This window comes from Psychrobacillus sp. NPDC093180 (assembly GCF_044754065.1).
GTDB lineage: Bacteria > Bacillota > Bacilli > Bacillales_A > Planococcaceae > Psychrobacillus.
In genome coordinates this window covers 519,043-576,713 of the sequence record NZ_JBIVOJ010000001.1, presented here as the reverse complement: position 1 = coordinate 576,713, position 57,671 = coordinate 519,043, and the positions used below count along the sequence as shown (strand labels likewise).

Sequence of the window (57,671 nt, the reverse complement as noted above, 5' to 3'; positions counted from 1 at the left end):
GCAAAGTATATTCATGAAAATAGCACAGTGAGTAACGGGCCCCTAGTAGAAATAAACTGTGCGAGTATACCAGAGAGTTTATTTGAGAGTGAATTATTTGGTTACGAAAGCGGTGCATTTACCAACGCTAGAAAAGGGGGAAAAAAAGGTTATTTTGAATCTGCGGATAACGGAACATTATTCTTAGATGAAATTGCGGAGCTTCCCATTCACTTGCAATCGAAACTTTTAAAAGTTTTACAAGATGGGATAATCCAACGGGTTGGCGGAACTAGTGTGAAAAAGGTAAATGCAAGGATAATTGCCGCTACAAATCAACCTCTAGAAGAATCCATTAAAGAGAAAAAGTTTAGATCAGACCTATTCTATCGTTTAAACGTAATTCCAATTACAATACCCCCTTTGAGAGAGAGGCTGCTCGATTTACCCTTACTAGTAGAAGAAATGAAAGAAAACTTGAAACATAGATCTGGTAAGTATTTCAACTCTTGTACCAATGGTTTTATGGAAGTGCTATCTACTTATCATTGGCCTGGTAATTTAAGAGAACTTGAAAACGTTATCGAATATAGCATGAATTTTGAAACAGAAAATGCTTTAAGTGAACGATCACTTCCTCCATATCTTTTAGCAAGTTGCAAAGATGTTCAGCAACCACAAAAGAATGCAGAATTAGTAGATGTAGAGAGAGAGATAATAACTCAAAAACTTAATATCTATGGGTACAATTACAATGGCAAGCAAATGGTTGCAAAGGATTTAGGGATGAGTATTCGAACTCTTTATCGAAAGTTAGAAAAGCTTCAAATACTGTCTTGATTAGCTATATTTCATAACTTAAACCTCAATTATATGACATAAACCTATATCCATCTTTCAATAATCTATACAATAGAAATGTTATTCAAGAAGAGATTTTAGAGTATGAGAATCAGATGACCAGAAAAAAATACAATGATCCTTCCACAGGCGAAGAGAACACTGAAAGTCAAAAATAGCAGAAACACTTTAGCGGTCGTGGAAAGCGGAGCACGATTGCCGGACCTTTCAGTCTTAAGATATGGGGGAGTATCCTAGCGTTTCACGTGCAGAACAAACCACCAGTTATACTGGTGGTGCTGATTTAATATATCGTATACCTGCGCTTGATTAGATTCACTGATCCAAAACACTAAATTCAAGCCAGCCAATCAGCAAAAGTTTGTAAAACTTTTATAAGTCAGATTACCATTTAAGCTTTTTCCAAGAGTACTGCAACTGCCATATCATATAAAGAAAATAATAATCCCCAAACTTCAAAACATGGTGAAGCGACAAGAAAATAACAAAATATTGCAGAGATTGAATTAACAAACAGAGTAATCATAAATGGTCAAAATAATTACTGCATGGAAAACCTTTGATCTATAATTATATTCTTAGTCTCATTAAATTACTGCCATTCACATCCTTTGAAAATCCGAACTTCTCGTAATATCCAACTAATCTGTCAGGACAGTATAACTCTATCCGTTCAACCTCTCGAATAAACGGATGCTCCAATAAATAATTCATCAAGATGTTACCAATACCACTATTCCTATAGGTCTCTTTCGTCATCACGTCAAAAATGAATGCTCTATATACAGCATCCGTTATCACTCTAGCAAATCCTATTAATTCTTTTGTTTCATTTTGAATTAACCCGATCACTAAGCTGCTGTTGTCTACCATCTTTCTAATTTCCACAAGCTCACGATGCTGGGTCCACCATTCATTTTTAAATAAACTATGTAATTCTATAAATTGATTTTCGCTTAATTTCTCTACAATACTATAATTCATCATAGATGGGCTCCTTTAAGTGTTTCTACAAGTTAATTCTTTTTTGATATTTGTTATGACCATCTTTTAACCCGATAAGTTCAAAATTGTTTTTCTTATAAAAGGCATTTAACTTTGGGTTATCTGAAACGCAATCTAGTTTAATATAGTCTTTGTGACCGTTCATATTGTTTTGGATCCAGCTTAATATACTGCTACCTAATTCTTTTTTCATACAAGAGGGAATGACTGCTAGATGGTGCATATTAAGAGAACTAGAATTTAATTCTTCTCCCCAACTATGCTTATCCCACTCATCTGTGTACTTAAAAGCGTAAATGTAGCAACTAATTGATCATATTTTAAGACGATATATGTTTCTTGTTTGTTAATTGCTTGTTCAATTTCTTCATCATCACCTCCTTCTAATAGAAACCGCCACTGGTTTATTTCATTGTCCTTCATCCATACAGCTAGTTGTTTTAACATTTCGATTATTCTAGAGATGTCTCTACCGTTAGCAACCTTAAATTCAAGACCTTCTATGTTATTCGAACACATTAGTTAACCCCTTTCTATTTATCATTAAGAAACTTTGATTCTTAAGTATAGATTGGTAAATATATTTCCACTTCTTCCTCACTATTTTCAATTGGATGATAGGTCTCAATAATATAAGATTCCAAATTTCTTTTATAGCCTTGTTGTTCTCCCCAGATAGATAATTTGGAATGAAGATCTGTTATTTCTGAGATTTTCCCTCGAACAGTCATATAATCGTGTGTAATCTCGATCAATTCCATGCCAGACGGAATTTCATTTAAAGCACCATCAACGATTAATCCAACATAATAATTGCCTTCTTTATGGTCAGCGGTTCTTTTAGGTTCGTAAAGAGCAATTTCTGTTTCTGTATGGTTTTTTATCTCATCCGCTCTTTTTAAAAATTGATGTGCAAAGACAGGTACTTCTTTTCCAAAGTTTGCATAGAGTCCTCCATTTTTCATGCCCACTAATATAAATTCTCTTTTTACCTTTTTGAATTCCATCTTAATCCCCCCCAATTCCATTTTCTGTGCAAAACCCATTCTACACTTAGACCAATTCAATGTTGTCTTTTGAATTTCTGCATGTAGATCCCATAAGTTGTCGACCAATCGCAATTCAATATTCCTTTTAAAGAGAGCAGTGAATAAATTATCTATTTTGATTTTATTAATCGGTATTTGCTTTTTATCACTTATAAAATAACCCGCATTTTCGTCCAAAAGAGTAAATTCCCAAGTGTTAAATTCATATAAGTATAAGGTAGTATTTTGCATCACTTCGAACCATTTATGTTCTATCGCTACTACATAAGGGCAAGACTTAGACGAAAAATAGGTTCGTTTATCTGCCTCCGAAGTATTCGGTCCTACATGATAGCAAACACGCGGGCAGTTCCTTGGAGTCAAAAAGTTTGGTAAACATTCTTCATTTATGGCCCATACAAGCCCTTTCGTCTGATCTAAATCTGTTCGAGTTGGTATTCTTGGTTCAAAAAATTCTATATTACTTTCTTCACTTACATGAAAGAGTTGCATATGAAAACATCCTTATACAGGTTTTTATTTTCTTCTAAGAAGGGAAATACTCCATAGGCTCATTACAACGAACGTATCCATTTCTTTTATAGTAGTCAACGCTATCATCACTTGGCCAAACGATGATAAATTCATAGTTATTCTCACTCACCCACTCATTAATGGTAGTGATCAATTTACTTCCAATTCCTTGTTTTCTATATTCTTTTTCTGTATAGACATTTGTCATATAGGCAAATGGATAAGTAATCCTGCCGGGACGAGGCACTTTTTCGATTAATTGTATGTAAATATGAGATACAATTTTCGCATCTTCTTCTGCAACCCAAATAAACCAAGTCTCGCTCTTCAAAGCACTTTCTAAAAAAGTATGGCACTCTGCTTTAAATGACTCTAAATCACTCTTTGTAAATATTTTCGTATCGTTATCTTCAATCGTGAAATCCCATCTCATTTGGATTAACTGGTCTATATCTTTTCTTTCGGCGAGCCTAAATTTCATTTTTTTGTTCTCCTTTTGCTAATATTTCTTAATTTCGATTCCTAAGAGCAAAAAATCTTTAGCAATTAATCATGTGGAATTTATAAGAATCTTTCCTACTAAGGTTTATTCTTCAAACAATCAATAAAACCCTTTATCCAGCTTCTGAATCCAAAAAAACATCTCCATAAAGGAGATGTTTCAATTAAACTATTCAATGGAAGTGGCAATTTCCAACGCGATCATTGGATCTTTTACTTCGTCTATCATATAAACTATATTTTCGTTTTGCCAAGCAATTCGGTTATCTAATTGGTACACATCAATATGTGCGAATCCATTCGGTTTAGGAATAGGCAATGTATGGGTTTCTAAAAATTTGGTAGCCTCTTTAGCAAGTTCTTCTCCTTTTTCCCCATCTGTGGTACGCGTATGAGCGGCGATTGCCCAACGACCTTCATTCCAGCTTGTCCACATGGAACCTGCACCAGCGTCCTGATAGCCGGTGATTCCGTAGCCAAGGTCGATTGGTTGTCCTCCCAGCTCGCTAAAGTTTTCAAAAGCTATTTGTTCGACTGCTTCTTGCTTACTCTCATATTTTTGAGCATGAAGACGAGCAATAATTTGGCCGTCTGCACTCGTTTCATGATTAATGGCAGTCGGCTCATTGCTTTCGTAAAAAACAACTTCATAATGGCTCTCATCTGATGTAGTTGTTGCGGTTAAATACTTATCATTTTGTAATGGCAGTTCGCTTGGAAGCAATTTAGTTACATTGGTTTTTAAGTCCGTTCTGATAGACTCTATTACTTCCGCTTGAGTCATTGCTGGATTAGTTTGATTAGATTCAGTGGAAGTTGGTTCTTGATTGAAGTCTGCCTCCACCTCTGCTGTCGGCTCTTTACTATCCTTAGTAGCTTTTTCTGCCTCGCTATTAGGAGAACAGGCACTAAGCAGTATTGCCGTAAAAATTGGTATAAAAATTCGCATTAAAGGTTTCACTTGAATCTTCCTTTCTTTATATCTTTAATTTTTCCCTACGCATAAAAAAGTAAACCCCTTTTGAGTAACTAGGAGTTTACTATCTTGATAAATTAGATATATTTTCTACTGTTCCTTGAAACAATTTTTAATCATACTCCATGTAATATCAGCCAAAATCATCGAACAAGGAATCATCAAGACAATTACTATAGATGCAATAAGCTCGGATATAGGATTAAACGGGATAAAAGAGACAAAGATAAAATTCATTATTTTCCACAAAACCACAAACATTAGAAGTGACAATAAAAGAAGAATTATTTTGTTGGTGATACTGAAAATTTTCTTCTCTCCTTTAGCAATTTACGCTTCTAGGTGGCTTGTGCAATTATACAGTGTACAATCCCAACTATTTTCTATATTTTCAAGAATAGTTAGAGACGCATTTTCCATGTTTGTATTAGGAAATCTCTCTGGTAACAAATGCCGTAACGTGAGACCAATCAATGCACCATGACTTACTACCAGTATACGTTTATTTTTATAGGTCATGACAGCTTCTTCTAAAAATTCACAGCCTCTTTTGGACACATCCACAAATTTCTCCATGCCTAAGTCCAGTTTGCGCCAATTATTTCCCCATACTTGCAACCTTTCTTCTTCTGTTGTTCCCTCTATTAAACCACAATTTATTTCTCTTATTCTCTTATCAAAAATAGCAATAGGCAAATTTAACTTTTCCGATATGATATGTGCAGTTTCCTTTGCTCGGGATAGATTACTTGATGCAATTATGTCCCATTCTTCTCCAAGGGAAAGTCTATCTGCTAGTGCTTGTGCTTGTTTTAATCCTGTTATATTTAAAGGTATGTCAGAAATTCCTTGTGCCTTGCCCAATTCATTCCACTCGGTCAGCCCATGTCTTATTAATCCGAACCTAGTCATTTTTTCGCCTTCTTTTCCAATCGTTCTTCACAATCTACAGTTCCTATTTCTGTAACTATTTTGTTAGGAGTGATTTAGACATATAGTAAGCGCTCACAGTAAATAACTGGTTGATCTCTCCTGTTGCAATCATGGTTTCCATATCATTCAAATCTACCAATTGGACATCTATAAACTCTGTCGGGTCCAGCTCTTGATCAAAAGCCTTATGCGCATCTACAATCAAAAAAGAAACTACTTTATTCGTTTGAGTTGCTGGATTAACATAGAATTCTCCTAATAATATAGGTTGCTTTTCACTAATAAATCCTGTCTCTTCTTTTACTTCTCTTAATATAGCATGTTCGTATGCCTCATCTTCCTCAGGTTTACCGGCTGGGATTTCTAAAAAGAAATCTTGTGCAGCATATCGATATTGTTTAACTAGTACTATCTGTTTCTCTTTTGTAAGAACGATAGCGTTAACCCAGTCGGCATATTCATTCACATAATATTCCTCAATAATTTGTCCATCAGGAAGTTCACAAGTATCTTTACGCAAATTTCCGAAAGCTGTTTTATAGACATAATTTGCATTTAATGTTTTCCAATTGCTCATTATCTTCTTCCTTTCCAGTCATAACACACATTATTTCTCTTAATCCATTCGGATAAAGAATCTTTTTTTCATTAATAATGTCTTCCAATGAAATCCACTTAGCATATGTAATTTTATTTCCTTCAACGACTTTAAATATTTCTTGATCATATAGGCTTTGATCCTCCAGCTCTACTATGTAAATTTGAATTATTTCATGACCAATATGTTCGTCGATGGTAAATATATTCTCTAGGCACGTAACATAGCATTGGATTGTGATTTTTAGGGCTAGTTCTTCTTCATATTCTCTTATCACTGTTTCCTCGGATTTTTCCCCAATTTCAATTGTTCCACCAATTGGTCTATAAAATAATCCAGTCCCTTTAGAATGTTTGCCTTCTTGTTCTTCGAGAAGTATTTTATTGTCTTTGAAAAGCATGCCTAATGATTTAGCTTTTGGAATCATTTGTGTTCCTCCATATGGTTATCGATTTGAATAATCAGACTCCTCTTTCCATTATTGCACAAAAAGTTGGGCCACTACATATGATGCTAAGAATGTGCCCAAAACACATAACAATTGGAAAAGGTAGGTTAAGCTATGGATTCACCAATTGACTATACTTCCCCATCCACCCAGTTCACTTTTGACGTCAATAAAAATTCTTTCTTTAGAAAAGATAATTTTAACTTTATGAATATTCTTGGTAGCGAACAGTTAAATACATTAGATCATTTATCATTGATTGATATTTTTCTAAGTAGAGGTAACAATATTGAACCGCATTATCATCCGAATACTTCCGAGTTGGTATATTGCATTTCCGGTGCTATGGCAGTTTCCATACTAAATCCATTTACGAAGCAATATCAGCATTACACAATAACACCTGGCCAAGTAGCAAATATTCCGCAAGGCTGGTGGCATTACCAAATGGCAACAGAGGATCGCACACATGCGCTTGCTATTTTCAACACATCTACACCAGAAGTAATACTTGGTTCGGATATTTTAAGATTAACACCATCGAACATTATGGCTCATACTTATTGCATGGACGAAAATCAATGGAAAACAGCTATTAAACCTATTACAGCTTCCACTTATATTGGACCGCCGAAAAATTGTTATCGGAACCCTGGAAGTAACGCGCAGACATTTCCCAATTATATATATCCTTATGGAAATCAAGGATATCCAATGCAACCATATACACCTTATAATCATCCGACTTGTTAACCTGTATCTTGCCAGCATGATATGCCCTCTAATAGTGCTGGCATTCCATGATATAAAGTTCCTTTATTCAATGTGATTTATTCACATGATAGCAATATTCTCCATTTACTATGTATAGTCCTTTAAAAAAAGGTAATCCATGTGAATGAAAAAAGACTGTCTGATGACAAACATCCAAACAGTCTAATAAGTTTCCTATTTCGTTTCTTCTAATAGTTGCTCCAAATCAGTTTTCGTAAATAAATAATACTCATTACAGAAATGGCATTGGGCCTCTGCTTTCCCATCTTCCACAATCATGTCTTGAATTTCTTGCTGTCCTAAACTAATAATTGCTCTTGCAATTCTGTCTCTCGAGCATTGACACTGAAATTGAATCGGCATTGTTTCCAGTATACTTACATTTTCTGCGCCTAATACCTCTTCTAATATTTTTTCTGGCGTAAGACCTTCTTTAACCATTATAGAGATAGACGGAATCTGTAGTAAACGGTTTTCGATATATCGAATCGTGTCCTCCGAAGTTCCAGGTAATAATTGAATAATGAAACCACCAGCTGCTTCGATTGTATTATCTTCATTTACAAGCACTCCTACACCAACAGAGGACGGGGTTTGCTCTGAATTCATTATATACGAGGTAAAATCATCTCCGATTTCTCCTGTTTCAATAGCTACTTGACCAACAAATGGCTGATTAAGCCCTACATCCTTTGAAACGGAAAGAGTTCCGTTAGTTCCAACAGCACGTTTCACATCTAAATTACCTGACTCTGTCACTTCAAAATGGGTTCGTGGATAGGATACATAGCCACGCACCTCTCCTTTTGCATTTGCATCGACAAGAATCGTGCCAATTGGGCCTCCTCCGTCAATTTTTATCGTTAATTTTTCATCGCCTTTCATCATGGCACCCAGTATAGCACCTGCTGTCATGGAACGTCCAAGTGCCACAGATGATGTGGGAAGCGTATCATGGCGTCGCTGTGCCTCACTAACTGTATTAGTTGACCGAATGGCATACGCTCGGACTTGATCTTGAAGTGCAATTGCTTTTACTATATAATCATTCATATTTTTGTCTCCTTTTATAGTTGTCGAAAAGACGAACTATTAACATGCTAACAGCTTAAAGTAAATCTCTTATTATGCAAAGAAATTCATTTCCCATAAAAAAGTCAATATATTTTATATTACTTATTATAGACATAACGATTCATTTTTGCTTATTTTTTAAAATATACATATAATTTGTGACTAATTTATGAACATTTAATTTTTTTCCACCATGCGACAATATTTGCATTTTTCCTGTTATACAATATAAAAGTTGGTTTAGACACCACACAAAAACGGATATCAATTCGATAACTAAAATATTATTTGGAGGAAATACCGTGTTGAACTTATTGGATGAAAAAGCTTTATTGTTTCAAATTGCAATAAAAAGAAAAATCATGTACAAAAAAGCAAAAAACTATGGATTTACACATCCTTCAGTTGTAGAGTGTAGCCAAGAATTAGATGTATTACTAAATAAATACCAAAAAATTGCTTCTTAGACTAACATACAAAACCGATTTACTTTCCTGAGTTCAGGAAAGTAATCGGTTTATTTTACGGATAAGTTAAAAATAAAAGGGGAATTTAAAGAATGAGGTGATAATTTGGCAAAAATTATTCAGGCATTGTTCATTTTCTATTTAATATTCCCCATGAATACTCTTGCAGAAACGAATATATCAGATGTAAAAATTGCATTTGAAAAGGACGGCTATTTATGGATAAAAGTCAATAACAAAGAAGAAAAAATAACGAAAGAGAAAGCTAAGTACCATTACCCTCCTGAGTGGTCATTCGACGGAAAAATGCTCCTATATCAAAAGGAAGTTCCCGGTAATTTGAATGATTCCAGAGAAATTACCAACGAGTTATGGATTTATATGATCCAAACTAAAACGCATAAAAAAATCTTTTATGACGGTTACAATCCCAAATGGTCACCTTCTGAAAATATTGTAGCTTTTATGAGCGGAAGCGTCTTAAATATATCCGACTTAAAGAGCTTTACTAACATAGCGTTAGGTGTCGATAGTTATGAATGGCAGCCGGACGGGAAAGGATTTATCACTTCCTCTAGTGCTGATCTTCGGCCGGATGGATGGACAAATCCAGTTCTTTATACAGTTACATTAGAAAAGGATTATATGAATAATAAAGATTTGACGAAAAATGTAAAGAAACTGTTTGTTATTCCTAAAGAAATAGGCATAGATAAGGCCAAAATCATTTCTATAAACGCTGATTCCTTTAATTATTCTCCAAACGGAAAATGGGTATCCTTTAGAGTCTCACCGACTGCTTCTTGGGCAATGGATAGTGATATGCTATGCGTTCTTTCTGAAGATGGAAAACAGTTTAAGGTGATTGATGAGATGGCTTTAGGATTCGACTCAAAATGGGCATTTAAGCAAAACTTCCTTGGCTATATTGCTGGCGGTGGAAGAATAGTATATGGCTATAAGAACAAAAACTTAAAAGTAACCGAACTTCCCTCTTTTCTAACATTAACTCTTACCCCTGAAAAATATGCAGATCTAGGCTTTACATGGGTAAATGACGATTCGTTCGTTGTTTCTAGAGTAGCGGAGGCAGAATGGTCGAATGACCCCGAAAAACGTCCAACTTCCTCTTTATATTTTGTACCATTATCAGGTGATAAACAGGTGAAAATAACCTCTCCCCCAAAAGGAAAAGAAGATAACAATCCACTATTCCTACCTGTAATAAACAAACTTACATGGTTGCGGCAAACAGAATTAACAGAAAGTACCTCTGACTTATGGATTGCTGACCCAAATGGTGAAAACGCAAAAATTTGGGTGAACAACATTGGTGTATACAGCTTTTTTCCGGAAAGATAAAGTGAAACTACAATCAGTGGGGGTTTTTCGACGCACAGGACGTGCTAGGGGGGACGTCGCACTTTTAGTCCCCGGTCATCTCCCACTGATCTTTTTGCTTTTCTTACATCTTGAAGTGGGAGTCTTACTACCCGTTAAGGCGGGATAAAATAACGCACCCTATACAAAAGGCTAATTTAATTTAGCTTATTTTGTATAGAGGTGCGTTAAATTCTTTAAACTACGACAACAAAATTCGAAGCAAACGCCTGCTCTTTTTCTACTTGAATTTCTTGTAGCTTTTCTACTTCTCTTTTTCTTGCATTCGCACATTCCAAATAATTAAGCTGGGATATATAATTTTTATCAATGAGCGATGCTAGAAAATCAGCATCTTTCAGAGCACTGTTCAGACCAAAAGCTCCGGTTGGAGTCATGGTATGAACTGCATCCCCAATTAATGCAACACCGTTTTTCCCCCAACTCTCACTTGTAGAGCTATATACATCAAGTAATACGAAATCTTTCCACGATTGAATATGATGATGAACCGTTCCTTCCAACTGTGGAAATGCTTGGATTAGTTGATCGATAAAAGGGGTAAACGGCTGCTTTCTTAACTGAGGGAAGGATCCCTCTTCAATATTCCAACCAATCTGAATAAAGCCTTGTGCTTGGGTGAAAAGTGATAATTGTTTTCCATCAATAAGTGCCATTCTAATCGATGGCTCCCAATCCTCAGGAGCAGGAATTCTCGCCCAAAGCAAGTCAAATCCATGTTTACGAATCGTTACATCAATTTCTGCTTTTTTTCGGACAGTAGAATAACGGCCATCTGCTCCAATGATCAGCTCAGTTTCAATTAAGACTTCCTCCCCGTCTTTTACAGCACGGACTCCATTGTAAAAGCCGGCTTCATCCTTTAATAACTCAACTACTCTTGTATTCATCATTGCCTGAAAAGCGGGATACGCTTCCCCGGCTTCCAATAATATAGATAATAAATGCTTCTGTGGAACATGTATGCCTAAATGTCCTACTTGTGGATTTGGTAGTATTGTTTTAAAAGGTTCGCCTTTATGCCAATACTCCAGTTTTTCCATACGAAGTAGACCTAGTTGTTCGATTTTCTCAAAAAGTCCCTGCTCCTTTAAAATTTCTTCTCCTTCTTCGTTTAAATGTTCCCCACGAAAAGCCTTCCCAACAGCCGCATGTTGCTCTAAGAGAAGAACCGATACATTTTTCTTTGCGAGTAAATAAGCAAGCAATGCTCCTCCTGGCCCTGCTCCTACAACACATACATCTACTTTATAATTCACTTCTTATCCTCCTACTGTGGATAATCGATAACTTTACAAGTTTGACTAACCCAAATTTCTTTAATAACTCGCCATTACTTACATAACGTAAGTTAGTATATTATTACAATCACTTATAGTCAAATAAAGTAATATGGTTTCTAGAAAAGCAGTTAAAATTAGAAGGTTTTATACAAGTATAGAGAAGTTTAATAACGAGGATTATAATTTATTAAGTCTTCCTCTTTGATTCCCATTTGTTGCCCTTCCTCCGTGATCTTGTAATTAAATTGAAAAATATCGTTGTCATGTGCAAAATAGACATACTCCACATATGTTTCATTTTTAAAGGTTACAATTACATAATAAGTTGGAAGCTTGATTCCCCATTTTCCCTCAATAGATTCTATATTCTCTTTTTCATAGCCCTTCTCTGCTATTAGATAATTAGCTACTCTTTTTTTGTAGGTATGTTTATTTGCTTGTATTGTTACTATAGGTACGATTGCTATTCCTATAATGGCTATAACTAGGAGAACCCAAAAAATCTTCTTAGCCCTTGTCATTTTAAAAAACTAAATCTTTTTTCAAATAATAATGCTTATGCTCTCTTCCTACGTTGTCAATGGAACCATATACTTCATAACCATGTTTTTGGTAAAAATCTAAAGCCTGAAAACTAAGTGTGTCGAGCTTAATGAAGTCACACTGATTATCTCGCGCAACTTGCTCTGCTTCTAATAATAGTTTTGTTCCAAGCCCCGATTTTCTTAAATTCTCGTTCACCATTAATATTTGGATTTCTAACCAGTTCCAGCAGATCTCGCCTATTAATCCTCCACAAACATGATCATTTTCATCTCGTACAAAAAGATTTATTTCTTTATATCTGCCTCTTAAATCTTCGGGAAAATGTTTTAAATTATATTGATATAACTCGTTATTAATATATTTAACTGCTGCCTTATCGCTCTCTTTTGTAATATGAAACTGCATCTTATCTCATCCTTTTCTAATAGGCTTGTTTTGGTATTAGTATAATCATCCACTATTTTTTCGTAAAAAAACGTTTCCCAACTGTTTCTACCACTTTAGGGAAAACTGCATATAATTTGCTTGTGATACTCATATAGGACGGGAGATCTATCTCACGAACTGGATGCTGGATTACTTTTTCGATAGAGGATACAACCGCTTCAGGTGTGAGGAGATGTTTGCTTAGTCTTTCACGATAATTTCCAGCTTGATCTGCTAAGTCGAGAAATGGTGTATCGATTGGTCCAGGATTAATAGTCGAAACTTCTATTCCAAATTCCTTTAGTTCCATGCGAACTGCATTGGCGAATCCAATAAGAGCATGCTTAGAAGCAGCATAAACAGAAGCTTTTGGAGTTGCAACTTTTCCTGCCTGTGAAGCGACAAAAATGATATGGCCTTTCCGTTTATTTTTCATTTTTGTAGCAAAGTATTTTGTAAGCTTCATCGGTGCGAGTACGTTAACATACAGCATTTGATCCATTTGAACTTCGTCTAAATCTGTTAAATAAGCAAATGTACCGACTCCTGCACAATGCACGACTACATCGGGTGTTCCCATCTCTTCGAATAGTTTTTCAAAAGATTGTTCTGCTGTTAAATCCGCTTGTATTGTATGTATGCCTAACAGATTTAGTTCACCCAAAGCTGCTATATTTCTGCCTGTAGCCCAAACTTCATAACCATCCGCTTGCAATTTCTTAGCAAGCAAAAGTCCGACGCCACTTGTAGCGCCGGTAATACATACTTTTTTATGCTTGCCCATACATTAAAATCCCTTCTTCTGTTCGTCTTTCTGTTATATATTCATTATCCATTAAATAATCGACTTGTCCTATTGTTTCGGAAAGCGTTAATCCGAGTTCTTTTTCATACACTTTTGGAAATAGCTCCTGCGTTAGTGCAAAAATTGTTTTCTCTCCATCTTTCATCATGTCTAAAACCTTCATCGCTCGTTCCCTTTGTTTTTCAAGTCTTACTGTAAGAAGCTCATACACATTATAAACTTCCTCCCCATGCCCACTATATACCATTTCTACTGGCAACGATTGGATTCTTTGCAATGACGCATTGTATTGCAGCATGGATTTTGCCCGTTTTTCTTTATTTAATGGTGGTTCAATTAATGGATTGGATGAAATTTTGTCTATTATTAAGTCTCCACCGATTAGCACGTTCTCTTTCTCTGACCAAAAAGAGAGATGACTTTGCGCGTGGCCTAATGTTTCTAACACGGTATACTCAGGATGACCAGGTAGTATATCCCCATCTTGTAGAATTTTTTCCACTGGACGGTTTCCAATAAAATGAAGTGGTCTTTTCATTTTTTCCACCCAGCGCAAATAATTTTCTGGTACCCCTTCTTCTATTAAACTTTGCAGATAAAACTTGTCATGAAACTGAAAGAAATCCTTATCTTTCGTTAACCAAGGTTGATTATAAGCATGACCCAATATGGTAGCTTGTTCAAATGCATCCACCCAACCGGCATGATCTGGATGATGGTGTGTTAATAACACTTGTTCAATATCTGTTAGTGCATAGCCGGCTTCTTTTATCCCCTTTTTGAGTGCTGCAAGAGCTTCTTCCGTTTTTGGTCCCACGTCCACTAACGTTAATGCATCCCCTTTTAATAAATACGTATTAACATCTCCTACTGCAAAAGGTGTTGGCACACTAATTTTATGTATCATCTACTCAGTTCCCCTTTGTTATGAATGCTTATTCATTCCATTGTACAGCTTTTTCCATAAGACGTCACTAAAAGGACGTTGACTTTTTATTGGAACACACATATAATTTCATTAATTCAGAAATTAAAAGCCAAGATGAAGAATAGTACATATATGATGGAGTACTAGAGAGTGAAATGATCCGCTGCAAGTTTCACCTCCCGCTCATATGTCGAACCTACTTCGGAGCTACTATGCAAACATAGTCGTGCCTCCCGCGATAAGGAGGATTAAGTTGTGTCGATTTTTTATCGACAAATTTAGGTGGTACCGCGGAGACAAGCGTTTTCGTCCTTATTTATTTAGGACGGGAGCGCTTTTTTATATGACCAAAAGGAGTGGATTGTACATGTCGAAGATCGTATTTGTTGGAGCAGGAGCAATGGCTGAGGCGATTATTAATGGCTTAACAAAAGAGGGAAAAGTTTCACCCACACATATTCATGTGATGAATAAATCAGATATGGAACAGCTAGAACATTTGAAACGTTCGTATAACGTCCAGATTGTTTGTGAAGAGAAAAAAGCGTTAACGGAAGCAGATATTGTCGTTTTGGCAATGAAACCAAAAGATGCAATAGAAGCATGCAATGGAATCGCTCCTTATATAAACAAAGAAGCGATGATCATCTCTGTTATTGCAGGTGTGTCTATTCAAACTATCACATCTCATTTAGGAGAACGACCAATAGCACGTGTAATGCCAAATACTTCTGCGGCAGTTGGATTAAGTGCTTCTGCAGTATGTTGGAATGCCCTCGTATCAGAACATTCGAAGCTTGAAATTATCCATATCCTAGAAGCAATCGGCTCAGTTAAAGTAGTAGAAGAGGAGGATTTACATGTTGTGACGGCACTTGCTGGAAGCGGTCCTGCTTACTTATATTATTTTGCAGAGCAGTTTGAAGCAGCAGCTGTGCAACATGGTTTGACTTCAGCAGATGCGCGGCAATTGTTTATCCAAACGATGGAGGGAGCAGCACAAATGTTGAAAAAAGGCGATGTCGAGCCATCCGAACTTCGAAGAAAAGTTACAAGTCCAGGTGGCACAACAGAAGCTGGCGTTGAACAGCTAGTTCAGCATAAAGTAGATGAAGCAATATTTGCTTGTATCGACGCTGCACAAAACAAATCGCGTGTTCTTGGCAAACAGTATGAGTAAACATGTAAAAACTGTTTAAGGGAGACCCAGTGGCATTCAAGAGCAACCAAACAACAAGAAAGGTGTGTACGTTTTGTATGGATAATTCGTACTTTGTCGGATGGGGTACCCTTGCCCTTATTAATGCAGGCATTGCACAAGGAAAAAATAGAAGCGGATTAAATTGGTTTCTTTTATCCCTTATTATCGGACCAGTTGCTACGTTAAGTTTAGTTATCATTGAAAAAAAATAAAAGATCCCGAGTGGTACTACTCCCTCGGAATCTTCTTTAATAACCCATTTGACCAATCATATTCAGCAAAGTCCTCCGCTACGTAAATGGGAAACTCATAATGTGCTACCTGGGCAATCATGTTTTTTATGTCGGATGGCATAAATCTTGCACTTATATGATTGACAATCAAGTGCTTGGCCTCAGCTTCTTTACACACATTTGCTGCATCTATTATAGTGGAATGTCCGTATAAACCTGCTAATTCAGCCGTTTCTTGGTCAAACGTTCCTTCATGCACGACAATATCTGATCTCTTACTCAGTAAAATTGAGCTCTCGCAAAATTTTGTATCGCCTAATATAGTTACTTGGAATCCATCTTTTGGTTCCCCTGTTACTTCGGAACTCTTAACGATTCGACCATCTGCTAACTCTACGTCATAACCTTCTTTTAATTGTCTTAGCAAAGGGCCTCTTGGAACATCAAGTGCATCCGTTTTTTCAATCAATAATTCTGGAGGCAGTGCTTTTTGCGTCACTTTGTACCCAAAGCAAGGAATAACATGTTCAAGAAATTTTGCTTCTACAATGAATTGATCATCTTCAAAAATAATACCTTCTTCGATTTCCATAATATTTAGTGCATATTTAATATGTGTTTTCGATGTAGCAAGCGTTACTTCAATCCAAGCTTTAATACCAGCTGGTCCATAAATCGTCAGGGGTTCATCCCCACCTAAAAAAGAACGAGAACCAAGCAAACCAGGCAGTCCGTATATATGGTCTCCATGTAAATGTGTGATAAACAATTTCTCTAATTTACGCGGTTTTAAAGTAGTATGTAATATTTGATGTTGTGTTGCCTCCCCACAGTCAAACATCCAAAATGTTCCCCGCTCATCGAGTAATTTTAATACAGTGGCAGTTGTATTTCGTTGCTTGGAAGGCATTCCTGCACCTGTCCCTAAAAATAATAATTGCATCTGTTCACCTGCTTTCGTCATCAACCAAAAAGCCCACTTTGCATTCTTGGCTTTCTTTTTGCTTTAAGTCATTTAATACTACCTTTTCGGAACATGTCTTGCAACAGATTACCGTATGAAAATAGATAGTAATAACAAATTCTTTAAAAATATAAGTTCACTTTTAATTTGTCGTTAAAAATTATTTAAGGCTACTGTCAAAGTCACTTTAGATTGACAATAGCCTCAATTAAATTACTCTTTTCCTATTATAAACTCATCTCATGACATACTTCCGCACATTTACGGCAAGCCTCGGCACAATTTTGACAATGTTCATGGTCATGCTTAGCACATTCTTCTGCACAGCGATCACAGATTTCCGCGCAAAGTTGGCAAATTTCCTTAACAAATGGATTATTTGAAGTCATAGCTTGTATTGCAAAGGCACAAATATCAGCACATGCCCGATCTAATCGGATGCATTCTGCCATCATTTTCACATCATCTTCCTGTAAACATGCATCAAAACAGGTATTACAAGCCTTTAGGCACTCTAAGCAAGCTTTTATGCATTCTTCATACTTTAGGTTCATCAAAACTCCTCCTACTATTTTAATTATTGATTTAATATTTATTTATTTTCCCTATAAGTATTGGTTTAAACTAAAATAAAGAAGTCAATTACATGTATTGATTTGAGTCATATAAAAAAGTGCTGTCCATAGAAGACAGCACCTTAGGCCACTCACAAATCCGAAAACACACTTATTTAGATGACAGTTCACTTTCAGTAACCCATTTATGATTGGTCACCTTTTCTCCATCAGTTGTTGATGTGTAATCAACCATATAAACCGTTGTTTTTTCTGCTGAGTCTATTTCAGCAGTTGCACCTTGCATCCCTTCCATATGATTAGCTTCTATCGTTACTTTTGATCCTGGTTTGATTGTTTCATCACCAGCATCCTTGATCTCTTCATGAATAATCCATTTATGATTGCTCACTTTTTCTCCACCTGTAGTAGGAGTATAGGAAATTGTGTAGACTGTTGTATCGTAGGCACCTACTATTGTTGCTACTGCCCCTTTCATCCCTTGCATATGATCCGTTTCGATAATTGCTTGACTACCTACTGGGTAAGTAGGATTTTCTGCAACTTTCAAACCTTCCGGAACTTCCCCAGAAGTAGAATGGTGCATCATCGAGTGATCCGTGTTCTCGCTTTCTTCTTTGCTTGTACTACTATTCATATTTTCATTGGAATCCGTTTCGCTTTTATCATCTGCACAAGCTGTCAGTGTAAATATTGCAGCCAAACATACAACTCCTAGCATAAGTTGTTTTTTCATCTTTATCACTCGCCCTTCAACTTTGATATATTCACTAACTTACATTGCGTTAGCTTGTTACATGTATACACTAGAATAAGGAAAAACTTGTCCGCCCAAGATACTAAGCTTGCAAAGTTCTTTGTCATACGGGATAGGGGTATATATTGTTGTAAGAAAGAGAGTGCTAATACAGCACTCTTACGGAATTAATCTACATCATATCCTTGATCGTCTATCGTCTCTTTAATCTTAGCTAATGTTACTTTTTCGTTATCAAATGAAACATCTACTTTACCTGCATCTAAATGAACTTTTACTAGCTCCACTCCCTCTAGTTTACCTACGTTACTTTCTACAGCATTGACACAATGACCACAAGACATTCCTTGTACATTTAATGTTATGTTTTCCATCTATATCATTACTCCTTTTATTTTCTCATTAGTTTTTGTATTGTTACTAATAATTCATCCAGCACTTCGTCGTCACCTTCAGCTAATCTATCCACTACACAGCCTTTTAAATGTCCTTGTAACAGGACTTTTGCGACGCTATTTAAAGCGGATTGAGTTGCGGAAAGCTGAGTTATAATATCGTCACAATAGACGTCTTTATCAACCATCCCTTTAATGCCACGAATTTGACCCTCTATCCGATTTAATCGATTTGTTAAATCTTTTTTTACATGTTCAGGGTGATGACTTTTCCGACACGATGCATTGGATTCGATAGTATGTTCTTCTTTTATATTATCCAAGGATTCAACCTCCTATCCCTATTTCTATCATATAGTACCCTTATGGGGTATGTAAAGTGATAACTGTATGTTTTGTCATTGAAAGATTTAGTATTAATGATCGTCGAGAAAATCTTTACTAAAGCTCGTTTTAGATTCCAACGAGGCTTTCTTTTTTACTTTTATTCCCCGTTTAATCGTATCTTTTCCGAACTTAGTTTGTAACTGTTCGACAAGTTTCAAAATGGGCTCTTCTTTTGCATGCTGTTCAAAGTTAAAAATGGATAGCTGCTCCACCGATTCTCCTTTGTCGTATACATTGTTAACCGTAACGCCAAGTAATCTGATTGGCTCCTCTTTCCAGGTAGTATGGAACAAGGTTGTGGCAAGCTCGTATATTTCTTTTTCTTGATAAAGTCGATTCGTCACTGTTTTACTTCTCGTTTTATTTTTCCAATTGGCATCTCGAATATGAATCGTAATAGAACGTCCCGCCAAGTTTTTTGAATCTAAACGAGATGCTACTTTTTTAGAAAGTAATCTTAAAACCTTTTCAATTTCTTCCACGTCCGTTACATCATATGGAAGGGTTGTTGAATTTCCAACACTTTTTGTATCGAAAACTGCTTCTGGATCCACCACTCGATTGTCAATACCATTTGCTCGCTCAGAAAGTCGAATCCCTATTTTGCCAAGATTTTCTTTTAAAAGACTAGGAGTCGCATTCGCCAAGTCTCCAATTGTGTGGATACCAAATTCAGCAAACTTTTTAGAAGTGCTCTCTCCGACACCATGCATTTCGATAACAGGTAGCGGCCAAAGCTTTTCCGCAACCTCTCGTTTACGCAAGATCGTAATGCCCATTGGCTTTTTCATATTCGATGCAGTTTTTGCCAAAAATTTATTTGGCGCAATTCCAATAGAACTTGGTAAATCCAGCTCCCGAACGATTCGCTGTTGAATGGATTCTGCAAAAGCAATCGCATCTTGTCCCATCTCTATATCGCTCACGTCCATATACCCTTCGTCAATCGACACCGGTTCCACAAGTGGCGTATATGAACGCAATATATCAAACATTGCTTTAGATGCAGCTCGGTAGCGTTCAAAATTTGGTGGTAATAAAATTAATTCCGGACATTTTCGTTTCGCTTCCCAAACAGACATTGTCGTATACACGCCTTTAGCACGGGCCTCGTATGAACAAGTGACTAAAATTCCACGTCTTTGTTTCGGGTCGCCCGCAACTGCAATTGCTTTCCCTTTCAGAGAAGGATCGTGTGCCTGCTCGACAGAAGCATAAAAACTGTTCATATCTAAATGAAAAATAATTCTCGCCTTACGCGACACGTGTCTCACCTCCACTTTGCATTATTTTATTATAGCAATTTTAATGATATTTGAGCCATTGGGAGATGAGTTGCTCCATTTGCCCTTTGCCATTTTTTGCGGAAAATAAAACGTGCCGCTCCTTCTGCTACCAGAAAAAAGATAATCATATATCTGAAATTCCATAATTTCCCAAACAAATAAAAATAGATAGCTTTTATAAGCTACCTATTTCTTCCTTCTTCATATTTTCTAGATATGATTGGATATCTTTAATGCCTTCTAAAGAACGAACTAAAATAGAAGGATCAACAATTGTAATCATTCGGTTTTCTAAATTCGCGACCGCAGTAAAATATTGGGTCTTCGTGTAATTTACTAAACCAATTTGCTTTAAGTCTTCTGTTGCAATATCGAGAATCTCTTTTGCTTCTTTCACTAAAATTCCGAGGGACATATCTTGTGTATGCATCGTCACCACACGAGCATTTTCAAAATTTACTCCACTCCGATGATATAAGATTTCCTCAAAGTCGATAATCGGCATGAGTTCACCGCGAATTTTCATTAAACCAATTAAATAATTCGGCAAATGTGGGATTGGGTTTACTTGTTCAAGCTTTTCAATAGATACGACATGTTCAATTGGAACCGCATATTCTTCATTTCCACATTGAAAAACAACTACTTTTTCACTAGACAATAGTCAGCGCCTCCTGTATACGTTATTCTGCTGCTACTTTTACAATCTCTACAAGTAAATCAGCTAATTTTTCGAGTTCTTCTACCGGCATGCGTTCATTTGTCGTATGAATTTCCTCATAGCCAACAGATAAGATAACCGTTGGAATTCCAAATCCGGCAATAACATTTGCATCACTGCCTCCGCCGCTTCTTTTTATATCGGCATTACGGCCAATTTTTTCAACTGCTTTTTTCGCTACTTGTACTACTTCATGATCTTCTTCAAAATGAAAACCAGGATACATTAATTCAGTTTCTGTTTTAGCTGTGCCGCCTAGTTTTTCAGCTGTTTCTGCAAAAGTAGCAACCATATGAGCTACTTGAGCATCTAATTTTTCTTTATTGATTGAACGCGCTTCCGATAAAATATGCACTTCATCGCATACAATATTTGTAGCTTGTCCACCTTCAAATCTTCCGATATTTGCGGTCGTTTCTCCGTCAATCCGACCTAGCTTCATCGCAGAAATTGCTTTAGAAGCTAATGTGATAGCAGAAACTCCTTTTTCAGGTGCTACTCCTGCATGCGCGGTTTTCCCAGTAATTGTCGTCCATAGTTTAGATTGAAATGGAGCTGCCGTCACAATCCCACCAACTGTTCCGTCACTGTCAATTGCGTAGCCATATTTTGCTGTTAGTAGCGTCGAATCCAGTTCTTTTGCTCCAACGAGGCCGCTTTCTTCTCCAGCAGTAATCACTACTTGAATATCACCATGTGGTACATCGTTTTCTTTCAAACGACGAATAGCCTCAAATAACGCGGCAATACCCGCTTTATCATCTGCTCCTAAAATAGTCGTGCCATCCGAATAAATATAACCGTCTTCCTTTAAAATAGGTTGGATTCCTTTACCAGGCACAACTGTATCCATATGAACAGTGAAATAAATCGCATCTGCATCTGCCTTATTTCCTTTTAAAGTGGCGATTAGATTACCTGCACCATGTCCTGTTCGTTTGGCAGAATCGTCTTGGATAACAGAAAAGCCTAATTGCTCTAATTTACGCATTAAAATAGGAGCGATTACTTCCTCATGCTTTGTTTCAGAATCTATTTTTACTAACTCAAAAAATTCTTCTATTAAACGGTTCACTTTATGCAGACTCCTTTATAATGGAATATTTCCATGTTTTTTGTTTGGTCTTGTTTCTTTTTTGTTGCGCATCATCTCTAATGCTTGTATTAACTTAATACGTGTTTCACGAGGATCGATAACATCGTCTACCATCCCCATGGAAGCTGCCACATAAGGGTTTGCAAACTTTTCACGGTATTCTTCGATTTTTTCTGCCCGTACTTTTTCAGGTTCTTCGCTATTTGCGATCTCTCTCGCAAAAATAATATTTGCAGCCCCTTGTGGTCCCATTACTGCAATTTCCGCATTTGGCCATGCATACACTACATCCGCCCCTATCGATTTGGAGTTTAGCGCTACATAAGCCCCGCCGTATGCTTTACGCAAAATAACAGTCATTTTAGGAACAGTTGCTTCCGAATAGGCAAATAAAATCTTTGCCCCATGACGAATAATTCCGCCGTGCTCTTGCTTAATACCTGGGAAGAATCCGGTCACATCTTCAAATGTAATGATTGGAATATTAAAAGAATCACAAAAACGAATGAAGCGAGCGGCTTTATCACTTGAATCGATATCCAGTCCGCCTGCCATTACTTTAGGTTGGTTACAAACGAGACCAACAACTTCACCTTTAATGCGGGCTAAACCGATGACAATATTTTTAGCAAATTCCTTTTGTACCTCTAAAAAAGAATCTCTATCCACTACTTGCTCAATCACTTTTCGAATATCATACGGACGAACAGCTTCAAATGGCACAATGTCTGCTAAATCTGGTCGATCATCATTTTCTGGTGCCAGATCTGTAATGGTAGGTTTTTCTTCAAAGTTTTGTGGTAGATAGCTCAGTAGTAAACGGACACTTTCTAATACTTCTTCTTCTGTTTTACCTCGGAAATGAGCATTCCCACTAATCGTGTTATGTACTTTTGATCCACCTAGATCTTCCGCAGAAATCTTTTCCCCGGTTACTGTTTCAATCACTTTTGGTCCAGTTATGAACATTTGACTCGTCTCATCTGTCATAAAAACAAAATCAGTAATAGCAGGTGAATACACTGCACCACCAGCACAAGGTCCTAAAATAACCGAAATCTGTGGGATCACACCAGAGTAAATCGCATTTCGATAAAAAATTTGTCCGTATCCATCTAGTGACACAACCCCTTCTTGAATACGAGCACCACCAGAATCATTTAGCCCTATAAATGGTGCACCATTTTTAGCGGCCAAATCCATTACATTCGCTATTTTTTGCGCATGCATTTCTCCAAGGGCCCCTCCAAATACCGTGAAATCCTGGGAAAATAGATAAATTGGCCGACCATTTACTCTCCCATATCCAGTGACCACCCCGTCACCAGGTCCTTCTTGCTTGTCCATCCCAAAGTCAACCGTACGATGCTGGATAAACGGATTTAACTCTACAAATGAATCTTTATCAACTAGTAATGCTATGCGTTCACGAGCAGTCAGCTTCCCTTTTTCGTGTTGCTTCTCGATACGTTTGTCTCCGCCACCTAATTCGATTTTACGCTTACGATCATATAAATCATTGATTTTCTCATAAATATCCATTAGTTTACTTCACTCCCCCTGTTTTATCACAAAGCTCATATAAAACCCCGCCAGATGCTTTAGGATGAATGAATGCAACTTGTGCTCCACCCGCCCCAATTTTTGGAGTTTCTTGAATGAGTCTTACCCCTTTTTCTTTCAGATCTTCCAAACGTTCTTGAATATTTGATACACCAAAGGCAACATGATGTATACCTTCACCTTTTTTTTCAATGAAAGAATGAACAGCGCTCGATTCATCAATTGGCTGAAGTAATTCGAGTTTTACATTGCCGCTATCAATAAAAGCAACTCTCACTTTTTCAGAAGGAACCTCTTCAATATGTATTAGTTTCAAACCTAATGTTTCCGTGTAATATGGAAGGGAATCTTCTATATTTTTCACTGCAATTCCGATATGATCGACCTTTTCCATCCCTTTGCACCCCTTACTGTTTGACTATTCTCTATTCTATTGTACAGATTTCCAAAAAAAATCGCTACCTCTTGTGATTTTTTTCATTTTTGATAAAATAGTAGTACATACTAAAGGAGAGAATTTCATGAGCAATCAAAAATTCCGTAAAATTGTTGTATATCTAATGATTTTTGTAATGATAATGTCTTCACTCTTATTTGGATTAAGCTTCGTCTTACAATAATGAACTAAAAACAGCGGAAGCTTATGTGCTTCCGCTGTTTTTAGTAGTTTAGGGCTAAATGCTTTTAATTACGATAATCTTATTAAATTTAAGAAAATAAATCATTAATTTTTTTCAATTTACTTTCCATCTTCTGAACGATCTTCAATACGTTCTTCAATTTCTTTCTTTTCTTCGTGCCACCATAATGCTTCTTCTGGTTCTTCTAAAATCTCTTTTATTTCAGCTTTCTCTTCAACCGCCGGCGGTGAACCTCGAAGAGCTTTTCCTGAAGTATCTTTTAGAAAGATGGTTACCACTACAAGACCGACAATAGATGCAAGAATCGCATAGTAGGCAGGTACCATTTCATTCTCCGTTTTGCTGATTAACCAAGATACAAGTAAAGGTGTCGTACCACCAAACAACGATGCAGAAATATTAAATGTAATGGCCAATGCCCCATTCCTTACATTTGTAAAAAATAGAGAAGGTAATAGCGCTGGCATCGTACCCTGGAAAGAAGCAGAAAATACCCCAAGTATCATCAATCCAAAAAATACAAGCATGGTATTTCCACTACCGATTAAATTAAACGCAGGTATACTCAAAAGAATCAGCCCGATTAGACCGCCTTGAATTACCCTTTTTGCTCCAATACGATCACTAAAATAGCCCATTAATAGAACAATCGGAATCATAATAACCATTACAATAACAATTAACAAAAGTCCTTCTGCTTCCCCATAACCAAGAACTGCAGTTAAATGAGATGGCATATAAGACAAAACAATATAATTTACAACAATATAAAAGAAAACAACAAACATACCGATAATTATTGCTCTCCAATGATACTGTAATATATGTTTTATAGATTCATCATTATCATCTTCACTTTTACTTTCCTTCATTGCCTCAAATGCAGGTGTTTCTTCTAAATTATTTCGCAAATAAAAGCCAATTAAACCGATAGGGGCCGATAAGAAAAAAGGAATACGCCAACCCCATTCTAACATTGTTTCCTCCCCTAAAATATAGGTAAGTGCAGTAACAAGACCAGCTCCTGCGATATAGCCAACTAAGGTTCCAACCTCTAAACCACTTGACATGAAACCTCTTTTTTTATCAGGTGTGGATTCAGCAATAAACGTCATAGCACCCGAATATTCTCCACCCGCTGAAAAGCCTTGAATGAGACGAGCAATTAGTAAAAGAACTGTGGCAGTATAACCGATAGATGCATGGCCTGGAATCAAGCCAATACTTAACGTGGCAAGAGCCATCATGATCAAGGTAATAGCTAAGACTTTTTTACGGCCTAAACGGTCTCCAAGCATCCCAAAGAAAATTCCACCAATAGGTCGAGCGATAAAGGCGACCGCGAATGTCGCAAAAGCAAACACTAACTGCATGGGTCCACTTACTTCAGGAAAAAATACTTGTCCAATTGTAACGGCTAGATACGAGTAAATTCCAAAATCAAACCATTCCATACCATTACCAACAGCAGTTGCAAAAACAGCTTTGCGTGCGGTACTTGTGTCAACAATGGTAATTTCTTCTTTTTTCAACCTTGGTTTTGATTTTCTTTTCAATTTAGGCCTATTGTGATTGTTATAATCATCCAATCGAAAAGCCTCCTTGTTGATTAATTGATCTTAGTCTTAAACTATCCAAATGTAATTTATTTATGTCTTCTTAATAATTTTTTAAGCAAACTTAGTCAATTTATATCCTAAGTTCTCCTCTTATCTTCTTCACCAGTCCTCCACCTCCGTTGTTGTTTGGAGAGTATACATAATAGAAGATCTTTTAAGGCATACGTGAATTTTTGGAATTTTGAAGGCTAAGTGGTGTTTCACTCGAATTTCCATACGATGAAAATCAAAGGTTGACAACGAATATTCACAGTCAAAAACTAATTAATGCAAGTCTAAACGCGTAATATAGAAAAAAGAGAAATTGAGTGGGATCAATTTCTCTTTTTTCTATATCTGAAGCTAGCTATTTCCCAGCTTCAACCTCAAAGTTTATTATTGGAAGGTAAAACAGACAGATTTACTGGATATTTATCCTTTTACAACTAAACTCGCAGTTTTTGCAACTAAATCCTTCGAAATTACAACTAAAGCTCCCGTTTTTCCAACTAACTCTGTGGCTTCTGCTTCAAAAGTCATTATTGGAAGGGAAAATAGATGAATTCATTGGATATTTTATCCTTTTACAACTAAATCCTTTGAAATTACAACTAAAGCTCCCAATTTTACAACAAACTCTGCGGCTTCTAAGCTAAAAATGATTCGTTCATTTTTTCTTTATTAAATACACTTCTACCTTCAAATTGTTTGATATTCCTTTTGTTTGTATTGCACTGGAGTAAGCTCTTTTGGAATTAGGGCTGTATAAGTTTCTCCATCCAATCTTTCTGCTAACTCTTTCTTAGCATTTTCGAGTAACTCTGGTTTTTGGAGGGCTGTAATAGCTGTACATGCTATTGCTTTTCCAGCTAATAACATGGCATCATGGGCATATTCTGTTTTACCTTGTGCCACAGCCTGCCAAGTATGAAACGGGGTACCAAATGCCCATGTGGAAGTTACACATTGTGCGGTAGGAACATTCCAGCTAACATCGGCAACATCCGTTGAACCTCCCATAAATGTTTCTTTTTCTGAAAAAGGAACAACAAAGTCAGCAATTGGTCGTTCCGCTAATTGGACAGCCATCTTTTTACCACTCTGCAATGCTGCAGTACGCTTTTCCTCCTCAGTCAATGTTTCATAAATAGCTTGTGTAAATTTTATATCGTTTTCACTCACAGCGGGAAAATCTAATTGTTGCATATGCTCGTGCATTACTTTCTCAAGCGTCAAGTTGGGAATCAAGTTATGGCAGGAACCTTGAATTTCAAAATCTAATTTTGTTTGTGTCATAAGTGCCGCACCACGAGCACAATCTGCTACTCGATCATACAAGTCCCTTACTTGATCCGGTTTAGGTGCGCGGATTAAATAGGTCACTTCAGCATCTGCTTGAACTACGTTTGGAGCCATTCCTCCTGTGTTTGTTACCGCATAATGAACGCGTGCCTCATCCACAATATGCTCTCTCATATAATTAACTCCAACATTCATTAGCTCGACAGCATCTAAAGCACTTCTACCCAAATGGGGAGCTGCAGCAGCGTGTGCACTTCTTCCTTTAAATTTGAAGTGTGCGTGGATGACGGCATTCGCAGTGGAGTGCATGACAGCATTCATTGTCGAAGGATGCCATGAGAAGGCAGCATCAACGTCTTTAAAATAGCCATCTCTTGCCATAAATGCTTTCCCGTATCCACTTTCTTCTGCGGGGCAGCCAAAAAATTGTACAGTTCCAGCAAGCTTATGTTCCATCATGTACTCCTTAACTGCAACTGCCGCTGCTAAGGAACCTACCCCTAGTAAATTATGCCCGCAGCCATGACCATTTCCATTTTTAACAATAGGTTCAAACTTATCACTATGCGCTTGTTGGCTTAGACCAGTCAAGGCATCATATTCACCGAGAATAGCAATAATCGGATGACCCGATCCATACGAGGCGATAAAGCCTGTTTCAAGGCCTGCTACTCCCCTTTTCACAGTAAATCCTTCCTTTTCCAATGCTTCGCAAAGCAAATCAGCTGAACGGAATTCCTCAAATCTGGTTTCTGCAAACTCCCATATTTGATCACTTAGCTGTGTAAATAAAGTACGCTTTTTGTCTATTAAATTTGAAACTTCTTCTGATAGATTAGTCACTTACAACATCTCCTAATTTACTAGATTTTCGAAAGAAGGAACCTCTTTCTTAGGGCGAATTAAAAATAATGATCCAGCACACAATAATGCAAACATAATGAGCATAATAAAAGCTACCGTATAAGAACCGTCAAAAGCTTCTACTAAAAATCCTATTAACATCGGAGTTAGGACACCTGCAAATTGCGCACCAGTATTAATGAACCCATTTGCAGTTCCTACAACCTCTTCTGATAACATTTTTAATGGTGCAGAAATAATTAAGATTATATTAAATGACATGAATACGGTAACAAGACTTTGATAAACAGCAAACATGATTATGTTTGGCGCATATGCCATTAAATATAGAAAAACAGCAATTAATACTGCAAATATGGCTGCAATCACCTTGTCTTTCCCTTTAGGTAATTTATCTAAAACATAGCCGCTTGCAAGCATTGCAATAATTCCTGCAATCGCTGGAATAGCTGAAATATACCCAACAGATGTTAAGTCAAGATGGCGCACCTCAACTAAATAGGTCGGCATCCATGCCATTAGCCCCCATTGGACTGCGTAAATGGCGAAATAGGCAATAAACAAATTCCATATAATCGGAGTTTTTAAAACGTGTTTCAAAGATACTTTACTTTTGGAAGGGTTTTCATTGCTTCTTACAGCTGAACCTTTCCCCTCTTTTAAGAAAAAGAAGTACAACAAGGTACATATAATCCCAATAGCACCAGCAATATAAAAAATCGTTCTCCAACCGATATCTTGCATAGACTGGGTACCAATTATGGGTGTTATTACCCCCATAATAGTTCCTGAAGTAAGCATAAATGACATGGCACGACTTCGTTCGTTTTGCGGAAACCAACTAGCTATACCTTTTGAAGCTGCTGGAAAAAAGCTACCTTCTCCAAGTCCAAAAAGAAATCGAATAAGGATTAAGGACATGAAGGACCATGCCATTCCCGACAAAATTGTGAAAACGGACCAAGCAAAAACGGCCATAATAATAATCTTTCGGAAACCAAAACGATCGGCCAGCCACCCGCCTGGAATCTGCATTATGGCATAGCCGGCAAAAAAACTGCTTAACACAATCCCTGTCTGGGAAGTGCTCAATTGGAGATCCTTTGAAATATCTAAAATCGCATAGTTCATAAAAAAGCGATCAAAGTTTCCAATTGACCATCCTAAAAAAAGTAAGATGATAATGACATACTTCCAATTCTTTAATAACTTGGACTCCATTTCGTCCCTCCTTACGAAATTTATTGAATTCTATTTGAGTATAAAAAATTTGTACTATTCAAACAATGTTTGTTCCTATATAATAATCACATAATTTATGTTGAGTTCTACATAATCCTTGTGGAGGTTGTAAAAAGTGGAAACCTTGCTGAAAATTAAACGATTTTTAATCGATGACTGTTGCCTTTCCCATTTTCAATTGTGGCAAGGTATAAAAGGATTGGATTTTTCTCTTGTTCTCTCTAATCATTTTGACAAAGAGACTCCTACACCAAGGAGATTTTCCAATGATAAAATACTTACCTATGAAAATTACACGGATATTTACTATCATTATCCCAATCATACTTCTATTGTCATCAGACTTAGCGAGTCTTCGGTATTAAAGAAGGAGAGCAGGCGAAAACTTAAAATGATAATAGATTTACATTACTTACAAGTAATGCTCGATAGGGAAAAATATATTAGGAATAAAGTGATGGAAAGCATCCGTGATATTTCGATACTGGAAGATTTAGATGACTTATTAAAAAAGATATTAGAAAATGCTTTGTCAGTTATTACGGCAGCGGATATGGGAGTACTTTGGATGTATGAACCAAACCTAGATGCGCTATTTCCCAAAGCATGGACAGGTGGTCCTAGTGAAGAAATCAAAAAAATGCGGATGAAGGTGGGGGAAGGTATTATTGGTAAAACCTTTAAGGATAACAAGTCCTTTATACTTACAAACATAGAGGAAGTCCTTTCGGAATCATCTAATATTTCACCAGATAACCTTTTTTATCTGTATAATTCTATCCAATTTAAAGATTTACAGACGATTATTTCAGTTCCTATAAAGGTGGAGAATCATACTTTGTGTGTTTTAATTGTCTATCAGAGTGGTCCTTCTCCTCTTTTAACTAAAGATGATCAACAATTGTTGGAAAGTTTTTCTGATCAGGTTTCTATTGCATTAAGAAACTCGAGGCTCTATCAAACTCTAAAAAAACATAATGATCTTTTACTTCAACGAGATATAATACATAATAGCCTAATAAAAATGTCTCTTCAAAGTAAAGGTTTAAAGAAAATCGCACATGAAATAGGAAAGATGATAGACCGCCCGTTAATGATATTAGACTTAACTGATAATCAAATCTATTCAAATCCGACAACGTGGAAATTGGAAACTCCTATTGAGACGATAAAAATAAATGCAAAATTACAATCAGAACATTCTTTTACCAAAATGGAATCTTTAAACGACAAATCATTATTAATCTATCCTATTATTGCTATTGATGTTCCTATTGGACTAATGATTGTAGAAATGGAGCAAGATGATCTTTTTCCTTTAAATAAGATGATTATTGAACAGGCAAGTTCAGTGATTGCATTAGAGATTATTAGAAGACAATCACTAGTAGATTCATATTATCAAAAAACTAATGATTTATTTAATGATTTTATTCAGTGCCGAGAATATAATCTGATACGTAGTAAGGCCAATGAGCTTGGAATTGCGCCCCATTCTTATTACATGTCCATAATTATTCATTTACACCCGCATTCAGATTTTCATTTTTTGAATATGCAAATGCACAATCTAATTACACAAATAACAAAATATTTAGGAATATACGTTTCAATCGTTTTTGGTTATGGAAATAAAGTGACGATAGTTAGCCAATTCAATAATATTGCTGATGAAGACTATGTAAAAAACAAACTAAAACTTATTCATACCAACTGGTTTCAAGTGCATGATGAATTGCTTAACATAGGAGTCGGTTCTTGCTATCCAAGTATGGATAATATAGCAAAAGGTTACTCCGAAGCGGAGAAAGCACTTTCCTTTCTTATTTCAAGGCAACTTAAAACTATTATAAATTATCGAGATATTGGGATTAATCGTTTATTTATTCAACAACCGATCGATGACTTGAACTCTTTTATTAATGAAGTTTTTAATCCCCTTCAAACTGATAGGGATAATACTTTGGATTTGGAACAAACCTTGGTTACTTATATAGAAAACAATCGTCAAGCTACACAAACAGCCAAACTTTTGCATATCCATGTTAATACTTTATATCAAAGGTTAAAAAGGATTGAAGAAAAGCTTCAAATTTCCTTCTCGAATACAGAAGATATTTTAAAGCTTCAGCTTGCATGTTATTTAAGATTTTCAATATCACGTTAACTCGGTTATTTTAATAGAATAAGGACCAATCATTCTTCGGTTAATAGCCAGGATCTACTATTTCTTGTAAATCAAACATTTGAGGGAGTTTTAAAAATGAATGGTAAAATAGAAAATAATACGGATAAAACAGATTTGCAGTTGCTTTTAGAAAAAGCCATTGAATTGCGTGAAGAAGGGCGTGCTAAGCAAGACCAAGATATTCTGCAGGAAGCACGTACTCTCCTTTTAGAAATGGTGGTTACCTATCCAGATCACGCTGAAGTCAATTATCAGACTGGTATTGTTCATGATAATTCTGGATACTCGAAGGAAGCTATCCCCTATTATATAAAAGCTCTCGAGCTTGGTCTCACAAGACCGGATCGTCAAAGATGTTTACTTGGTCTTGGCAGTACTTACCGTGCTTTGGGTTACTATCCAGAAGCAGTTGAAACTTTACGACAAGGTGTAACAGAGTTTCCGGAACACCGCGGTCTACAAATTTTTTACTCAATGGCTCTGTACAATACAAAAAACTATAAACAGGCAATGGAAATTGCTTTGACTAATTTAGTGGAAACAACATCTGATGAACATCTTCAATACTTTAAAAGAGGGATTTCCTATTATGCTCAACACCTTGATGAAACCTGGTGAAGATTGAAAATTATTAAAACAGATAATCTGATTTGATTCTAATTCGTTCTCTTTTAGTTTGTTAATTAATCTATTTCAAAGCAATAAAATCAAAACGCAGTACAATTCGTGTATGAATTCCTACTGTGTTTTTTTATTTGCACAAAGGTTTTTATAAGGTTTCTTTCAAGAAACATGTTCGTAACTAAACTGCTAATTTAGTGGAAGAAGAATAAGACTTTAACTTAATCATCAGGGTCTACTTTAAGAATCCAAGGAATACTAGCTGAAAAGCTGAATTGTAGGACTGGGGTAGGGAAACCTTCTGGCACAAACTCTAAATCCTCTGAGAATCCGACTATGAAATTCTCTATTTCCATAGTATTCAATTCTTTAAAGTTAGAAATAGTACACAATTCTCCTTCTAACACTCTTCCAACAAGATGATAATCCCCTAAGTATAAACGCGTCCCTTCTTTCTCGGTAGGAAATTCTAATAGATGTGCTGGTTTAGCTGGATGAATCCCCAAATTGTTGAAAATATCGGATATAGAAGCCTTTAAATACTTAGAAGTTTCAACATAATTTTTACAGTATAAGCAGTTACAGACTTCTATATCTTTGTTATAAAATTCTCTTGTTCTATCAATATCAACTTCTAATAACCATTTTCCTATTCTAATCTGTTGCAACTTTGTAATCTCCATTCTGTCTCAATACACTGTTTTCTAATTATTTTATGTGCAACTTTTCTAACTCAATACCTCTTTCCTAATTCAACTAAACTTAGGCTTTAGTTTAAGTGTAACATTTCACTTTGCATATCTCGGATCAACTTAATGTTTTAGAAATAAAAATGGACAATCGAAAAGATGATCATATTTTGCTTAAGCACCTGTTAGTTTAAGTACAATGTTTCACAATTTAACTAAACCTCTTCTTTTGTATATTCTACAAATGAGTCGAAATCTCCACAACCAAAATTATTTTGTTGAAAGAATTTTTTCACATACGTTGAAAATTTCTTCTACATCCATATATCTTTTTAACAGACTTTCAGTTACTTCAATAGAAAAATCCTTTTTATCTTTTTCAGTAAGAGAAAGTGCTTCTGTTATACGTTGATGAATTTCGTAAAAGGTTGGATATTCACCAGTTTTTTTATAGCTTATTGCTGCTTTGTTGATTATTGTAGGAACTTCATAATACTTATTAGCATCCACTCTTAATTTTAAAAGCAAATAATCTAAATCCTTTTTATCAATCTGTTCATTCTTCTCAACAACTCTAATTAATAACCCTACAGCTCTATTTAACCTTTCCGTTAATTCAAAAGTCGTCCCATCAAGCCTATCAATAGGGTGAATTTCTTCCTCAATACGTTTAATTCTTTCTTCCAATTCAATTAAATTCTTCATGCTTAATCCCCCTACAAATGTTAAATTCACAATATTTTGGTTGCTACTAACTATGCTTTTCAATAAAATACTCTTAAATCCCTTTAAATTCAACGAGCTTTAACTAAGCACCACGTTAGTTGAATAAGGTACACACAATTAATTTTTTTTACTCTTATTCAATACATAGTACTGAAATATCTTTCCAGCCATACGCAACATCTTCTACTTCGGTCCCTCCAAATGTACTAGTTCTATGAATATATTCCTTTCCTCCAATACGTTCGTAAAAACCGAGTCCAGATTTATTCTGTTTCATTACCCAAACCATCATAGAAGAAATACCTTTTTCTTTAAAATTCTTGGCAATAGCTGAAACAAGTTGTCTTCCGACACCTAACCCTCTACACTCCTGCAAGAGATAGAGTGAATATAATTCTCCATCAAAATTATTGTCATTAATGCGTTTACCTGATGCAAAACCTATAATTTTCCCTTCATCATTAATAGCCACATAAATAAAAGGTTCATTTTCGTTATTTAAAAAATCAATCCACTTTTGTTCTGCCTTTTCATACGATAATCTGTCCAAATAATCGTCTGGTACTAGACCACTATAAGTAGTTTTCCAACTATCAACATAAACACTTGAAATTTGTTTTATATCTACTTTACTTGCTTTTCTAAAAACCAAGTTAAGTACCTCCATTCTAAAATAGTAAAATAATGATGTTTATTATAACATCCTTAATTGAACTAAACTGCCCCGGTAGTTCAATAAGAAAAAAGCTTTACTCCTTCTTGAAGTAAAGCCCCATCAGTTTAAGTACATTAAAAAGCCAACACCATGTGCCAGCTTCCTCATTCGGTTTATTGTAAGTTACTTAATGTTTAGAATAAATTATTCTATTGCACTTTGATCCATGTAAAAAAGCTCCCAAAGATGACCGTCAATATCCTCAAAACTCCATCCATACATAAAACCATGGTCTTGTGGTTCCATTGAAGGTTTCCCACCTGCTTCTAAAGCCTTGTTCACAATCTCAACGACCTTTTCTTTACTATCAACAGATAGTGCCAAAATTGCTTCATTACTTCTTGTAGAGTCGGCGATTTCTTTTTTCGTAAAAGTCTTAAAATGTTCTTCGACTAACAACATAGCAAATATATTATCACTAATAATCATACTTGCTGCAAATTCATTGGTAAACTGGGCATTGAATTCAAACCCCAATTTAGAGAAAAATTCCTTAGTCTTATTTAAATCTTTAACTGCTAAATTCACGAATATCTTATCAGCCTGAAACCCCATGTTCCTCACCTCTACTATAGTATTGTCATTCACACTATAGTTCTCTATTTCATAAACGAATTCCTTCAAAGAACAAAAATATCTCACAGAATCCGTTAAACGACATAAAAGGTTGGCTTTCAGCTTTCTTTATTCAACTAAAGTGCGGTATTATAAGCCCTACATTTTACTAAAGAACTCGTTAGTTGAAGAAGAAAATAGGAACTCCAAATAATTCAAACCCACTAAATTTATTTATAAATCATATTTTTATATTAGTTTTATATATCCCAAGATAGTGACTATGGCATTATTGTATTCAGATATTTTTTCTATTTCTTGTTCATCTCTACTTTCTTCGTTTTCGAACTGTAATGAAAGTTTTTTAATGATATTAACGTACTTGCACAAATTCGTTCTCATTCATCACTTTAATATCTAACAGAATTTCATTATAAGCAAACAGTTCTCCTATCTTCTGGATATATTTATTAGTTATTTTCTTCAAACTTCTTCTGAACTCCTTCTTCCGCTAAACTGCCCGGTTAGTTTAAATGTAATATTTCACATAGAGCCCGATAGTTGAACAAGGAAGTCATTTTAAAAGATATTATTCTAATAATTGTGTTTCAATCAAATCTATTCTCGTACCGCCAATTTATCACTATTATTCTATATTTCTTTTCTGAAGTAAAAATAGTGCTAGACCGATTAAGATGAGTACGATACCCATACCTTGTTGTAAAGAAATAACTTCATCTAAAATGAAATACGCTAGTATACAAGTCCCAATTGTCTCTCCTAATATACTCATTGAAATAATGGTAGTACTTAGCCATTTCAACAACCAATTAAAAATTGTTTGTCCTAAAATTGTTGCAATAAAAGCTAATCCAATAAAGGACCACCATGTTTGTTCAGAATAATTAAAGAAGGGTGTTTGCTGACAGATAGCAAAAACACCTAAAAGTAATGAACTGCTCCCGTAACTAATAACTGAATATGGAATAAGAGATAACCTTTTACGAACATGCTGCCCAATGAAGAAGTAAGCTGTTATGATACCTGCCGCAATAAGAGCAAGTATATCGCCAAATAATGCTAGTCCACTAATTTGAAAGTCTTGCCATCCAATGACAATACTTCCGGCAATCGCTACAAGAAAGCCCATTATAGCCCCTTTACTGAAACGCTCCTTGAATAAAAAATAACCGCCTATCATCGAAAAGAGTGGTTGTAATGTGACGATAACCGTCGAGCTTGCAACAGATGTATAATTTAATGATTCAAACCACAGTACATAATGCGCTGCTAGAAATACGCCTGATAATAATCCGAGTCCCCATTGTTTTTTTGATAACGAACGTAATTCTTGTCGATTGTTTTTATTAACTAATAGAAATGGCAAAAGTATTAGAGTTGCAAAAAACATCCGATAAAATGCTGTAATTGTTGCAGGGGCATCTGCTAATTTTACAAAGATAGCTGAAGATGATAATGCAAAAACGCCAAAAAATAAGAGTGCGTAAGAAATATGAGGGGATTTCAATTCTGGTCCTCCTAGATGATTATTTACAATAATAAAACTTATTTATTATAATGTACAAAGGTAAGTATAAAATATTTATGTAATTGAAAAAAGTATTTTTTCGCTATGTTTAGTATGTCAGCACAAAATGAGTTAAATATACATTATTGTAGAAAGGGGTTTTACTATGAACGATCATCGTCTCGGGCAAACCGTATTAAATTATCGTAAAAAGACTGGTATGACAATTCGTGAGTTCGCTGATTATGCTGGGATTAGTACTTCACTTATTAGCCAAATAGAAAGAGGACAAGCAAATCCATCGTTAAGTGTATTAAAGCTGATTGCACAGGCATTAAATGTACCACTCTTTACCCTCTTCATTAATGAAATTGATACGGATTCGCTCATTTCGAGAAAACATGATCGAAAGAAAGTATACCGTGAGAATAGTGACCATATTGTCTTTGATGTGTTAACTCCAGACTTCATGAAAGCTCATATTGAACTCTTACTAATGGATTTAAATGCACACGCAAGCACTACGGAAAGTCACTATTCCCACGATAACCAAGAAGAAATTGCTGTCGTTATGAAAGGACAAGCATATGTCGAACTGGAAGGCACCGAATACTTTTTAAGTGAAGGAGATGTCGTACGCATTCCACCAAATGTTAAACACCGATTTTTGAACAAAAGTGATGAATCGAATCATATTTTATTCGTACTAACCCCATCATTAGTTTAAATAACCCCTCTCCATGTAAAGATTAAAGAAATAGTGATCTCAATCATTAAAAAGGAGCTGTTCCAAAAAACACCTCTTTCTAAACTTTAACATAGATATTTAATTTTCTTTAAAGTGTTATTCAAGAATCTGGTCCGATTTTGAATAACAGTGTAACATTTCACAACGGATATCTGAGATTAACTTAATCTTGAAAGACTCAAGGGGATATCTCCAATTCCAGCAATAATCGTGTTAGAACTAATCAAAAAGATCTCAAGTGCGTACTCACACGCGCTAGAGATCTTTTCTTCGTTATGAATAGGTAATTGACTACTATCTATATAAATCGAACAAATGAATATCTAAACTAACTAAGTGCAGGAGCCTTAACTGAGGTAGCCATAGTCATCAGACCAGCAGTGAAGCTGCATGGCTAAGGGCGAGGGGCGTCCCTAGCGCCTTAGCGAATTCAATGGGATTCTTTACGCGCATTAACTGGCAGTAATACTCCTACGGATTAAAGGTTCACTTTATGTCAACTTATTGTTACCAATTCTGAAGGTTATTTTGAATTTACGCGTGTAAAATAACTCAAGACTCTTTTCAAAAAAGATTTTTGGATTTTCTTTTTTCTAGATAGGTAGTTATGTCCTAATTTATATCTTCTTGCTTCCTTTTCCAAGTCAGCCATCCGTTGCTTTACATATTCTATATCGTTATTCGTAAACATTATTTTTCTCCTTAAGGAGAAGTCCAATTATATTCTTAAGGTGTGGCTAGCACCATTCCTGTTAGCCACTTTTCACCTAAATAGTGTGTTGGCGACTCCAATTTATTTTTACCTACAAATTTATTAATCTGCTTACCACTCATTTTTGGTATCATCATTTTTTTCCTCCTTCATTTATTTTTTTTCCGATTAAACCAATAGCATCATTTTAGTCAACTGGGGGTTTTTCTTTCCCCAACCGATGCTATCCACTTTCGAGAGATTCCTTTTTTAATAACTTACTTCGCTGTTTCATGATTATCATCATCACTAGCACTCCTTTTCTTGTTATTTTGTTTATATATGCAACACGCAATGCGTGAAAACACCATAGTTTCTAAAAATGCACACAAAAGAGCACACGCTTTTTTACATAAGCGTGTGCTCATAGAAAAAGAACGGTAAACATGCCGTCCGTATTAATTATTTACAAAAAAATAATTAGCAGTTGGGCACGAAATCACTATACGATTATTTTTTGAAATTCTAAATGTAGTCATTTTCCGTACCTCCATTTCTAATTTGTATAACTAACTCCTATAGTATATCCTTGCTTATTTCTGAATGTCAACACCTTTCTGAATATTATGATTATCAAAAGTACTTTTAAATGTACAGGAGCAATTTCTTTAAAGACGTTGCCATACCTGACTGAGGCATCCATTCATACAATAATTTCAACAAAAAGAGAATTGATTTAGAATCAACGCTCCTATTTATATTATCAGTTTCTCAAAATCTTTTTAGGTTCAAAAACAACCTTTTCTACCTTTTTATAACAATCACACATTATTGCTTAGTTACGTCTTTTTATGCTGGTTGATATAAAAGTTAGATAAAATACTTCTTCAAAGAATAATTTTTGTATTTTAATTTTTCAATTCAAAAATTAAGTTAATTGTACTTCCTAAATCAATACTTTTTTTCATTACTTACCAAATCCTTTTTTCAAAGCATTAATACCTTTAATCACCTCATTTAGATTTGCTTCTTCATTCATTTCATTTCTAGCATAAAGCAGTGCTGGTCTTACCGATTCTACAGAACGTCCAGAGGAGTCCATCCATTCATAACGTGGTACCATCCAAGTATGAAAATGATGAGTTGTGTCTTCATTGTAAAAATAATAAACATGATCGATGCCTAAAACTTCTCGTTGAGCTTTTCTGATCTTTGTTAGTATTTGTATATAATCGATTTGTTCATCTTCCGTCATTTCATCCAAACACTTGAAATGACGCTTCGATGCCAAAATGACTAAACCTTTAATAGGATAGGCAACATCTTGGTGTGCATGGAAGTGTTCTGTTTCGACTATTACACCACCATCGGGTTGAATCAGTCCCCCTGTTATCGTACAACTTAAACACTCCACTTCTATCATTTGTCCATTTGCTAAGGTTATCTTTCTCATTTTTGCACTCCCTATCTTCTCCATTTGAATGCTCAAAAAAACAGCGAAAGCATATTTAAATGCCTTCGCTGTTTTATACTTGTATTAAACTTCTTCACAATGTTCTTCAAATAGTCCTTGAAGATGTGTAATAACTGATGTTGGAGCGTGCCCTTCGATTTCGTGACGACCGATTTCTGCTACTGTTTGTCCATCTTTTAATAATACAAATGATGGGGATGAAGGTAAATGTTCTTCACCAAAAATATTACGTGCTTGTTGTGTTGCTAATTTATCTTGACCAGCAAATACTGTTACCAGATGGTCCGGGCGTTTATCGTAATGAATTGCGTTAGCTGCTGCTGGTCGTGCGATACCACCTGCACATCCACAAACAGAGTTAATCATTACGAGTGTTGTACCTGGACGAGATAAAGCCGCATCTACTTCTTCTGGTGTTGTTAATTGCTCATAACCACTAGTTTCCATTTCTCCACGTGCTTGCATAACCATATCATTCATCAATAAATTAAAATCCATATTCATTGTTCAACACTCCTCCTATCAAATGCGCCTCTGCGTATTTGCGTCTAGATTTTGAATTGGGCTAGCTCAATTAACTCCTTTCAAAATCTGTGACATCCGCCGGAGGCTTAACTTTATGCAGCTAGGTTTTAGACCTTGCTGCATAAAGTTAAACTAGTATTATCTTATCAGATTATTGTTTAGAGTTCGAGGAAAATAACTCATCAACTGCCTGTGAAACAGTGATTTGTTCGCCCCTTACTAATTGTTCTAATTCCTTCATCGATTGTTTCTTTTCATTAGAAGAGAAAAAGTCATCATACAACCGGTCGATGATCATTGTTTTATACCAATCAACGGTCTGTTCTTTTCTTCTCTGAACCCAAACACCGTTTTCTAGCATACTTTTTTGGAAAGACAAAATTGTGTCCCACACGATATCAAGTCCCTTTTTATATAGGGAGGAAACTGCTAGTGCTGGTGTCGTCCAATTGGGTGTAGACGGTGCTAGAAAGTGAAGTATTTGTTTATATTCTGCCACTGTTTTTTTTGCAAGTTTTTCATTCGCCCCGTCTGCTTTATTCACAATAATAGCATCGGCAAGCTCCATTATGCCTTTTTTCATACCTTGCAATTCGTCTCCTGCCCCAGTCAAAGCTAGAAGTAAGAAGAAATCAACCATCCCCCGAACAATCGTTTCGCTTTGTCCAACGCCTACTGTTTCCACTAAAATGACATCGTATCCTGCTGCTTCACATAAAAGCATCGTTTCGCGAGATTTTTTGTGAACACCACCAAGCGTACCAGCAGATGGAGACGGTCTAATAAATGCATTAGAGTTTTTCGCTAGCTCTTCCATCCGCGTTTTATCGCCAAGAATACTTCCACCAGTTAAAGAAGAACTCGGGTCAATCGCAAGTACCGCCACTTTATAGCCTTGGTTACAGAGCATTTTTCCAAAGGCTTCGATAAATGTACTTTTACCCGCTCCCGGAACACCAGTTATCCCAATCCGGATACTGTTTCCTGTGTGGGGCAGAAGTTGTTTTAATAATTGCTGACCAATTGCTTGCTGATCACTTACTGTACTTTCGATAAACGTTATCGCTTTTGCTAAGTGTAGTCTTGAACCATTACGGATTTCACGAATATACTCTTCTTCATCGATAACAAGCTTTTTCTTTTTCGTAAATTTCTTTACAATCGCTTTTCCCATACCATCATGCTGCGATTTAATCCCACTCATGACATGCATCGAAGTTTCCTTATTTTTTCTCGATTCAGCCATTAGCCTTCTTCTTCCTCATAACCCAATCGTTTATATACTTCTTCGATGACTTTTTGAGCGGCAACAGGAATAACTGTACCAGGGCCAAAAATTGCAGAAGCTCCATTTTCACGTAAAAATGCATAATCTTGTGCAGGGATTACTCCGCCAACCACGATTAAAATATCTTCTCGACCTAATTTTGCGAGTTCTTCACGTAAAGCGGGAACAAGCGTCATATGACCGGCCGCCAATGAACTTACCCCTACTACATGGACATCATTTTCCACTGCTTGTTGCGCCGTTTCAGCCGGTGTTTGAAATAAGGGGCTAATATCGACGTCGAATCCTAAGTCTGCAAATGCTGTTGCAATGACTTTAGCACCTCTGTCATGCCCATCTTGGCCCATTTTGGCGATCAGAATACGAGGACGTCTTCCTTCGTTATCTCGGAAATCTTCTGCCATTTGTTTGACTGCTTCAATTTCCTCTGCATCACTAAAGTTTGCACTATATACGCCGCTCACGGAACGAATCACCGCCTTATGTCTTCCGGCCACATATTCAATAGCATCGGAGATTTCTCCGATCGTTGCACGTTTTCTAGCTGCATCCACCGCAGCTGCTAATAGATTTACTTCCCCTGTTTTTGCTGCTTCAGTTATGGCCTTAAGTGCTTTTTGTACTGCTTCTTCGTCGCGATTTGCTTTTACTTCTGCCAAGCGTTCCATTTGTTTTTGACGCACGACTGTATTGTCGATATTCAAAATATCAATAGCATCTTCTTGTTCTAAACGATATTTGTTGACACCGATAATGATTTCTTTGGAAGAGTCAATTTGTGCTTGTTTTTTCGCAGCCGCTTCTTCAATTTTCATCTTCGGCAGTCCAGTTTCGATTGCTTTAGCCATGCCGCCAAGCTCTTCGATTTCTTCGATTAGTGCCCAAGCTTTTTCCATCAGTTCGTTTGTCAGTGTTTCCACATAATACGAACCGCCCCATGGATCAATTACTTTTGTCATATTCGTTTCTTCTTGCAAAAATAGCTGCGTATTTCGTGCAATTCGAGCAGAAAAGTCCGTTGGAAGTGCAATCGCTTCATCTAGGGCATTCGTATGAAGTGATTGTGTATGTCCCATTGCAGCGGCGTTTGCTTCCACTAAAGTTCTCGTTACATTATTAAATGGATCTTGCTCCGTTAAACTCCAGCCGGATGTTTGAGAATGTGTACGTAGCGCTAATGTTTTTGGATTTTTTGGGTCAAAGCTAGCCATCATTTGTGCCCAAATTCTACGTGCAGCACGCATTTTTGCTACTTCCATGAAATAGTTCATACCGATTGCCCAGAAGAATGATAGTCTTGGTGCGAATGAATCAATTTCAATACCGGCTTTTAAACCTGTCCGAACATATTCCAAACCATCTGCTAGCGTATAAGCAAGCTCAATATCTGCAGTAGCTCCCGCTTCTTGCATATGATAACCAGAAATCGAAATCGAGTTGAACTTCGGCATATACTTGGCAGTGTATGCAAAAATATCTGCAATTATTTTCATCGACATATCTGGTGTGTAAATATACGTGTTTCGAACCATGTATTCTTTTAAAATATCATTTTGAATTGTCCCTGCAAGCTTCTCTGGAGTTACTCCTTGCTCTTCAGCAGTGACAATATAAAATGCTAGAATCGGTAAAACGGCCCCATTCATCGTCATTGACACAGACATTTGGTCGAGTGGAATACCACTAAAGAGTATTTTCATATCTTCTACAGAATCGATAGCAACTCCCGCTTTTCCAACGTCCCCTGTCACTCGTTCATGATCCGAATCGTAACCTCGGTGAGTTGGTAAGTCGAATGCTACCGACAAACCTTTTTGTCCCATTGCTAAGTTTCTTCTATAGAAAGCGTTACTTTCTTCCGCTGTTGAAAATCCAGCATATTGACGCACAGTCCATGGTTTTGCCACATACATCGTTGGATAAGGTCCCCGTGTATTTGGTGCGATTCCGGGTAAATCATTTAAATGCTGCACATTGCTTCGGTCAGATTCTTCGTATACTTTTTTTAGCTCAATTCCTTCATTTGTTAAAAAGGAATTTACTTGTTGTTGACTATTCGTTGATTTTTCTATTAGTTTTTCGATAGAAACGGCTGAATAATTAGGCTTTGACATTGGAATCCTCCTTTTGCGCAAGTGCTAGCAATTGTTGTCCCTTTTCAAGTAATGATTGTCCGGCAAAAATGCGTCCAGACAAACCAGCTTCTAACCAGTCTTCATACTCCTCGAATTTGCCTGCTACATCCATTGGAACAGACAATTGCTCATTCAATAATGCAGGAACTAAACCTGCCGTTTGCTCATCATTTCCAACGAAGATGACATAGTCAATACGTTGTTCATCGATCCACTTTTGTAAATCGAACGGTTTTAAATTTTCCGGTGCAATAGTTGGAGAAATACCTAATGCGATTAAATAACCGCTAACGAAATCCATTCGCGCTTTATATTCTTTTAATAAACCATATGGAATAATAGCAGTGTTCAATGGTTTTTGTTGAAATGCTTGTCTTAGCTGTTCGAATGGTTCGGCAAGACGTTTATAATCTATCTGTTTAATAGCTTCAGGTAATACATCAGCTGGATTTGCGTAAATATTTGTACCGATAAGCGATTTTTTACGAGTAGCAAGTAAAGCAAGCTGCTGCTCCCATTTTTCATGTGCTCGAGCTAAAAGCTTTGCTTCTCTAACTTCTAGCGTTTCTTCCTTCATTAACTCTAAAAAATTGGCCCATGCTTTTTCCACTAATTCTTTTGTTAAACTCTCCACATAGTAAGACCCACCAGCTGCATCAATTACACGCTGAATATGCGTTTCTTCTTTAAATACGAGCTGCATATTACGTGCGATTCGATTTGATGTCGGTGTAACTTCTGTTAAATAATCATGTGGGTATGTTGTTACGCTGTCTGCTCCTCCAAGCACCGCGGCAAGCGCACTATTTCCTGCACGAAGAATATTAACATATGCATCTAGTACAGAAAATGAACGCAGAGAAGTTTCCACATGCACAGGAATTGCTTCTAGATTCGCTTGTCCAAATCCTTCGCCAAAAGCTTGCCAAAGGACACGGAATGCACGAATTTTTCCTATTTCCATAAAGAAATTTGTATCTACCGAAAACTGAACGAATGCCTTTTGAACAAGCTCCCCTATGCTTGTTTCACGAGCAAGTGCATCTGCTTGTACAAGAACACTTGCCAGTTCACTGACAGCGTCTCCTCCCGCTTGATGAATGCTTGAGCCATTTAAGAAAGTCGTTCTTGCATGTAAAGTAGTAGCATTTTTTGCTCCCTTCACTAAACCATTTAACTCCGTGAAATGGTCTAAAAAGGACGGATTGTCTGTTACATTTAAAATTGCCTTATATTCTGCTAATAGTGCTTTCCATTCCTCTATTTGCTCAGCACTCCATACATGTTCTTTTTCCACTTTATAATGAATGACATCATTGCCTTTTCCAAGCGATTCTTTTATATCCGCTAACACTTCCTCAGATGTTCTACCCTCTGCAAGTTGCGCGATGGACCATTCGGAAGAATTTTTCGCTTGTCGTACAATGGCCGTTTGTGAAGCAGGTATATTTGCCCCATCAGCTAATGAATAAAGCGGTTTCAAAATGATATCCTCTAAAGTTTTTGTGGAGAGGGCCTCTAATGTCTTCCCTTTTAATGATTTAAGTGCTACTTGTTCCCAATCACCCAGTGTTGCTCTATTAAATGTTGTTTGTTTCATTTTATCTATTGTCATATGAACGCTCACGCTTCCCCCTATGTAAATAAAATTAACTTAATTATATATTAACGGACAATGAATACATTAGAAAGGGAAACTTCCTAAGAAGTCTGAAGAAAGAATATACGCGCTAAAGTTCTTCTAGAAAGTTTTCCGTAAATGAAAATTTTGGAATTTTATACCAAAAGAAAAATCCTCTCTCATAATCGAAAGAGGATTTTATTTTTTTTACTCAATTGCTCCCGTACCTTTAAGCTCTACTTCTACGCTTACGTCAATCGGTAAATCTGGATAGGCTTTTTGCCATACAGAAATCGTGTTCTTATCATAGAGCACCATCGACCTATACCTTAAACCGAACCCTATTGGGTCAAAATTTTCTTTTTGAACGGTAGTGAGGAAATCTTTAATCTTTTTTTTCACTGTTTTCGAAGCTATCTGGTCATACTCCTTAAGGTCTTTTAAGGATAGGTTTTTATTCGACTGACCAATCACGCCAACCATTTTCACGTTCATCTCAATGGAAGTTGGTTTTTCATCAACCATTAAAATTTTATAATGAATCTTTGTTCTTTCCATATTAATGATTAATGTTAAATCATCTGATTCTGCTTTATAGCTAAATCCACTCATTCCATTTACGATGGTATTGTAATACTTTGATTCCTCTGCGTTTAATTCGAGTGGTTTTGTTTCCTCTTTGATAACTAATGATTTATTGACTATTAACTCTTTTTTATCTTCTGATGCTTCTACAAGCGGCACTACTGCGTCTATCCCATCCGACAACATATTTCTTCTAAATTCATAAAGAAAAGTAGAGGTGATAAAAGGACTATCCGTACCACTACTACCAAAAAAGTTTATAAGAGTAGAGGATACTGCAGACTCCGCAGCCGGCTCAACTCGTAAAATAGATTCGGCAGAAGATTTAGCAGCTGCTACCCATGCTATTAACTGAATATCGCTCCGTCTTACAAAGTAATCCATAAAGTCCTTTGTATTCCCATGCAATAAATCCTCGTTAATAACGATCATTTTGGTATGTCCGAATTCTAGCACCTTATCGGTATGCGTCTCCAAAATCCGAATGGCTTCTGCAAGCGTTTCTGCTTCGAACACTAGATATTCATAGTTAGGACCGGTAGACGACTTTATAGAAGCGACAGGTAATGATAGTTTGAGCGTTACTTTATATCCTCCATCTACCTTTTCCGAAGGATCTACACCAATACCAGTCACGAAAACTCGTTTATCAATGTCTTTAAATCCACATCCAGCTAAAATAGATACACATGAAAAGTATATAACTACCACAACGATTACTTTAAAACTTTTGAATCGATGCTTCATAATTTTGCTCTCCTTTTCACTATAACTAAAGAAGTGATTAAAACGGTGAAAAAAATAGGTAAAGATCCAAAGAAATAATTGGATAAGGAAAACAACTGGTACTGTGTCAATTTTTTAGTTAAAACTAAAGAAATGATGCCAAATATAACAACAAAAATGTAAGGAGCCAACATTTTATCTTTCCATTTCAATCGTTTAAATTGAAAAATACTCTCCAAAAGTTTTAAAGCCACATGCCAATGCAATAATAAACTTACAAAAGCGATTCCTAAAAAAGAGAGGATAAAAATAAAAATAACCCGTTCTATTAAACCATATTTCATGCGAATCGAATCACTTGTGGATATCCATGGAAAAGTAAGTTCTGCTATCTGTTCCACCCCGTTATACCCAATAGGTACAAAAAAAGTAGTAAACAATACAGCAGATCCTGATAAACTAATAATCAGGACTTGTTTCCATCCCATTTTATGCTTTTTTGTAAAAAGTTCATTGAAAATGACCAAATCTGCAATTCCCACAAATATATAAAGAGCAGCACCAAAGGCCCAATAAGAGGGAACATGATTTATATGCATCATAGAAATCTTAATAAAATCCCAGTCTAGTTTGGGATTCACATAAAATTTTATCAATAAAAAGAAAATTATAGGAACAAATAAAACGAGCACAATTTCTGCCATATACAACATACTTCTAGATTTCATCAATATGCCAAAAGATATAACAACAACAAAGGCGAAAGTCGTTACAACAATGGATGTTTCCGGTGAGAAAAATGTTATAAATAGAAATACGTACGTAATCAGCGTAATTAGCCCAGCTCCAAACCAACATAAAAATAGGTAAAAAAGCACCGGGTAAGCAAACCATTTGGGTGTATTTTGTTTCAACATATCCGGGAAACTTTTACCAGGAAACGCATTGAATAATTTAACGATTGTATACACAAATGCTGTTCCAATAAAAACAGCGGCTATCATAGAAGGAATTGCCCCAGTTTTGCTTTCAAACAAAAGAACTTTAGGCACGGAGGCTACGATATTAGAAATCATCGTTAAAAAAATAAAATAATAAAGAAAACGACTCATTCGCTTTTCACCCCTTTTTCACTCCTTCTACTCTTCCAATACATTTTTAAATAAGGTTCACCAAAGCTTTCCTTATTGATCAAAAACATAATGATTCCTAAAAAACCAAGTATGAAACCGACTGTACCAAAAAAAGTAGTAAAAGCGAGTAAAATATACCTGCAAAATCTAATCGAAAAACTCATCTCATTAATTGGGATAACGAAGCTCGAGATAGCGACTGCTGATACAATGATGATCATGATATTAGAGGTTAGCGCTGCTTCAGTAGCTGCAGAACCCAATATTAAACCACCAACTGTTGTTGCTGTTGCGCTTATGGCTTTTGGCAAACGAATACTCGCTTCTGTTAATAGCTCCATGAAAATAAGCATAAATAATACTTCTATAAAAGATGGGTAAGGCACTCCAATCCTACTTCCCGCAACAGTTAAAGCGAGCTCCGTTCGGAAAATATCCGGATTATAAGAAGTAATGGCAACATATAGAGCAGGCAATATTAAACAGGTCACGAGACCAAAATATCGAAGTACGAGCGTAAACGAAGTAATCCAAAACAAATGATAGTTATCTTCCATGGACACCATAAAATCAAAAAAGACGACTGGAGCAATTAATGCGTGTGGACTGCCGTCAATCATTATAATAACTTTCCCAGCATCCAAGTTATAACAAATGCGATCAGGCCTCTCTGTGAGCATTAGTGTAGGAAACAAAGTAAACCTCTTCCCATTTAAGTATAGCTGTAGCTCCCCCGCTGATTGAATAAGCGGGGAATCTAATTCTTCCAGTCTTTTCCGAATTGTTTTTAAGATGGCTGGCTTTACAGTTTGATCGTCATAAATTAGAGCAATGTCATTATGCGTTTTATCTTTTAACTCTAAGATTTCTATTTTCAGGGTGGGTTCCTTATAACGGTGTCGTATGATATTCAAGTTGGTAAGAATATCCTCGCTTAATGCTTGCTGAGGTCCATATACAGTTGGTTCCATTAGTGTTTGCTGGACTGTGCTGGTGTTTACCTTCTTCACATCTATTAGAAAAAATTGATGTTGAACCGCTATTAAGACACTTCCCTTTGTAAGCTCAAGTGGGATTGCTTCTTCTGATTTAATTTCTAGAATATCAGGCGATGATTGAACATAGGACCCATAATGTTGCATCGACTTCATTTCGAAAAAAGGCTTAATAATAATGTTTTGTAACTTATCGCCGTCTACTGCCGTTTTTAAATAAAGTAGGAATGCTGCCTCTTCTTCTAGCTGTAAAGGGATTAGCAAAACATCAAAAGAAGGACTTAGTTGCTCCTTAAGTTCACTCATCAACTTAGGAGGATTCGGTTTCTCTTTTAAATTTGTCATGTACAAACCTCCAGGAAAGAGAATCTTCGATAAGCATAGGTTAACCGAAAGAGCACTTTTCAATCCTACTTGCCAGGAAATATTCATGCTTACATTAAAGAAAATTTATGTTCATGAATACATACGCCTACATAACTAGCATATATTTTTTAAATAGAATTCAAATTTATATTAAATAAGGGAATGATATATTGAGTGCATTAGTTTTCGGGGGAATTCTTTTTATAAGTATGGTTATCGGAGCTGGAATTGCTTGGTTAATCGCCACTATATTTCATCATTCCAATGGAGGTTTGGCTCTTTTATGCGGAGGATTCTTAGTAGGAATACTGGCACTTGATCTAATCCCATCTGCAATAAATGCATACAAATTACCTGGAATAGCGCTTGGAATACTCATCGGATTTATATTTCTATCACTAGTGAATACATCATTCCACTCTTCTAAACAACATAAACCGTCTGTCTATTTGCTAACGATCGCTCTTTTTATACATACCATTCCCTTGAGTTTAACTATTGGAAATTTGCTAGAGGATTCTTCTTTCGCTCGCACTATCACAACTTCTACCATTTTGCATCATATCCCGGAAGGCTTTGCGCTTACTTCTATATTTGTTTCACAGGGTCAGAAAATTATAAACCTATTCCTATGTTTTATTAGTTTATCTTTCTGTTTTAGTATGTTTATTTGGATTGGCAACCATATACATCTCGACATGAAGGCGCAAAGTATCCTTTTAGGCATCTCTATTGGACTTATTGCTATTACCAGTGTAAATGAATTTATTCTACGTAATATAAAGGTCATGTCTACTAGATCAGCCGCAACTTTCATCCTATTGGGGTATCTTCTAAGTGTAGTATTTCATGTAGTATTCTAATTAAATCTCAAAAAACGCAAGAAGGAGTTCTAGTCCTTCTTGCGTTTTTCTCTAGCCTCGCTTCATCAATCGTATCGCCTGAATCGATAACCGGACGAGTAGCACTGCACATAAGAATAACCCTACATACGCAGCACTGTTTAAATATACTGCATATGGTGCTTCGATGAATTGTGCGATTGCTAAAAGCGATACCGATAAGATGCCAAATGTAATACCAACAAACAATAATACAAATCGGGAAAACAATTGTGTCACGAACATCGCATTCTTTTTATCTGAGAATATATCGTGATGTAACGTAATTTTTCCACTTTCTACCCGTTGCATAAGCTTATCCACACGTCGAGGAAGCTTACGAAGAGCAGGTAATAACAATGCTAACTCTTCTTCCAATCTCTCTTTTGTAGCAAGCGGTTCTTTAAACGGTCTTTTAATCATGGAAGTAATATAGTGTTTAGAGAATTCTTTTGCTTCATTAAATAAATTAAAATTAGGCTGTATCAAACGCAACGTCCCATCTAAAGTGATAAACGAGCGTAATGCTAAGCCGACCGAAGGATAGAAGGATAAACCAAAATCTCGAATAACTTCAAAAAAAGAATGTATTAATTCGTCCGTTTGTATCCGTGGAACATACGAGATACGTAACAAAATTTGAGCCATCGCCTGCTCCATTTTCGCTTGGTCTATATGTTCATGATCTTCTACTAGTTGTGTAATAGCATCGTATAAAATATTTGCGTCATTTTGCTGAATTCCCATCAGAAATAACTTAATACCTTCTTGCTGAGGACCTGCTAATCGCCCAACTGCTCCGAAATCTAACAAAATAGGAGTTCCATCTACTTCATTGATAAAAATATTTCCTGGATGTGGATCCGCATGGAATATCCCTGAAAACAACATTTGCTCAAAAAAAGAAAATAATACGGTTTGAGCAAACTCTTCCCTATCTACCTGCAAAGTAGTGAATAATGCATTTCCGGTAGCAACGCTTTGTCCATGAACAAATTCAGAGATAATTAACTGATTGTTGCTAAACTCTGAATAGACATGAGGAATCTTCAATTTGTACGGACTATTTCTTAGGGCTGTCTTCACCTGCATCGTATTCCGCATCTCAATATCAAAATTTACTTCTTCGCGCAAACTCGCTGCAAATCCAATCGCCAATTCTCTGAATCCTAAGTTTTCTGCCCATGTAGATTTATCCGAGACCCATTGCGCAAATTCTACTAATATATTCAAATCATCTCGCATCATATCTTTTACATCCGGACGCAGTAATTTGACGACTACTTGTTCCTCGTTCTTCCGTAATACTGCTCTATGTACTTGTCCAATGGAAGCAGCCGCAATTGGGTTCATATCAAATTGTGAAAACACTTCCTCCATCTTATGTGGTAATGATTTTTCCAATATCGTTTTTACTTGTTCGCTAGAAAGCGGCCGTACGTTTTGTTGAAGCGTTCCTAGTTCTTGAACAAAAGCCTTTGGAAAGATATCATTGCGAGTAGAAAGCACTTGACCAAATTTGATGAAGATTCCACCAGACTCCTCGAGCGTATCTCGAAAAGCTATCGCTAACTCATGGTCGTTTTCTCTATGTCTTGCATATTTTAACGTTCGAGAAATTCCATTTTTCACAGCAATTTGTACAACCTGGCGCAATCTTTTTTGACTTCTCCACTGGTTTCGCAAACGTAATAACAGTGATTTTTGCCTCGGTAAACGCTCCCCTTTTTCACCGATTGCCATGGGATCAAACAATTCGAAAAAGAGATAAAGGAGCATCGAAATAAGTAACATACTGCCGATCCAAATAATCGTACGTACATCCATAAATACATAAACATCTTCTAAAAAATCAGTACCTCGCAAATACGAATACCAATAGACAAGAGAAGTAAACGCTACACTAATAAAAACGGACATGATTCGTTTCATTAGATTAATTTGCGAGCCCATCAATCGACCACTCACATAAAAAATAAACATAGCTATGATAAGTACTTGAATGATTATTTTTACATAAACCATAAATCACACCCCATTCACTTTCCTCTGTGTACCCACTAATACAGTTTATTAATCGAGTTCTTTTTAATATATTATCACTGAATCTACAAAAATACCTATCGCACCCATTTGGTTCGATAGGTATTTTCGTTTTATTTTCAGCAGATATTAATCCCGTATACCGCTTTTAAATTTATGTTCAATAGTTTTTTGCTTATTGCTCTAACGCCTTTATCGTTTTTCGGTAACTGAGTAAAATTTGACCGAATTTATAAATCCAATATAATAATCCGAGAAATAGTAACGGTCTCATCACTCCGCCATAACTCCAAGCAACGAAAGATTCGTCTTTAATTAGGATATTCATATAAAAAGAAAAGGATAGGATGAGGATAAGATAGATGCTCATGCCAAGATTCATTTTAAATGCTCGTTTAATCGATTGTCTTTGTTCTTGTTTATCATAGGAGAAACGAGGGATCTCTTCTTCCTCTTCATAATGTTTTGCCCAAATTGAATAATTTAATAGCGTCATGTTGGAGGAATACTTAAGCTTCCAGCCCATTTCTTTATGCGTTGCAAAATAGGAAGGCTGTACCTTATATTCGAACATACATTCATATTTGATATGATTAGGATTTGTTTTTCTGAATGTAAAAATGGAAGCTCTTACACTTTCCAGTTCATATCCTTGTTCTGCAAAACCTTCTAACCATTCTCTTGTATCATCTAGTTGATACATCCAAGCTCCTCTGAATTTACGCATTTTTTTGCCGACGGGAATTGTATCGATAGCTACATCCATCTCGTTAATTTCAAAACGCCGATACGCTCTAAATACATAAATTGCAAAGCTAGCGATCGCTATAATTCCTGTTAAAGGCAGTATGACCATCCATAAATTTTCAAGTGGAGCTTCCTCATCTTTCATTACGGAAGAAATAATTGACATTAAAATTATTGGTATCATCGATGTGGAAATATAAAAAGTAGCGATAGCGCTCATTACGTATGCATGTGTGCGATTTCTTTTCACAAGAGCATCTCTTGTTGGATACAGCCGTACTGTCTGTTCTTCATTCACTAGAAATAACCATTTTCCGGTAGATAGAGCAACTGACCAGCCTGCTTTTTGCAGAGTTTTGGGAATGGTATTAGTCTTTAAAGCATACTGAATACGATAAATTACTTCTTTCGACTCCCCTTTTTCAAAGATAAAAGTTCGTGTCCACCGGTTGACGCTTGTTAAATGCCAACCTTCCCCTGCCATTTTGGAGAGCCATTGCTCCGTTTTCTCGATATTGTAGCTCCAAAGCCACTTCACTTTCTTTTCAATCATTGAAAGTCCCCCTCGAAACGTAATACATTGTTGTGTAATTCTTTCAATCGCTTCATTTCTACACGCATCAGCTTCTTACCAATATCAGTTATTTCATATATAGTTTTACGTTTTTCATCTGCATAGATGGTAATAATTTCATCTCGTTGCATTTTAGTTAATGTACCATAAATGGTACCAGAGCCTAATGTAAGCCGACCTTCCGTCATTTCTTCAACTCGTTTAATAATGCCGTACCCATGCCTTGGTTCAGTTAAGGAAAGCAATATATAAAATGCCGTTTCTGTCATCGGCACATATTTCTTAATCACTTTTTCCACTAATTCACCCTCTTATATGTCATACCATGACTATGTCGTATTATGACTATATCACATCGTGACATAAACATGCAAATCAAATAAAGTGAAATTTCAATCAGGGGGGCGACGCACAGGACGTGCTAGTGGGGACGTTGCTACATGGACGTCGGGCTTTTACGGGATAAAATATTTTCTAGTCTCTTTGCATACAATAAAAGACTTGTCCCAGTAAGAAAGGAGATTTACTTTGGCAGAAAATACGAAGGATCCTTTTTATCAACAATGGTGGTTTATTATATTAATAATTATTTTAGCAGTAGGCATTATTGAAAACGCATTTGATGACAGCGACCAAGCTAAGATGAAAAGAGCAGACGCGATTACAGCTGCTTTTCAAGAGGAAGCAGTGAAGGAAAAAATAGTGGAGAACAAGCCGAAACCAGATGTAATTGCAGCACATTTGATCAAAAAAAGATTCGGATTCACAAAGGAAGAAAAAGAAAATACGATGATATCTGCTGAATATGAAGATGGGGTCGTGGAAGTAATTGTAGTGGCAAACAAAGTTTTAACTGCGAAAACACTCAAACATGCTTCGTTGACTACAGCTTTTGATTATATGCAATCCATGAAATCTCGTCCAGATGTAAACCAGGCTAATTTCATCGTTCAAGCACCACTCACGGATCCGTTTGGCAACGTAAAGACTGAAGACGTGATGATTGTGCTACTTAGTAGAGAAACATTAGACAAAATAAACTTTCAACATTTTAAAATCAGCAATCTTAACACAGTTGCAGATAGCTATTGGGAGCATCCTGTTCTTAGCGAAATAATAGAATAAGACTTTAATTGTACTTGTTTACCGATGTAGATCATCGTCTACTTATTGCTATTTGAATTCATATAAAGAAGGATGCACATATGGCTACATCCTTCTTTTCCACTTCGTTAAGTCGGTATAATAAGAGAATTATATACTTCACCAATTATTCCTTTCAATTGATGAACGCCTAAATCTGTATTGGTCATAATGACCAAACCCTTTTCTAAATATGGATTAGCCACCATCATACATTGGAAACCAACACCCCAACCAAGCAAGGAAATTTCAACTTGTCTTTCCGATCCTTCTAAAAATAAGCCAAGTCCAGTCCAAGCGGCACATCCTTGTGGACTTATTATCTCCTTTGCCTTACTTGCAGAAAGTCCAATACTACTTTCATCGTTTAACGATTTCATTAATTCAATAAGTAAGATAGCTAAATCTGAAGGTGTCGTCCATAAACCAGAGGCTGCTGGATAAGGATATATAGGATACTTTCCCACGATAACCTCCCCATTCTTGTTATGACCACAGGAAAAAAAATCACTTTTTCCTTCTGGTATTATGGTAGCTAGTGTACTATTTGGCATATTTAATGGTTGAAAAATAAGTTCGTCCATCACTTGCCTAAATGATAAGCCTGTGACATCTTCTATTAATTGTTGTATTATACAAAAACCTGCATCTGAATATTGAAATTTGGACTCTGGTTCTTCCTTCACTTCAATAGGTATATTGCAATATGATGTACTACCTTCTAATAGTTCAACCATGGAAGGATGGTCTTGTCCCATATAAAGTTCAGTAAAGCTCCCCTCCGGATCCGTTATCCCCGATTGATGACTAAGTAAATTTCGTAATGACACTTTGTTATTTTTTGTTAAGCCACTCTCAGGTACTGTCCAAGAGGAAAGTTTCTTGTTTACATCTTCATCTAAATCAAGAATTCCTTGTTCAGAGAGTTTCATCACTAGAATAGACGTAAAAAATTTACTAATGGAAGCTGCACTAAAGAGAGAATTATGTTCTACATTTTTATTAGTTCCTGCTTCAAGTAAACCGAAGCATTCTGTCATACTAATTTGACTCCTTTCAATAACTGTAATGCCTAAACCCTGAACTTGATAATGTTGCATACGCTCTTTAATATTTATATTAGTAAGAATCATGTTAGACCTCCCTCTAGTTATAACTTTATTATAACACCAAAAGGGAATGTATGTTCCTTTTCATTATTTATTTCGAAAGTTTCAATAAAAAAAGAATGCCAAGTGTACAGGCATCCTTCCAAAATTAAGACTATTTTTCATTGGGTACTGACTCTGTTTTATTACTTAAGAAAGTTGGAAATTTCACATTACGTTCCACAGAAAGTTTGATACTTACAATCAGATTGCACAGGCAATGTAGTGTAATCAACTTGTTCTTGAGAATACGCAAAAGGATCAGATAGAATTTTCAAAAGTTGCTCCATTACTGTTAAATCTCCTTGCTCAGCTGCACTTAAAGCTTCTTCTACACGGTGGTTGCGTGGTATTACTGCTGGATTGCTTTTACGCATAAACTGATATGCGGATTCTCTTGATTCATCCTGAGCATTTAATCTTTCTTGCCATTGTTCATACCAGCTGTTAAATTCCTTCTTCCCAAATAAAATGGTGTCTTCCATTTTATCCAAAGTTAATGCTCTGAATGTATTTGTATAATCCGCTCGATACTTTTGCATTATCCCGAGGAGTTCTTCGATAAGTGCTTCATCCTCTGCCTTTTCATCAAATAATCCTAATTTTGCTCGCATCCCTGACAGCCAATGGGCATAATACAGTTCAGGAAAAGCTTGAAGCGCTTTTTCGGCCAATTTATACGATTCCTCTAGGTTTTCATGAAGCAATGGCAATAAACTTTCTGCAAAGCGAGCTAAATTCCATCCACCAATATTTGGTTGGTTACCATATGCATAGCGCCCCTGTGTATCAATGGAACTAAATACCGTTTTTGGGTCATACACATCCATAAAAGCACAAGGACCATAATCGATTGTTTCTCCACTAATGCTCATATTATCTGTATTCATCACTCCATGAATAAAACCAACGAGTTGCCATTTGGCAATCAGCTCCGCTTGTCGCTTGATTACTTCCTGAAGAAGAGAAAGATACCTATTTTCATCCATTTCAACTACTGGAAAATGCCGTTGTATTGTATAGTCAGCCAACGTACGAAGCTCCTCTATACTGCCCCATCTTGCAGCGTATTGAAAAGTACCAACACGCAAATGACTTGAAGCCACTCGAGTTAAAATAGCTCCGGGCAGTATTGTTTCACGGATAATTGGTTCTCCTGTTGCCACAACGGACAGACTTCGGGTAGTAGGTATACCAAGACCGAACATCGCTTCACTAATGATATACTCCCTTAACATTGGTCCAAGAGCGGCTCTACCATCTCCCCCACGTGAATACAGTGTTCTTCCTGCCCCTTTAAGCTGAATATCAAAACGCTCATTAGCAGGTGTAATTTGTTCCCCAAGTAGTGTAGCCCGTCCATCTCCTAACTTGTTAAAATGTCCAAACTGATGTCCCGCATATGCTTCGGCGATAGGCATGGCTCCTTCTGGTACTTTGTTACCTGCAAGCTCGGCTACTCCATCATCACTTTTTAATGACTGGACATCTAGCCCTAATGATTTCGCAAGTTGATCATTTAAAATCGTTATCTTTGGTGCACGCACTGCGTTTAAGTTTTGTTTTGTAAAAAACACTTCTGGTAGACGAGTATAACTATTATCGAAATTCCATCCCGTTTTGTTTATTTCTTTTTTCTGTGTCATCGTATCTCCTTTTCTTCTTCGTCTTTTTATTAGTCTTCTTTACCCTCACAAGCCGAACTTAAATCCGACTTTCTCTCGAAGTTGCATCTTTAATAATCCAGTCAGCTGCAGTTATTAGATCAGGGAATACGGCATCAGCAAGCGGATCACTTTTACCTAAGTATACTCCTTTTGTGCCTGCCTTTTTCCCTGCAATAATATCCGTATCAGTATCTCCAACCATGTAAGATTGTTGTAAATCAATATCGTATTTTTGACTAAGATTTTCTATTAGTTTGCTATTTGGCTTACGACAAGCACAACCCGCTTTCGGTTTATGTGGACAATAAACCGCTTCATGAATAATTGCTCCTTTTTTGTTGAGTTCTGCAATCATATAGTCATGAATGTTTTGGAGCTGTGATTCTTTCATAAATCCAAGTCCAACACCGCCTTGATTTGTTACAACAAATATGTAATCAAAGAAAGCATTCAATTTCTTAATTGCTTCTGGCACTCCCGGTAGAAAATAAAGCTCCTTAGGTCTGTTCACAAATTTAACCCTATCTGATAGAACTTCATTTATGACACCGTCTCTATCCAAAAATACCGCTTTCTTCATTTACTTCCCGCCTTCCAGTCGTCTTCAAAAACCTTTTGTACTTAAGATTCCCAAGGGGAACAATAAAATACAAGAGAATAAATCCATATAGTTTTTTAACTTTTGGCTAAGTTAAAGATAATGGTTGATGTAAAATGCAGATAAAAAAGGAGCTGGGAAAGAGATCTCCAAGCTCCCTGTATTTTGA

The 57,671-nt window shown here is 36.3% G+C and carries 58 protein-coding genes, 1 pseudogene and 1 other annotated feature (1 of these 60 running past the window's edge); of the genes and pseudogenes, 12 read left to right on the top strand and 47 right to left on the bottom strand.

Annotated elements, in window-relative coordinates:
• Positions 1–819, top strand: partial view of a sigma-54 interaction domain-containing protein gene (locus ACIP9W_RS02975; RefSeq protein WP_400785814.1) — the 3' portion only. The gene continues 576 nt to the left of window position 1, outside the view; the window shows 819 of its 1,395 coding nt (coding positions 577–1,395); its start codon lies beyond the left edge, outside the window; the stop codon is at positions 817–819.
• A 591-nt stretch (positions 820–1,410) separates the two neighbouring features.
• Here ACIP9W_RS02975 and ACIP9W_RS02970 read toward each other — a convergent pair.
• The 8 genes from ACIP9W_RS02970 to ACIP9W_RS02935 all read right to left on the bottom strand — a co-directional run bounded on the left by ACIP9W_RS02970 (position 1,411) and on the right by ACIP9W_RS02935 (position 6,842).
• Positions 1,411–1,827, bottom strand: coding sequence for a GNAT family N-acetyltransferase (locus ACIP9W_RS02970; RefSeq protein ID WP_400785811.1), 417 nt, complete (start codon positions 1,825–1,827; stop codon positions 1,411–1,413).
• 258 nt (positions 1,828–2,085) lie between these two features.
• Complete coding sequence (locus ACIP9W_RS02965) at positions 2,086–2,364, bottom strand: acetyltransferase (RefSeq protein WP_400785809.1); 279 nt, start codon at positions 2,362–2,364, stop codon at positions 2,086–2,088.
• Positions 2,365–2,405: 41 nt separating this feature from the next.
• Positions 2,406–3,386, bottom strand: coding sequence for a GyrI-like domain-containing protein (locus tag ACIP9W_RS02960; RefSeq protein WP_400785806.1), 981 nt, complete (start codon positions 3,384–3,386; stop codon positions 2,406–2,408).
• A 34-nt stretch (positions 3,387–3,420) separates the two neighbouring features.
• A complete protein-coding gene (locus ACIP9W_RS02955) occupies positions 3,421–3,888 on the bottom strand; it encodes a GNAT family N-acetyltransferase (protein WP_400785804.1) in 468 nt (155 codons plus the stop codon).
• A gap of 189 nt (positions 3,889–4,077) precedes the next feature.
• Positions 4,078–4,869, bottom strand: a complete 792-nt coding sequence (locus tag ACIP9W_RS02950; protein WP_400785802.1) for a hypothetical protein — start codon at positions 4,867–4,869, stop codon at positions 4,078–4,080.
• Positions 4,870–5,214: 345 nt separating this feature from the next.
• Positions 5,215–5,796, bottom strand: coding sequence for a histidine phosphatase family protein (locus ACIP9W_RS02945; RefSeq protein WP_400785800.1), 582 nt, complete (start codon positions 5,794–5,796; stop codon positions 5,215–5,217).
• A 55-nt stretch (positions 5,797–5,851) separates the two neighbouring features.
• On the bottom strand, positions 5,852–6,394 hold the full coding sequence (locus tag ACIP9W_RS02940) for an NUDIX hydrolase (RefSeq protein WP_400785797.1): 543 nt from the start codon (positions 6,392–6,394) through the stop codon (positions 5,852–5,854).
• Positions 6,354–6,842 carry an NUDIX hydrolase gene (locus ACIP9W_RS02935; protein WP_400785794.1) on the bottom strand — a complete coding sequence of 163 codons (489 nt, stop codon included), beginning with the start codon at positions 6,840–6,842 and terminating at the stop codon, positions 6,354–6,356. Before ACIP9W_RS02935 ends, ACIP9W_RS02940 begins: the two co-directional genes overlap by 41 nt.
• A gap of 135 nt (positions 6,843–6,977) precedes the next feature.
• On the opposite strand from ACIP9W_RS02935, the gene ACIP9W_RS02930 reads away from it, so the two are divergent.
• Positions 6,978–7,616: a cupin domain-containing protein gene (locus ACIP9W_RS02930; protein ID WP_400785791.1), complete on the top strand. Its 639-nt coding sequence runs from the start codon at positions 6,978–6,980 to the stop codon at positions 7,614–7,616.
• 195 nt (positions 7,617–7,811) lie between these two features.
• On the opposite strand, the gene hslO is transcribed toward ACIP9W_RS02930, so the two are convergent.
• On the bottom strand, positions 7,812–8,690 hold the full coding sequence (gene hslO / locus ACIP9W_RS02925; RefSeq protein ID WP_400785788.1) for an Hsp33 family molecular chaperone HslO: 879 nt from the start codon (positions 8,688–8,690) through the stop codon (positions 7,812–7,814).
• 323 nt (positions 8,691–9,013) lie between these two features.
• On the opposite strand from hslO, the gene ACIP9W_RS02920 reads away from it, so the two are divergent.
• Positions 9,014–9,178 carry an aspartyl-phosphate phosphatase Spo0E family protein gene (locus ACIP9W_RS02920; protein ID WP_282244488.1) on the top strand — a complete coding sequence of 55 codons (165 nt, stop codon included), beginning with the start codon at positions 9,014–9,016 and terminating at the stop codon, positions 9,176–9,178.
• A 105-nt stretch (positions 9,179–9,283) separates the two neighbouring features.
• Positions 9,284–10,540, top strand: a complete 1,257-nt coding sequence (locus ACIP9W_RS02915) for a TolB domain-containing protein (protein ID WP_400785785.1) — start codon at positions 9,284–9,286, stop codon at positions 10,538–10,540.
• Positions 10,541–10,755: 215 nt separating this feature from the next.
• Here ACIP9W_RS02915 and ACIP9W_RS02910 read toward each other — a convergent pair whose 3' ends face one another.
• The 5 genes from ACIP9W_RS02910 to ACIP9W_RS02890 all read right to left on the bottom strand — a co-directional run bounded on the left by ACIP9W_RS02910 (position 10,756) and on the right by ACIP9W_RS02890 (position 14,546).
• Positions 10,756–11,838: an FAD-dependent monooxygenase gene (locus ACIP9W_RS02910; RefSeq protein ID WP_400785782.1), complete on the bottom strand. Its 1,083-nt coding sequence runs from the start codon at positions 11,836–11,838 to the stop codon at positions 10,756–10,758.
• A 188-nt stretch (positions 11,839–12,026) separates the two neighbouring features.
• Positions 12,027–12,383 (bottom strand): DUF3139 domain-containing protein, encoded by a 357-nt coding sequence (locus ACIP9W_RS02905; protein WP_400785780.1) that lies wholly within the window; start codon positions 12,381–12,383, stop codon positions 12,027–12,029.
• A gap of 1 nt (position 12,384) precedes the next feature.
• A complete protein-coding gene (locus tag ACIP9W_RS02900) occupies positions 12,385–12,813 on the bottom strand; it encodes a GNAT family N-acetyltransferase (protein ID WP_400785778.1) in 429 nt (142 codons plus the stop codon).
• Positions 12,814–12,865: 52 nt separating this feature from the next.
• A complete protein-coding gene (locus ACIP9W_RS02895; protein ID WP_400785776.1) occupies positions 12,866–13,618 on the bottom strand; it encodes an SDR family NAD(P)-dependent oxidoreductase in 753 nt (250 codons plus the stop codon).
• Positions 13,605–14,546: an MBL fold metallo-hydrolase gene (locus tag ACIP9W_RS02890; protein WP_400785774.1), complete on the bottom strand. Its 942-nt coding sequence runs from the start codon at positions 14,544–14,546 to the stop codon at positions 13,605–13,607. Before ACIP9W_RS02890 ends, ACIP9W_RS02895 begins: the two co-directional genes overlap by 14 nt.
• A 123-nt stretch (positions 14,547–14,669) precedes the next feature.
• Positions 14,670–14,884: a binding site (T-box leader), on the top strand.
• A 50-nt stretch (positions 14,885–14,934) separates the two neighbouring features.
• On the opposite strand from ACIP9W_RS02890, the gene proC reads away from it, so the two are divergent.
• The gene (proC, locus tag ACIP9W_RS02885) at positions 14,935–15,747 is read left to right on the top strand and encodes a pyrroline-5-carboxylate reductase (protein ID WP_400785772.1); all 813 of its coding nucleotides are present in this window, start codon (positions 14,935–14,937) and stop codon (positions 15,745–15,747) included.
• 77 nt (positions 15,748–15,824) lie between these two features.
• The gene (locus ACIP9W_RS02880; protein ID WP_170206589.1) at positions 15,825–15,980 is read left to right on the top strand and encodes a hypothetical protein; all 156 of its coding nucleotides are present in this window, start codon (positions 15,825–15,827) and stop codon (positions 15,978–15,980) included.
• A gap of 16 nt (positions 15,981–15,996) precedes the next feature.
• Here the strand turns inward: ACIP9W_RS02880 and rnz are convergent, their stop codons facing one another.
• The 10 genes from rnz to mce form a co-directional block, all read right to left on the bottom strand.
• Positions 15,997–16,944 (bottom strand): ribonuclease Z, encoded by a 948-nt coding sequence (gene rnz, locus ACIP9W_RS02875; RefSeq protein ID WP_400785970.1) that lies wholly within the window; start codon positions 16,942–16,944, stop codon positions 15,997–15,999.
• A gap of 248 nt (positions 16,945–17,192) precedes the next feature.
• The gene (locus ACIP9W_RS02870; protein WP_400785770.1) at positions 17,193–17,519 is read right to left on the bottom strand and encodes a four-helix bundle copper-binding protein; all 327 of its coding nucleotides are present in this window, start codon (positions 17,517–17,519) and stop codon (positions 17,193–17,195) included.
• Positions 17,520–17,691: 172 nt separating this feature from the next.
• Positions 17,692–18,276, bottom strand: coding sequence for a YdhK family protein (locus ACIP9W_RS02865; RefSeq protein ID WP_400785768.1), 585 nt, complete (start codon positions 18,274–18,276; stop codon positions 17,692–17,694).
• Positions 18,277–18,464: 188 nt separating this feature from the next.
• Positions 18,465–18,671: a copper chaperone CopZ gene (gene copZ, locus ACIP9W_RS02860; protein WP_400785766.1), complete on the bottom strand. Its 207-nt coding sequence runs from the start codon at positions 18,669–18,671 to the stop codon at positions 18,465–18,467.
• Positions 18,672–18,688: 17 nt separating this feature from the next.
• Positions 18,689–19,015 carry a metal-sensing transcriptional repressor gene (locus ACIP9W_RS02855; protein WP_400785764.1) on the bottom strand — a complete coding sequence of 109 codons (327 nt, stop codon included), beginning with the start codon at positions 19,013–19,015 and terminating at the stop codon, positions 18,689–18,691.
• Between the two features lie 93 nt (positions 19,016–19,108).
• Positions 19,109–20,344, bottom strand: a complete 1,236-nt coding sequence (locus tag ACIP9W_RS02850) for a DNA polymerase IV (protein WP_400785762.1) — start codon at positions 20,342–20,344, stop codon at positions 19,109–19,111.
• Between the two features lie 196 nt (positions 20,345–20,540).
• The gene (locus tag ACIP9W_RS02845; protein ID WP_142540571.1) at positions 20,541–21,026 is read right to left on the bottom strand and encodes a chemotaxis protein CheW; all 486 of its coding nucleotides are present in this window, start codon (positions 21,024–21,026) and stop codon (positions 20,541–20,543) included.
• A gap of 22 nt (positions 21,027–21,048) precedes the next feature.
• Positions 21,049–22,161, bottom strand: coding sequence for a M20/M25/M40 family metallo-hydrolase (locus ACIP9W_RS02840; RefSeq protein ID WP_400785760.1), 1,113 nt, complete (start codon positions 22,159–22,161; stop codon positions 21,049–21,051).
• A 15-nt stretch (positions 22,162–22,176) separates the two neighbouring features.
• Positions 22,177–23,724, bottom strand: coding sequence for an acyl-CoA carboxylase subunit beta (locus ACIP9W_RS02835; protein ID WP_400785758.1), 1,548 nt, complete (start codon positions 23,722–23,724; stop codon positions 22,177–22,179).
• A 4-nt stretch (positions 23,725–23,728) separates the two neighbouring features.
• Complete coding sequence (gene mce, locus ACIP9W_RS02830; RefSeq protein WP_400785756.1) at positions 23,729–24,139, bottom strand: methylmalonyl-CoA epimerase; 411 nt, start codon at positions 24,137–24,139, stop codon at positions 23,729–23,731.
• Positions 24,140–24,266: 127 nt separating this feature from the next.
• On the opposite strand from mce, the gene prli42 reads away from it, so the two are divergent.
• On the top strand, positions 24,267–24,365 hold the full coding sequence (gene prli42, locus ACIP9W_RS02825) for a stressosome-associated protein Prli42 (protein ID WP_170206588.1): 99 nt from the start codon (positions 24,267–24,269) through the stop codon (positions 24,363–24,365).
• A 119-nt stretch (positions 24,366–24,484) separates the two neighbouring features.
• On the opposite strand, the gene ACIP9W_RS02820 is transcribed toward prli42, so the two are convergent.
• The 3 genes from ACIP9W_RS02820 to ACIP9W_RS02810 all read right to left on the bottom strand — a co-directional run bounded on the left by ACIP9W_RS02820 (position 24,485) and on the right by ACIP9W_RS02810 (position 29,371).
• The gene (locus ACIP9W_RS02820; RefSeq protein WP_400785754.1) at positions 24,485–25,975 is read right to left on the bottom strand and encodes an MFS transporter; all 1,491 of its coding nucleotides are present in this window, start codon (positions 25,973–25,975) and stop codon (positions 24,485–24,487) included.
• A gap of 708 nt (positions 25,976–26,683) precedes the next feature.
• Positions 26,684–28,129, bottom strand: coding sequence for a M20 family metallopeptidase (locus tag ACIP9W_RS02815; protein WP_400785752.1), 1,446 nt, complete (start codon positions 28,127–28,129; stop codon positions 26,684–26,686).
• 12 nt (positions 28,130–28,141) lie between these two features.
• Positions 28,142–29,371: an MFS transporter gene (locus ACIP9W_RS02810; RefSeq protein WP_400785750.1), complete on the bottom strand. Its 1,230-nt coding sequence runs from the start codon at positions 29,369–29,371 to the stop codon at positions 28,142–28,144.
• Positions 29,372–29,507: 136 nt separating this feature from the next.
• Between ACIP9W_RS02810 and ACIP9W_RS02805 the strand changes: the two genes are divergently transcribed.
• Together ACIP9W_RS02805 and ACIP9W_RS02800 are read left to right on the top strand one after the other, a co-directional pair.
• Positions 29,508–31,559: a helix-turn-helix domain-containing protein gene (locus tag ACIP9W_RS02805; RefSeq protein ID WP_400785748.1), complete on the top strand. Its 2,052-nt coding sequence runs from the start codon at positions 29,508–29,510 to the stop codon at positions 31,557–31,559.
• Positions 31,560–31,655: 96 nt separating this feature from the next.
• Positions 31,656–32,198 carry a tetratricopeptide repeat protein gene (locus ACIP9W_RS02800; protein WP_400785746.1) on the top strand — a complete coding sequence of 181 codons (543 nt, stop codon included), beginning with the start codon at positions 31,656–31,658 and terminating at the stop codon, positions 32,196–32,198.
• 224 nt (positions 32,199–32,422) lie between these two features.
• Here ACIP9W_RS02800 and ACIP9W_RS02795 read toward each other — a convergent pair whose 3' ends face one another.
• The 5 genes from ACIP9W_RS02795 to ACIP9W_RS02775 form a co-directional block, all read right to left on the bottom strand.
• Entirely contained in the window at positions 32,423–32,869 is a 447-nt protein-coding gene (locus ACIP9W_RS02795; protein WP_400785744.1) for a hypothetical protein, read from the bottom strand.
• A gap of 291 nt (positions 32,870–33,160) precedes the next feature.
• Positions 33,161–33,595 carry a hypothetical protein gene (locus ACIP9W_RS02790; protein WP_400785742.1) on the bottom strand — a complete coding sequence of 145 codons (435 nt, stop codon included), beginning with the start codon at positions 33,593–33,595 and terminating at the stop codon, positions 33,161–33,163.
• Positions 33,596–33,749: 154 nt separating this feature from the next.
• Positions 33,750–34,268, bottom strand: coding sequence for a GNAT family N-acetyltransferase (locus ACIP9W_RS02785; RefSeq protein WP_400785740.1), 519 nt, complete (start codon positions 34,266–34,268; stop codon positions 33,750–33,752).
• A gap of 207 nt (positions 34,269–34,475) precedes the next feature.
• Positions 34,476–34,886, bottom strand: coding sequence for a VOC family protein (locus ACIP9W_RS02780; RefSeq protein WP_400785738.1), 411 nt, complete (start codon positions 34,884–34,886; stop codon positions 34,476–34,478).
• Between the two features lie 646 nt (positions 34,887–35,532).
• Entirely contained in the window at positions 35,533–36,414 is an 882-nt protein-coding gene (locus ACIP9W_RS02775) for a DMT family transporter (protein WP_400785736.1), read from the bottom strand.
• 105 nt (positions 36,415–36,519) lie between these two features.
• On the opposite strand from ACIP9W_RS02775, the pseudogene ACIP9W_RS02770 reads away from it, so the two are divergent.
• Positions 36,520–37,141: pseudogene (locus tag ACIP9W_RS02770) on the top strand (helix-turn-helix domain-containing protein).
• A gap of 747 nt (positions 37,142–37,888) precedes the next feature.
• Here the strand turns inward: ACIP9W_RS02770 and ACIP9W_RS02765 are convergent.
• From ACIP9W_RS02765 to ACIP9W_RS02725, 9 genes are all read right to left on the bottom strand, one after another.
• Positions 37,889–38,011 (bottom strand): hypothetical protein, encoded by a 123-nt coding sequence (locus tag ACIP9W_RS02765; RefSeq protein ID WP_256363930.1) that lies wholly within the window; start codon positions 38,009–38,011, stop codon positions 37,889–37,891.
• Positions 38,012–38,820: 809 nt separating this feature from the next.
• Positions 38,821–39,306, bottom strand: a complete 486-nt coding sequence (locus ACIP9W_RS02760; RefSeq protein WP_400785734.1) for an HIT family protein — start codon at positions 39,304–39,306, stop codon at positions 38,821–38,823.
• A gap of 84 nt (positions 39,307–39,390) precedes the next feature.
• Positions 39,391–39,831, bottom strand: coding sequence for a BrxA/BrxB family bacilliredoxin (locus ACIP9W_RS02755; RefSeq protein WP_400785732.1), 441 nt, complete (start codon positions 39,829–39,831; stop codon positions 39,391–39,393).
• 172 nt (positions 39,832–40,003) lie between these two features.
• On the bottom strand, positions 40,004–41,098 hold the full coding sequence (meaB, locus tag ACIP9W_RS02750; RefSeq protein ID WP_400785730.1) for a methylmalonyl Co-A mutase-associated GTPase MeaB: 1,095 nt from the start codon (positions 41,096–41,098) through the stop codon (positions 40,004–40,006).
• Positions 41,098–43,254 carry a methylmalonyl-CoA mutase gene (gene scpA / locus ACIP9W_RS02745; protein ID WP_400785728.1) on the bottom strand — a complete coding sequence of 719 codons (2,157 nt, stop codon included), beginning with the start codon at positions 43,252–43,254 and terminating at the stop codon, positions 41,098–41,100. Before scpA ends, meaB begins: the two co-directional genes overlap by 1 nt.
• Positions 43,241–44,902 (bottom strand): methylmalonyl-CoA mutase family protein, encoded by a 1,662-nt coding sequence (locus tag ACIP9W_RS02740; protein WP_400785726.1) that lies wholly within the window; start codon positions 44,900–44,902, stop codon positions 43,241–43,243. Before ACIP9W_RS02740 ends, scpA begins: the two co-directional genes overlap by 14 nt.
• Positions 44,903–45,103: 201 nt before the next feature.
• Positions 45,104–46,228: a Ger(x)C family spore germination protein gene (locus ACIP9W_RS02735; protein ID WP_400785725.1), complete on the bottom strand. Its 1,125-nt coding sequence runs from the start codon at positions 46,226–46,228 to the stop codon at positions 45,104–45,106.
• Entirely contained in the window at positions 46,225–47,319 is a 1,095-nt protein-coding gene (locus tag ACIP9W_RS02730) for a GerAB/ArcD/ProY family transporter (RefSeq protein WP_400785723.1), read from the bottom strand. The genes ACIP9W_RS02735 and ACIP9W_RS02730 overlap by 4 nt, the downstream gene beginning before the upstream one ends.
• Positions 47,316–48,680 (bottom strand): spore germination protein, encoded by a 1,365-nt coding sequence (locus ACIP9W_RS02725; protein ID WP_400785721.1) that lies wholly within the window; start codon positions 48,678–48,680, stop codon positions 47,316–47,318. The genes ACIP9W_RS02730 and ACIP9W_RS02725 overlap by 4 nt, the downstream gene beginning before the upstream one ends.
• 191 nt (positions 48,681–48,871) lie before the next feature.
• On the opposite strand from ACIP9W_RS02725, the gene ACIP9W_RS02720 reads away from it, so the two are divergent.
• Entirely contained in the window at positions 48,872–49,564 is a 693-nt protein-coding gene (locus ACIP9W_RS02720; RefSeq protein ID WP_400785719.1) for a ZIP family metal transporter, read from the top strand.
• A gap of 51 nt (positions 49,565–49,615) precedes the next feature.
• Here ACIP9W_RS02720 and ACIP9W_RS02715 read toward each other — a convergent pair whose 3' ends face one another.
• The 3 genes from ACIP9W_RS02715 to ACIP9W_RS02705 all read right to left on the bottom strand — a co-directional run bounded on the left by ACIP9W_RS02715 (position 49,616) and on the right by ACIP9W_RS02705 (position 53,215).
• Positions 49,616–51,607, bottom strand: a complete 1,992-nt coding sequence (locus ACIP9W_RS02715; protein ID WP_400785717.1) for an ABC1 kinase family protein — start codon at positions 51,605–51,607, stop codon at positions 49,616–49,618.
• 193 nt (positions 51,608–51,800) lie between these two features.
• Entirely contained in the window at positions 51,801–52,925 is a 1,125-nt protein-coding gene (locus tag ACIP9W_RS02710; protein WP_400785715.1) for a DUF2812 domain-containing protein, read from the bottom strand.
• Positions 52,922–53,215, bottom strand: a complete 294-nt coding sequence (locus tag ACIP9W_RS02705) for a PadR family transcriptional regulator (protein ID WP_142538603.1) — start codon at positions 53,213–53,215, stop codon at positions 52,922–52,924. Before ACIP9W_RS02705 ends, ACIP9W_RS02710 begins: the two co-directional genes overlap by 4 nt.
• 259 nt (positions 53,216–53,474) lie before the next feature.
• Between ACIP9W_RS02705 and ACIP9W_RS02700 the strand changes: the two genes are divergently transcribed.
• Entirely contained in the window at positions 53,475–54,071 is a 597-nt protein-coding gene (locus tag ACIP9W_RS02700) for a hypothetical protein (RefSeq protein ID WP_400785713.1), read from the top strand.
• A 107-nt stretch (positions 54,072–54,178) separates the two neighbouring features.
• Here ACIP9W_RS02700 and ACIP9W_RS02695 read toward each other — a convergent pair whose 3' ends face one another.
• The 3 genes from ACIP9W_RS02695 to ACIP9W_RS02685 form a co-directional block, all read right to left on the bottom strand.
• Positions 54,179–55,222 (bottom strand): serine hydrolase domain-containing protein, encoded by a 1,044-nt coding sequence (locus ACIP9W_RS02695; protein ID WP_400785711.1) that lies wholly within the window; start codon positions 55,220–55,222, stop codon positions 54,179–54,181.
• 188 nt (positions 55,223–55,410) lie between these two features.
• Complete coding sequence (locus tag ACIP9W_RS02690; RefSeq protein ID WP_400785709.1) at positions 55,411–56,883, bottom strand: protein adenylyltransferase SelO; 1,473 nt, start codon at positions 56,881–56,883, stop codon at positions 55,411–55,413.
• A gap of 58 nt (positions 56,884–56,941) precedes the next feature.
• Positions 56,942–57,484: a D-glycero-alpha-D-manno-heptose-1,7-bisphosphate 7-phosphatase gene (locus ACIP9W_RS02685; protein WP_400785707.1), complete on the bottom strand. Its 543-nt coding sequence runs from the start codon at positions 57,482–57,484 to the stop codon at positions 56,942–56,944.
• Between the last annotated feature and the right edge of the window lie 187 nt (positions 57,485–57,671).

Bases quoted from the DNA above. Each gene is read 5' to 3' on its own strand.
- ACIP9W_RS02965 (WP_400785809.1), bottom strand. From the start codon at position 2,364: ATGTGTTCGAATAACATAGAAGGTCTTGAATTTAAGGTTGCTAACGGT.
- ACIP9W_RS02790 (WP_400785742.1), bottom strand. From the start codon at position 33,595: ATGAAGAATTTAATTGAATTGGAAGAAAGAATTAAACGTATTGAGGAA.
- meaB (WP_400785730.1), bottom strand. From the start codon at position 41,098: ATGGCTGAATCGAGAAAAAATAAGGAAACTTCGATGCATGTCATGAGT.
- ACIP9W_RS02695 (WP_400785711.1), bottom strand. From the start codon at position 55,222: ATGATTCTTACTAATATAAATATTAAAGAGCGTATGCAACATTATCAA.
- ACIP9W_RS02690 (WP_400785709.1), bottom strand. From the start codon at position 56,883: ATGACACAGAAAAAAGAAATAAACAAAACGGGATGGAATTTCGATAAT.
- ACIP9W_RS02960 (WP_400785806.1), bottom strand. From the start codon at position 3,386: ATGCAACTCTTTCATGTAAGTGAAGAAAGTAATATAGAATTTTTTGAA.
- ACIP9W_RS02895 (WP_400785776.1), bottom strand. From the start codon at position 13,618: ATGGGCAAGCATAAAAAAGTATGTATTACCGGCGCTACAAGTGGCGTC.
- ACIP9W_RS02730 (WP_400785723.1), bottom strand. From the start codon at position 47,319: ATGAGTCGTTTTCTTTATTATTTTATTTTTTTAACGATGATTTCTAAT.
- ACIP9W_RS02870 (WP_400785770.1), bottom strand. From the start codon at position 17,519: ATGAACCTAAAGTATGAAGAATGCATAAAAGCTTGCTTAGAGTGCCTA.
- copZ (WP_400785766.1), bottom strand. From the start codon at position 18,671: ATGGAAAACATAACATTAAATGTACAAGGAATGTCTTGTGGTCATTGT.
- ACIP9W_RS02940 (WP_400785797.1), bottom strand. From the start codon at position 6,394: ATGAGCAATTGGAAAACATTAAATGCAAATTATGTCTATAAAACAGCT.
- ACIP9W_RS02705 (WP_142538603.1), bottom strand. From the start codon at position 53,215: ATGACAGAAACGGCATTTTATATATTGCTTTCCTTAACTGAACCAAGG.
- ACIP9W_RS02935 (WP_400785794.1), bottom strand. From the start codon at position 6,842: ATGATTCCAAAAGCTAAATCATTAGGCATGCTTTTCAAAGACAATAAA.
- ACIP9W_RS02735 (WP_400785725.1), bottom strand. From the start codon at position 46,228: ATGAAGCATCGATTCAAAAGTTTTAAAGTAATCGTTGTGGTAGTTATA.
- ACIP9W_RS02835 (WP_400785758.1), bottom strand. From the start codon at position 23,724: ATGGATATTTATGAGAAAATCAATGATTTATATGATCGTAAGCGTAAA.
- ACIP9W_RS02715 (WP_400785717.1), bottom strand. From the start codon at position 51,607: ATGGTTTATGTAAAAATAATCATTCAAGTACTTATCATAGCTATGTTT.
- ACIP9W_RS02890 (WP_400785774.1), bottom strand. From the start codon at position 14,546: ATGATACATAAAATTAGTGTGCCAACACCTTTTGCAGTAGGAGATGTT.
- hslO (WP_400785788.1), bottom strand. From the start codon at position 8,690: ATGAATGATTATATAGTAAAAGCAATTGCACTTCAAGATCAAGTCCGA.
- ACIP9W_RS02760 (WP_400785734.1), bottom strand. From the start codon at position 39,306: ATGAGAAAGATAACCTTAGCAAATGGACAAATGATAGAAGTGGAGTGT.
- ACIP9W_RS02765 (WP_256363930.1), bottom strand. From the start codon at position 38,011: ATGATGATACCAAAAATGAGTGGTAAGCAGATTAATAAATTTGTAGGT.
- rnz (WP_400785970.1), bottom strand. From the start codon at position 16,944: ATGCAATTATTATTTTTAGGGACAGGTGCAGGAATGCCTTCCAAGCAA.
- ACIP9W_RS02905 (WP_400785780.1), bottom strand. From the start codon at position 12,383: ATGACAAGGGCTAAGAAGATTTTTTGGGTTCTCCTAGTTATAGCCATT.
- ACIP9W_RS02930 (WP_400785791.1), top strand. From the start codon at position 6,978: ATGGATTCACCAATTGACTATACTTCCCCATCCACCCAGTTCACTTTT.
- proC (WP_400785772.1), top strand. From the start codon at position 14,935: ATGTCGAAGATCGTATTTGTTGGAGCAGGAGCAATGGCTGAGGCGATT.
- ACIP9W_RS02685 (WP_400785707.1), bottom strand. From the start codon at position 57,484: ATGAAGAAAGCGGTATTTTTGGATAGAGACGGTGTCATAAATGAAGTT.
- ACIP9W_RS02725 (WP_400785721.1), bottom strand. From the start codon at position 48,680: ATGACAAATTTAAAAGAGAAACCGAATCCTCCTAAGTTGATGAGTGAA.
- scpA (WP_400785728.1), bottom strand. From the start codon at position 43,254: ATGTCAAAGCCTAATTATTCAGCCGTTTCTATCGAAAAACTAATAGAA.
- ACIP9W_RS02755 (WP_400785732.1), bottom strand. From the start codon at position 39,831: ATGAATATGGATTTTAATTTATTGATGAATGATATGGTTATGCAAGCA.
- mce (WP_400785756.1), bottom strand. From the start codon at position 24,139: ATGGAAAAGGTCGATCATATCGGAATTGCAGTGAAAAATATAGAAGAT.
- ACIP9W_RS02710 (WP_400785715.1), bottom strand. From the start codon at position 52,925: ATGATTGAAAAGAAAGTGAAGTGGCTTTGGAGCTACAATATCGAGAAA.
- ACIP9W_RS02780 (WP_400785738.1), bottom strand. From the start codon at position 34,886: ATGGGGTTTCAGGCTGATAAGATATTCGTGAATTTAGCAGTTAAAGAT.
- ACIP9W_RS02880 (WP_170206589.1), top strand. From the start codon at position 15,825: ATGGATAATTCGTACTTTGTCGGATGGGGTACCCTTGCCCTTATTAAT.
- ACIP9W_RS02970 (WP_400785811.1), bottom strand. From the start codon at position 1,827: ATGATGAATTATAGTATTGTAGAGAAATTAAGCGAAAATCAATTTATA.
- ACIP9W_RS02865 (WP_400785768.1), bottom strand. From the start codon at position 18,276: ATGAAAAAACAACTTATGCTAGGAGTTGTATGTTTGGCTGCAATATTT.
- ACIP9W_RS02900 (WP_400785778.1), bottom strand. From the start codon at position 12,813: ATGCAGTTTCATATTACAAAAGAGAGCGATAAGGCAGCAGTTAAATAT.
- prli42 (WP_170206588.1), top strand. From the start codon at position 24,267: ATGAGCAATCAAAAATTCCGTAAAATTGTTGTATATCTAATGATTTTT.
- ACIP9W_RS02810 (WP_400785750.1), bottom strand. From the start codon at position 29,371: ATGGAGTCCAAGTTATTAAAGAATTGGAAGTATGTCATTATCATCTTA.
- ACIP9W_RS02945 (WP_400785800.1), bottom strand. From the start codon at position 5,796: ATGACTAGGTTCGGATTAATAAGACATGGGCTGACCGAGTGGAATGAA.
- ACIP9W_RS02800 (WP_400785746.1), top strand. From the start codon at position 31,656: ATGAATGGTAAAATAGAAAATAATACGGATAAAACAGATTTGCAGTTG.
- ACIP9W_RS02955 (WP_400785804.1), bottom strand. From the start codon at position 3,888: ATGAAATTTAGGCTCGCCGAAAGAAAAGATATAGACCAGTTAATCCAA.